Below are 56,179 nucleotides of genomic sequence, written 5' to 3'. Positions count from 1 at the left end.
CGACCTGGCCCGAGATCAACGTGCCGTAGGCCTGTTGGGTCGAACCGTTGGCGAAGAGGGTCACGTCGCGGCGCGGATCGAGCCCGTTGCGCACGAGTATGGTCCGCAGCACGGTGTCGAGGTTGGACCCCGCCTGCGCATTGCCCACCGTCTTGCCCTTGAGGCCGGCGATGGCCGGTATGCCGGGGCGCGCGATCAGGAAATACGGTCCCTTGCTGCGAAAGCCCGACGACACGATCTTGATCGGCGCGCCCAGCGCCGCCGCGCGCAGGTAGACGCTGGTCGGCCCGAACGCGAACGACAGCTCGCCAGTGGCGACGCCGGTCACGGCATCTTGCGCGTCGACGAACTCGACCTCCAGGCCTTCTTCCCTGAAGAACCCCTTCTCGACCCCGAAGACGATGGGTTGCTGGGTATAGCTGTTGGTGGCGGCGAGCTTGAGCTTCCTGGAAGCGCCGGCCCCCTGGGCGAACGGAATGCCGGGTACGGAGGCCGCCGCGGCCAGCGCGGCGATGCGCGACAGCGCGTCGCGTCGATTGGAGTTCATGAGAGGACCTGTGGACGGACGAAAAAATGGGCGCGGACGGTGCGTCAGACATGCTTCCACCTGAGCAGGACGCGTTTTTCCAGCTGCTCGACGACGAAGATGATGAGCAAGGCGAAGACGGTGATGGTGGCCACCAGCGCGAACACGGCGGCGGTATCGTAGACACCCGTCGCCCGGTTCAGCAGGTTGCCGATGCCGGCCTTGGACGCCACGATTTCGGCAAGCAGCGCGGCCACGACGCACATCACGGCCTCGACGCGCACCGCCGCCATGATGGCCGGAATGGCCGAGGGCAGCACGATCTTGAAGATGCGCTGCGCCGGCGTGGCGCCCAGCACCCTGGCCACCTTCAGGTGGTTCTCCTGCACCTGCCGGATCCCGGCGATGGTGTTGAACACGAAGATGAAGTAGCCGAACAGGACGACGATGAAGACCTTGTGGGCATAGCCTATGCCCAGGTAGAGCGTGAGCAGCGGAATGATGGCGACCTTGGGTATGGCCATCAGCGCCACCAGGAAGGGATTGAGGAAGCGATGCACCGCCGGCAGCAGTCCCATCACGACACCCGTCGCGATGCCGGCGACGAATGCGATGGCCAGGCCCAGGAGCGCCTCGGACAGCGTGGTCAGCAAATGGCGGACCAGGCCCTCTTCGACGACCAGCCGCGGAAAGGCCTCGAGCACCTGGGTGGGCGACGCCAGGTAGATGGGCTTGACCGTGCCGCTGTCGACCAGGAACTGCACGTAGAAGAGGATGGCGGCAAGCAGGGCGACCTGTCCCGACACGATCAGGACGGCCGCGGGAATGCGGCGTGCGCGCGCGGGACCGCCCGCCTCGATGGCAGGCACCGCGCGCACGGCATGCAGACGGGACGGAACGCTGGACATGGGATAGACGATGTGATGCACAGGAGGATCACTCTATGTCGCCCGCCCGCGGCCACGAAGGAATTTGTCCGCATATCGATCCTCGCACCGGGCGCATATGCAATGCCGCAAATCGCATTTCCCCCGGACACCGCCGGTTGGTAGATTGCGGCCTTTCGGCAAGCGCCGCATACGGAACGACTCATGCGCACCATCGATCTGGGATCCACCGGGCTGCGGGTATCGCGGCTGGCATTCGGCGCCTCCAGCTACGGATCCAGGGACTGGATGCCCTGGGCCTTGTCGGAAGACGACGCCCAGCCCCACTACCGGGCGGCCTTCGAGCACGGCTTCAATTTCTTCGACACGGCCGAGTCCTATTCCAGCGGCCTGTCGGAAGAGATACTGGGGCGCGCCGTCAAGCGCTACGGCCCGGGCCGCGACAAGGTCGTCATTGCCACCAAGGTGGGCCTGGCCAAGGGCGACGAGACCAGCCACGGCCTGTCGCGCAAGCGCATACGCCACGCCATCGAGGGCAGCCTCAGGCGGCTGGGTACCGACTACGTGGACCTCTACCAGATACACCGGCTCGACCCGCGCACGCCGCTGGAAGAAGTCATGCTTGCGCTGGATGACGCGGTGCGCGCCGGCAAGGTGCTCTACGTCGGCGCGAGCAGCATGCACGCATGGCAGTTCGCAACCCTGCAGCAGCTTGCCGAGCGCAATGGGCTGGCGCGGTTCTCGACCATGCAGAACAAGTACAACCTGCTGTATCGCGAGGAGGAACGCGAAACGCTGCCGCTATGCCTGCACCAGGGCGTGGCCGTGCTGCCCTATAGCCCGCTCGCGCGCGGGCTGCTGGCGGGCAGCCGGCGGCAGGACACCGAACGCTCGCGCGTCGTCCGCGACTTCGTCCGTCCGGAGGACGAGAGGGTCGTGGACCGGGTGATCCAGGTCGCCGACGAGCGGGGCGTCAAGCCGGCGCAGATCGCGCTGGCCTGGCTGCTGCACAACCCCGCGGTCACCGCGCCCATCGTGGGCGCCACACGCGTCGGCCACCTGGATGACGCCGTGGCCGCGCTGGACATCGTGCTGACGGCGGAAGAACTCGATCGCCTGGAAGCGCCCTATGTGCCGCAACAGGTGCAGCTCGACCGCAACGTCGCGCCCGCTCCCGGCCAGACCGCGTCTCCCGACCTGCTGCCGCTGTTCCGCCGGCGATCGGGAATCACGCCGGCACGCGCAGCCTGACGAGCAGTCCGCCGCCTTCGCGCAGGGCCGCTTCGACGCTTCCGCCGTGCCTATGCATGGCCGCGGCGGCAATCGCCAGCCCGAGGCCCGCCCCGCCGCTCTCCCGGTCGCGGGCGTCGCCCGAACGGAAGAAGGGCTCGAACAGGTGGGGCAGCGCGTCGGCCGGCACGCCCGGGCCGCGGTCGGCGACTTCCATGGCATAGGCGCCGCCGTCGTCGCGCAGGGTGACGCTGACCTCGCCGCCGCGCGGCGAGAAGCGCAAGGCGTTGCGCAGCACGTTGTCGAAGGCGCTGGCCAGGGCGCCGCGTTCGGCTTGCACCACGGCGCCTTCGATGCCCGCCACCTTGACGGCCACCTCCTTGGCCTGCGCCTCGAACCTCGCGTTGTCGACCACCTCCCGCACCAGGTCGTCCAGCCGGACGGGCTCCCGCGCCTGGATAGGCTTGCCGCGCAAGCGGGCTACCTGGAGGATCTGGCCGATCATGGCATCCAGGCGTTCGCATTCGCGCTCGATGCGATCCAGCTGCGTGGGCAGCCGCGGGCCGCCGCGCCGCGCCAGGTCGAGCGCCACGCGCAGCCGCGCAAGCGGCGAGCGCAGTTCGTGCGAAACGTCGCGCAGCAGCCGCTCCTTGGTGGCCACCAGTTCGTGGATGCGGCTGGCCATGGCGTCGAAGTCGCGGGCCAGCACGCCCAGTTCGTCGCGCCGGCGCCCCAGCGGCTTGCCGGCGCGCACCCCGAGATCCCCCGAGGCCAGGCGCCGCACGCCGTCGCGCAACTGGCCGACCGGGCCGCTGATGGTGCGCGCCAGCAGCCAGCAGATCGGCGCGCTGACGGCGAAACAGAACAGGAGAAGCAGCCACCACACGTGGGGCTGGTCGAGCACGTCGAGCTCCGAGAGGGCAAAGGGGTCGAACAGCAGATCGAACCTGCGGCCGTCCTCCAGCGTCAGCCGGCGGATGTTCCACCAGGACGGCTGATACTCGGGCGGCGTGGCCTCGGGCGGCGGCACCGGCGTGCCGCCGACGGGAGCCAGGCCCAGCGAGGCGCGCCAGTGGTTGCGCGCCCGGTAGGAACGCAGGCGATCGGCCGTCAGCACGGACAAGGTCTGGCCGGCGATGTCGCGGTCGTCCGCGTCGACGATATAGGCGCCCAGGGCCGGATGACGCGCATGCAGCGCGGCCAGCCACTCGCGCAGCGAGGGGATCCCGCCGGACAGCGCAGCCTGTCTGGCCTCCCGCGCGAGCTGGTCGGGATTGACCTCGTACAGCGACTTCACGCGGTACGACTGCACCGAACCCATGATCGCCATGCCCCCCGTCAGGATCAGGCCCATGGCGATCCAGAACGACAGGAAGATGCGCAGGAACAGCGATTTCACGCGCCGCCCGCCAGCAGCATGTATCCCAGATTGCGCAGCCCGCGTATTTCGGGCGCCGCGCCCGGCCCCGTACACTCGCGCAGCTTGCGCCGCAGGTTGCTGACGTGGGTGTCCAGGCTGCGATCGTAGGCCTCGAGCTGCCGGCCGAGGGCGGCTTCGGTCAGGTGCTCGCGAGTGACGGGGGTGCCGGCGTGGCGCACGAGGATCTCGAGCACCCGCAGTTCCGCCGAAGTCAGCGCCAGCGCCTCGTCGCCCATGTAGGCGCGCTGCGACCGGGGCAGGATCCGCAGCCGGCCGATGGCGATGCCCGGGTCGGCCTGCGGCGGCTGGGGCGGGGCCGGCGGCTGCGGCAGGGTGCGGCGCATGACGGCGCGCATGCGGGCAAGCAGCTCGGCCGGGCTGAAAGGCTTGCACACGTAGTCGTCGGCGCCGGATTCCAGGCCCTCGATGCGGTCCTCCTGCGTGGTGCGGGCAGTCATCATGATGACGGGAATGCTGGAAATCCGGCGCACCTGCCTGAGCACGTCGAACCCCGACAGCCGCGGCAGCATGACATCGAGCAGCAGGAGGTCGAAGCGGCGCCGGCTCACCATCTCGGCCGCGGCCGCGCCGTCCTGGGCGACGTGCAGTTCGAATGGCTCGCCGGCGAAGAACTCCGCCAGCATCTGCGTCAGCTCGGCGTCGTCGTCGGCCAGCAGCACCGTGGCCTGCCCGGCTGCCGCCGGCGCCACGGCCATGCCGGCCGCCTCATGTCGTGCATACCGCACACTCATGCCCTTCTTGTCCAAAGATAACTAAAGAAACGTCAAGAAATCCAAAGATCCAAACCTTGACGCGAGGAATCGGTCGAGCGGCCATTATAGTCAATAGAAATCATTCTCATTTGTTTGTCGACGTGTCCGATCCGGTCAGCCCGGACCCGGCCCTTCATTCCTCAGAGCCACCCATGTTCCAAGCCCCCTCCCGGCCGCCAGCGGCGGCACGCAGCACTCCCTTTGCGCGCTCCATCCTCCGCACCGCCCTGCTCGCGGGCTTTGCCGCTCAGGCCGCCGCCCAGGACGCCACCGCGCCGACCCAGTCGCTGGATACGGTGGTGGTCACCGCCTCGGGCTTCGAACAGGACATCAAGCAGGCGCCGGCCTCGATCAGCGTCGTGACCCGCGAGGAACTGGAACAAGGCGCCTTCCGCGACCTGACCGACGCCCTGCGGACCATCGAAGGGGTGAGCATCACCGGCGCGGCGGCTCAGGCGGGCGGCGGCGGCCAGGATATCAGCATCCGCGGCATGCCCGGCGCCTATACGCTGATCCTGGTCGACGGCAAGCGCCAGAACACGCGCGAGGCGCGCACCAACGGCAATGCCGGATACGAGCAGGGATGGATTCCGCCGCTGGAAGCGATCGAGCGCATCGAGGTCATCCGCGGTCCGATGTCGTCGCTGTACGGTTCCGATGCGATGGGCGGGGTGATCAACATCATCACCCGCAAGGTCGCCACCCGCTGGGGCGGCTCGGCCAAGATCGAGGGAACGCTGCAAGAGCGCTCCTCCGCCGGCAACTCCGTCGGCACCAACTTCTACCTCAGCGGCCCGATCAAGGAAGACATGCTGGGGCTGGCCATCTACGGCGGCTACTTCAACCGCTCCGAAGACGAGATCGTCAACGGCTTCAACAAGGCCAGGAACTACAACCTGAACGGCCGACTCTCGCTGACGCCCAACCGCAACCACGATTTCGTGCTGGACTTCGGCCGCAGCCGACAGGACAGCATCTACCACCGCGGGGTGTCGGTCACCGACGCCACCGCCTCGACCCGCAGCATGAACGAGCGCGAAAACATCTCGCTCACCCACACCGGCCGCTGGGGCGACTGGGGCACGTCGACCGTCAGCCTCTATCAGGAAAGAGCCTTCCGCCGCAACTTCAACCTCGAGACCAATGCCGTGCCGGCCGACCCGAACGTGCTGCGCAACACGGTGCTCGACGGCAAGTGGACGCTGCCCGTCAAGAACCATCTCGTCACGATGGGCGGGCAGTATCGCAAGGAGGCATTCACCGCCACCAACTACGTCGGGCGCGAGTGCATACGGACCAACCCGTCCGATCCCTATTACGGCTGCTTCGTGCCCGGCACGAACGATCCTTATCCCGGCATGCCGAACAACGGGTCCTCGTGGCGCACCGTGACCGATTCCAGCGCCAAGCTGTCGACCGTCATGAAGGCGGTCTTCATCGAGGACGAATGGAGCGTGACCGACAAGCTCGCCCTGACCGGCGGGCTGCGCCTGGACGACCACGAGGTCTTCGGCCGCGAGTGGACGCCGCGCGCCTACGCGGTCTACCACGTGAACGACAACTGGACGGTGAAGGGCGGCGTCTCCAAGGGCTACAAGGCCCCCTCGGCGCGCGACATCCTGCCAGGCTACGCGCTCTCGTCGGGCGGCGGCAACGGCGGCGGCTCCATCGTCATCCGCTCCAATCCCGACCTGCAGCCCGAGACCAGCATCAACCAGGAAATCGGCCTGCACTACGGCGACGGCGGCCGGCTGTCGGGCGGCGTGACCCTGTTCAACAACGACTTCAAGAACAAGATCACCGAAGTCACCCTGCCCGGAGTGGAGGATCCGAATTATCCCGGCGCCACCATCCGCTCGCGGGTGAACGTGGGCAAGGCCGTGATGCGGGGCGTGGAAGGCAACCTGAAATGGGCGCTGACCGATACGGTCACGGTACGCGGCACCTACACCTACATCCGTTCCAAGATCACCGATGATCCCGTCAATGGCCAGACCGGCCTGCAGCTGGCCGGCACGCCCAAGCAGATCTTCAGCGGCACGGTGGAATGGAAGCCGACCCAGGCCGCGACCGGCTGGGCGCGCGTCTGGGCCTACGACAAGCAGATGAAGCTCAACCGCACCAGCGCCGTGCCGACCATGTCGCCCGGCTACGTGCAGGTAGACCTGGGCGGTTCGTACCGGGTGAACAAGACGGTCACCCTGCATGCGGCCATCTACAACCTGGGCGACAAGCGCCTGGACTACGACGTGGCCAACCTGTACCTCGACGGCCGGCGCCTGTGGGTGGCGATGAATGTCCAGTTCTGACCGCAACCCGGCGACGGCACGCTACCGGGCGTCGATCGCACTGCGCGGTGCCGTGGCCATCGCGGGCGGGTACGCGCTCGCGGTCGCCGTCGGCAAGCTGGCGGCGCTTGCGCTGCCGCTGCCCCGGGTCGACGCGGTGCTGGCGGCAACCATGCTGGCCTTCGTCGTGTACGCGTGGGTCGCCCTCTGGGCGTTCCGCTGCGCAAGCCTCGCCAGGCTGTCCGGCGTGGTAGCCGGTTTCTACGGCGCCTGCCTGCTGCTGACCCACGGGCTGGACTGGGGCGCGCGATGAGGGCGGATGGCAGGCCGGAGGGCCTGCGCCAATCGATGGCGTGGGCGCACACCTGGTCGGGACTCGTGCTGGGCTGGCTGCTGTACGCGGTGTTTCTTACCGGCACCCTCAGCTTCTTCCTCGACGAGATCAACCAGTGGATGCGGCCGGAACTGCACCGGTCCGCTCCCCACGCGGACACGGCCCGTGTCGCGGTCGACGCCATCGAGCGCCTGGCGCCCGATGCCGCGACGTGGACCCTGGCACTGCCTGGAGCGCGCCATTCCGAGGTGCAGGCGTCTTGGCGCGAACCGGGCGCCGCCGCCGGCCGGGCGGGCACCCGGCGCGCCTATCTGGACGCCGGCAGCGGAGAAGTGATCGAGGCGCGCGAAACGCGCGGCGGCAACTTCCTGTACCGCTTCCATTTCGAGCTCTACGGCATGGACCGCATCTGGGCGCGATGGATCGTGGGGCTGGCGACCATGTTCATGTTCGCCGCCCTCATCAGCGGCGTCATCACCCACAAGAAGATCTTCGCCGATTTCTTCACCTTCCGCCGCGACAAGGGGCAGCGGACCTGGCTCGACGCGCACAACGCCACCGCCGTGTTCGCCCTGCCCTTTCACCTCGTCATCACGTTCAGCGGACTCCTGCTGCTCATGGGCACCCTGATGCCCGGGCCGCGCGAAGCCTTGTACGGAAGCGAAGGAGGCGGCCGGTTCGTATCGGAGCTGCGCGGCGGCGCGGCGGGCGGGCAAAGCACCGGGCGGCCGGCCGAGCGCGACGCCGGCGCACCGCAGCGGGTGGAGGCGGACGTGGCCACCCTGCTGGCCCGGGCTTCCGAGCAATGGGCAGGCGCCGAGGCGGGCGCCATCGTCATGACGCGCACGGCCGGCGGCCGGCCCGTCCTGGAGATCCGCGAAAAAGGCGGCGCGAGCCTGGCCGACCGCGGCACGCCGCGCCGCTTGCGCTTCGACGGCGTGGACGGCCGCGCGCTCGAAGCCCCCGCCACCGCGGCACCCTCGGCCGTGCGGGCCACCTACAACGTCATGGCGAGCCTGCACCTGGGCCGGTTCGCCGGTCCGGCCATGCGCTGGATCCTGTTCCTGTCCGGCGTGCTGGGCACGCTGATGGTCGCCACGGGCCTCATGCTGTGGGTGTCCAAGCGCCTGCCCGAGCGCGCGCGGCTCGGCCGCACGCCGGCCGGACATCGCCTGGTAGAGGTCCTGAACGTCGCCGCCATCGCCGGGCTGGCCGTGGCGACGGCGGCCTACTTCTTCTGCAACCGGCTGCTGCCCGCCGGCATGGCGGGCCGGGCCGACTGGGAGATACGCGGCTTCTTCATCGTCTGGGCGCTGGCGCTGGCCCATGCGCTGGTCCGGCCCCACGCGCGGGCCTGGCAGGAACAGCTGGGCGCGGCGGCGGCCTTGTTCGCGGCGATCCCGCTGCTGAACGCCTGGACCGGCGGCCACGGCCTGGCCACGAGCATCCCCGCCGGGCAGTGGGCCATCGCGGGCTTCGACCTGGCCGCCGTGCTGGCCGGGGTACTGCTGGCCTGGGCCGCCGCGCGCATCGGCCGTCCCGCGCCTGCCCGGAAAAACCGTCTTCCCGCGCGTGCGCCCTCCGCGCCGGGCGGGAACGAGGCCGCGTCATGAATCTCTTCTCGACGGCGGCCCTGGCCTATGCCGCCATGACTTGCCTGGCCATGGCCAGCGAAAGATACCGTCATGGCGCACACGGCCCGGCCGCGCCGGCACTGGCCTGGCTGCGCGGCGCGGGCTGGGCCCTGCTGGCCATCGCGGCGCTGCCGGCGGCGGCCGGATGGGGCGTCTCGGTCGGCCTCGCGCTATGGATCGCGGTGACAGGGTTCGCGGCCTTCTGTTGCACCCTGCTCATCAGCTTCCGCCCTTCCTGGGTTCCCCACGGCGGCCTGCTCAGCCTGGCGGCGGGCCTCGCCGGGCTGGCGCTGGGCTGAGGGCTCAGGCCTTGAACCAGCCCAGACACGCCGCCGGCAACAGCGAGCCGCCTACCCACATGGCACCGTGGCGATAGAGCGCCGAGGTGCGATAACCCGCCCCCGGCCTGATCGCCCAGAGCTGGCCCGACGCATCGCTCCACAGAAGATCCGCATCGACGCGGCTCAAGGTTGCCAGGGCCTCGGGCGCGGTGGTGCCCGGCGTGAACAGGACCACGACCGCGTTCGTGCCGGGCGGCGGACGCAGCGACCACGGCAAGGCGATGGCCACGGCGGCGAGCAGCGCCGCCAAGCCGGCCCGTCCGCCGCCCCGCTTGCCGCCTCCACGCCGCCGCAGCCCCCAGCCGGCAGCCGCGATGCCCAGGCCGAACACCACGAACCACGCCAAGTCCCACAACAGCGGATTCGCCGCGTCCATCCGTATGCGGTGTATGCCCAGCAGCCAATGGGACAGCACCGCGTCCAGCACGTGCCAAGCGCCGAACCCGATCAATACATACGCCCACAGCAGCCGGCCCGCGCCCGGCTGCCCATACTGAGCGCGCGTGCGCCACAACGCCCACAGTCCCGCCAGCGCCACCACGTACATCGCCAGGTGGAACAGGCCGTCCGCCATGACTTGCACCCGCAGGTCGCGCCATGGCCCGCCCTCGAGCCCGCTGAGCAAGTGATGCCATTGCAGGATCTGGTGCAGGAGGATGCCGTCGAAGAATCCGCCCAACGCAAAACCCAGCAGATAACCCGACCAGCGGAACAGCCTGGAGGGAACCCATACCACTTCGGCCAGGGACGCGCTTTTCATGATCGATCGCTCCATTCTCCTGAGATCCATGCCAGGGCCCGGGGCACGCGTCTTGCTGCGCAGCGGCCTTTCCGGAGGCCTATCCCATGAAACCCGACAAGCCAGACACCGCCCCCAAGCCCGCCACCGTCATACGGGAACGCCCCGCCGACCCGAACTGGCTCGGCGTGGGCTCCGAAGGCAAGCCGCGCGAGAAGGTCGAGCCCCCATCCGGGTCGGAGCCCGCGGACGTCGGCAGGAAAATGCCCGGCGAGATACCGCCGGCGGCGGATCCGCCGCGGCGCAAGGGGCGCGATCCCGACCTGGCCTGAAGCCAGTCGCCCCGGCTTGCGCGAAACGATGGCGGGCGGCCTGCCGCCGCGATCAGACGCCGGCCCAGGCACTGGCGCCCGGTATTTCAATCCTCCCCTTCTTTTTCAACACGCTCGAGCCATTCCCGCCGGCGCTCCACGCCCTCCGTGCCGCCGGCAGTCATGCCTTCACCCAGCGTGTTGCCGCTGCCAGCCGCGGGGGCGTGCCGTTCTTCCGAATCGCCTTCGCGCTTGGCGTTACCCTCGGCGCCGTCGCTGCGCACCTCCACGTCGGCGCCCTGCTGGCCGCGCTGCGCGGGCGTGAAATCATCGGAACCGGGCAGCGTCCCGGTTCGCGCTTCCTGGCTGGCTTGCGCCGTTCCCCGGTCGAACTCCGTCGTGGCTCCCGGCGCACCGGGAGGATGGTCCATGTCGGGACGCGGGGCGTCCTCGGAAGAAACGTGGCGCGGGCGCGGCGCGCCGGCATTCGGATCGGGCGGTTGCTTCATGATCGGCTCCTGCAATAGGGCCGGTACCGGCAGCAGCTTTCGTACCCGGACCCCGGCGATGCACGGTGCGCCCGGCCCGCGCTCGGTCCGGCGAGATCGCATCGCACGCGGTGACGGGCCGCTCCTGGCTCATCTGTAGCAAAATAAGCCCCCATACGGCCTTGCGCCGCCCCCTCTCGAATTACCGGATTTCCCCATGCCCGTCATCACCTGCATCGAAGACCTGCGCCAGCTCGCCAGGAAGCGCGTGCCCCGCGCCTTCTACGACTACGCCGACAGCGGCTCTTATACCGAGTGCACCTACCGCGCCAACACCGACGACCTGGCCGCCATCAAGCTGCGCCAGCGCGTCGCGGTCAACGTCGACAACCGCTCGACCAAGAGCACGCTGCTGGGGCAGGAAGTGAGCATGCCCGTGGCCATTGCGCCCACCGGCCTGGCGGGCATGCAATGGGCCGATGGCGAAGTCCTCGGGGCCCAGGCGGCGGAGCAGTTCGGCATTCCCTTTACCCTGTCCACGATGAGCATCTGCTCCATCGAGGACGTGGCGGCGGCCACTACCAAGCCGTTCTGGTTCCAGCTGTACGTGATGCGCGACCGCGAGTTCATCGCGTCGCTGATCCAGCGCGCCAAGGCCGCCAAGTGCTCGGCGCTGGTCCTGACCCTGGACCTGCAGATCCTCGGCCAGCGCCACAAGGACCTGAAGAACGGCATGACCGTGCCGCTGCGGCCGACCGTGGGCAACCTGCTGGACCTGGCGAGCAAGCCCGCCTGGGCGCTGCGCATGCTCGGCTCCAGGCGCAAGACCTTCGGCAACCTGGCGGGCTACGTCAAGGATGCCGACGGCATCAACAGCCTCGCCCGCTGGACCGCCCGGCAGTTCGACCCGACCCTGTCGTGGAAGGACGTCGAGTGGATCAAGCAGCAATGGGGCGGCAAGCTCATCATGAAAGGCATCCTTGATCCCGAGGACGCCCGCATCGCCGCGTCCTGCGGCGCGGACGCCATCGTGGTGAGCAACCACGGCGGACGCCAGCTCGACGGCGCGCTCTCGTCCATCGCCGCCCTGCCCGCCATCGTCGAGGCCGTGGGCGACAAGACCGAAGTGCTGTTCGACGGCGGCGTGCGCAGCGGCCAGGATGTGCTCAAGGCGCTGGCCCTGGGCGCGCGCGGCGCGATGATAGGACGCGCCTTCCTGTACGGGCTGGGCGCCATGGGACGCCCCGGCGTCGATGCCGCGCTGGGCATCATCCAGCGCGAACTCGACGTCAGCATGGCCCTCACCGGCACGCGGACCATCGAGGAGATCGGTCCGCACGTCCTGGTGCGCCACTGAGGCCGCGCCGGGAGGGCGCGCAAAAAAAGCGGCCGCCCGGCAACCGGCTACAGCACCGGCGCGAACATTCGCGCCACGTGCATCACGACGCGCGGCAGCAAGGGGATGCGCGCCCACTCGTCGGGCTTCACTTCCACCGCATGGGCGAAGTCGGCCAGCAGCATCGCCTCCACGTCGGCGGCAAAGGCCGGGCTGACCGTCAGCACGGTCAATTCGAAATTGAGCCGGAAGGAACGGTTGTCCAGGTTGGCGCTGCCCACGGCCGCCGTATCGTCGTCGACCAGCACCACCTTCTGATGCAGGAATCCGGGCTGGTAGCGATAGATTTTCACGCCGGCGCGCACCGCCTCGTAGGTGTGGAACAGGGAAGCCTGGTAGACCGTGAAATGATCGGGACGGCAGGGCACCAGCACCCGCACGTCCACGCCGCGCAGCACCGCCAGCCGCAATGCCGACTGCACGGCCGAATCGGGCACGAAGTACGGCGACGCCAGCCAGATGCGCCGCTGCGCCGCCTGGATGGCCTGCACCATGAACAGCGAGCCGGTTTCCTGGTGATCGGCGGGACCGCTGGGCACGGCCAGGCACATCATGTCGCCGGGTGTGGTCTCGGGCATGTGCAGGTCGGGCAGCTCCTGGGTGACCCAGTACCAGTCTTCGCTGAAGGTGCGCTGGACCTGCGCGACGACGGGTCCCGAAAGCCGGATGTGCGTGTCCCGCCATGGCGACAGCCTGGGGTTCTCGCCCAGGTACTCCACGCCGACATTGTGGCCGCCGACGAATGCCGTCTGCCCGTCGACCACGACGATCTTGCGGTGATTGCGGAAGTTGAGCTGGAACCGGTTGCTGAAGCGCCGTATCGCGAAGGCATGGATCTGGACGCCGCCGGCCCGCAGGGACTCGACGTAGCGCCGCGCGAGGGCGTGGCTGCCGATGCCGTCGTAGAGGAAATAGACCTTGACGCCGGCCGCCGCGCGTTCCAGCAGGCGGCGATGCAGTTCGCGGCCCAGCGGGTCGTCGCGGACCACGAAGAACTGCACCAGCACGTAGCGCTCGGCGCGGCCGATGGCGGCGAAGATCGCGTCGAACGTCGCTGCGCCGTTGCGCAGCAGGCTGACCTCGTTGCCCGCCAGGAACCGGCGGCCGACCAGGCGATCCAGCGCCACGAAACGGCGCAGCGCAGGCTCGGCCGCCGCGTCGCGGCGCGCGTTCACGGTAAGCTGGGACTGGTTGACCTCGGCTTCCGTGCGGGCCCGCGCCCGCGCACTGTTGAACCGGTGTTCGTCCACATAGCCCGCAAAGCGGCTGCGGCCCAGGAACAGATAGGGGATGAGCGTCAGGTACGGAATCGAAACGAGCGCCACCGCCCAGGCCACCGCGCCCTGCGAGGTGCGGGTGTTCATGACGGCATGGCATGCGGCGATGATGCCCAGCACGTGGATGGCTGCGACTTCCAGGCCGATCGACAGCAGACTTTCCGCCATGGGTGGCTGATCTCCGTTGTTCCCCCGGCCGTATCTTATAGCGTCGGCGGGCCGGGGCGGCGGGCGGTCAGTCGTCGCTGCGCGGGTCCAGGCCGGGGAACAGGACTTCGGTGAAGCCGAACTTGGAGAAATCCTCGATGCGCGAAGGATACAGGCGCCCGATGAGATGGTCGCATTCGTGCTGGACGACGCGCGCATGGAAGCCTTCGGCGACGCGGTCGATGGGCGCGCCCGAGGGGTCGACGCCGGTATAGCGGATCGAGACATGGCGCGGCACGGACCCGCGCAGTCCCGGCACCGACAGGCAGCCCTCCCATCCTTCTTCCCGCTCTTCGGACAACGGCGTGATGACCGGGTTGACGAGGATCGTGCGCGGCACGGCCGGCGCGTCGGGATAGCGCTCGCTGTGGTCGAAGCCGAAGATCACCACTTGCAGGTCCACGCCTATCTGGGGCGCGGCCAATCCCACGCCCCCGGCCGCTTCCATGGTGTCGAACATGTCGCGAATGAGCGACTCGAGCTCCGGCGTGCCTACCCGTTCGACAGGCTTGGCGATACGCAGCAGCCGTTCATCGCCCATCCTGAGGATTTCGCGGATCATGCCAGCTTCTGCTTCAACACGCCCTGCGCCGAGGGCCGGCCGCTGACGCGCTCGTACCACTGGGCCAGCGCCGGCGTCTCGGGGCGTTCGACCGGCATCAGGAACCAGCGGTCCACCGCGCAGCCGACGGCGATGTCTCCCATGGTGAAGCGATCGCCGGCCACGTACTGCCGGCCGTCCGCCATCACGCCCTCGAGCACGCCCAGCAGGCGATTGGTGCGGGCGATGGAGTCGGCGATGGCTTGCGGATTGCGCTGCGCTTCGGTCTGCCGGATCAGGCCCCAGAAGGCCGGCGTCAAGGCCGGCCCGAACTCGGTGGCCTGCCAGTCGAGCCAGCGGTCGCTCAGCCCGCGCTCGCGCGGATCGGTGGGCCACAGCGTCCCGGCGCCGTAGGTCGCGGCCAGGTAGCGGACGATGGAGTTCGATTCCCAGAGGATGTAGCCGTCGTCGTCCAGCGTGGGGATCTTGCTGTTGGGATTCATCGCCACGTATTCCGGCTTATCCAGGCCGCCGTATGGGCCGCCCACGTCGATGCGCTCGAATTTCAACCCCAGTTCCTGGGCGGTCCACACCGCCTTGGCTACGTTGATGGAAGTCAGGCGGCCCCAGATCGTCATCATGGTGAATGCTCCGTGTAGGTGTGCAATGAATCGTGTGTACCGGCCGGCGCGAAGCCTCAGGGAGATCGGCCCGCGCCGGACTGCAACGCTGCTTGCGCCACGGCATCCAGGACGCCCGGCAGCTCGGACAGGACCGGCAACGCCGTGAGCCGGACCCCGGGATGCGCCGCCTCGGCCTGCGCCAGCAGCCGCGGCAGGTCGCGCGTCACGTGGCCGCCCGCCGCCCAGAATACCGGCAGGACGGCAATGTCGGTCGCACCCCGGGCCACGAGCCGGGCCACCGCCGTCTCCAGCGTGGGGGGCATGAGTTCGAGAAAGGCGGTCTCGACCGCCGCGCCGGGATCGCGCGCGCCCACCGCCTGCGCCAGGCGCTCCAGCGGCCGCGCCCATTGCGGATCCCGCGAGCCATGGGCGAACAGCACGATGCCGCGCGAGCTCACTGGACTACCCTCCTGTCGCTGCGCGACATCCTCCCCAAGGGAGGGAGCGCGCCCTTCGGGCGGCCGGGCGGGCGCGCTCACTGGACTACCCTCCTGTCGCTGCGCGACATCCTCCCCAGGGGAGGGAGCGCGCCCTTCGGGCGGCCGGGCGGGCGCGCTCACTGGACTACCCTCCTGTCGCTGCGCGACATCCTCCCCAGGGGAGGGAGCGCGCCCTTCGGGCGGCCGGGCGGGCGCGCTCATGCCGCCCTCCCCATGCGCGCGACGGTGTCCAGGATGGCGTCGCGCTGGGCCGCGATCGGCGCCGGCAAGGATTCCCGCCCCTGCTGGATCGCGCGCACCCAGTCGGCGGTGGCGGCGGCATCGCGCGGCGGCAGGCCGGGCAGTTGCGCCTCGGCGCGTTCGGCGCCTTCCACCGCCGTGTCTTGCGCGCCGTCCAGCCATCGCGCGATGCGCTGGGGGCGACGGGTGTTGGCCACCGCTTCGCCTTCGGTGCCGCGCATCAGCAGCGCCGGCTCGCGCCGCAGCGCGAACAGTTCCGCCAGCATGGCGCCGAATTCGGGATGGGTATAGGCCGACAGCAACAGGCTCGGGCCCCGCACCGGCCGCAGCAGCTTGGCGAGGGTATGCGCCACGTTGCGTACGCCCAGGATGCGGCGCAGGCTCACCAGGCGCGCCAGCCCCGGGCTCGCCGCCGCCAGGGGCAGGTAGGCCAGGCCCCGGTCGCCCAGCGCCTGCGCGGCCGACCCGGTATCGGGAGAAGCGGGAATGCCGAGCGCCTCCAGGATCTCGAGCGTCGGCACCCGCGAGATATTTGAACCGGCGCCGGGCTGGCTCGGGTCCGAAGCCTGCCCGTGCATCAGGACCGGCACGCCGGCCTGCGCCACCGACCAGGCCAGCAGCGGCACCAGATTGGGCGCGTGGCGGGCGCCGTTGTAGGTAGGCAGGACCACCGCGGGGCCGCCTCCTGGCAGGGTCACGCGCGCCATGCGCGCTTCGGCGGCATCCAGGAAGCCGGCCACCTCGGACACCGATTCGCCCTTCATCCGCAGCGCCAGCAGCACGCCCCCCAGCTCCAGGTCGCTCACCCGGCCGTCGAGCATCGCCCCCATCAATTCGCGCGCCGGCTCGCGCGCCAGCGCGCGGGAGCCGTCCTTGCCCCGGCCGATCTCGCGTATCAGCGGCGCACACGGGTATGGCTCGTTCATCGGCGCTCCCGGAAGCAAGGCGTAGGCAGAGTCTTCCAAGGTTACACGCGCTTCATCAAATCGTTAATGCGCTCGGCGGCCCGGCACAGCAGGGGCAGCAGGTCGTCCTGCATCTGCCGCGCGGTGATGCGGTGCGCCTGCCCGCTCAGGTTCAGCGCCGCGACGGTGCGCCCGCTGCGATCGCGGATGGGCGCGGCGATGGCGACCAGGCCCGTCTCCAGTTCGCGGTCCACCAGCGACCAGCCTTGCTGGCGCACCTTGAGGATGGCCTCCTTGAGCCGGACGGGATCGGTCACGGTCAGCGGCGTGTGGGCGCGCAGCTCGGAGCGGGCCAGCACCGCCTCGATTTCCTCGTCGGCCAGCCCGGCCAGCAGCACTCGCCCCATGGCCGAGCAATAGGCCGGCAGGCGGCTGCCTATGCCGAGGTTGATGGACATGATGCGGCCGGTGGGAATGCGCAGCACGTAGACGATGTCCGTGCCGTCGAGCACCGTTGCGGAACAGGACTGGTGCGCCTCGTTGGCCAGTTCCTCCATGATGGGCTCGGCCAGGTCCCAGAACGGCATGGAGGTAAGGTAGGCGAAGCCGAGCTCCAGGATGCGGGGCGTCAGCCGGAACAGGCGCCCCTCGGCGACCACGTAGCCCAGTTGCACCAAGGTCAGCAGGATACGGCGCGCGCCCGCCCGCGTCAGTCCCGCGGCATCGGCGACCTCGGTCAGCGTCATGGCGGGGCGCTCGGCATTGAACGCGCGGATGACCGCGAGCCCCCGCGCGAACGACTGCACGTAGGCGTCGCTGGGCTTGACCGCGTCGCCCGCCTGGCTGGCGCCGGCGACGGGCCGGTCCGCCGGGCCGGCGCTCGCGCCCCGTCCGGCCGGCTTGCCGCCGGCCGCTGCGTGTTGCGTCATGCAGCCCTGGCGCTCAGAGCAGCTCGAAGGCCATGGCGGTGGCCTCGCCGCCGCCGATGCACAGCGACGCCACGCCGCGCTTGACCTTGCGCTGGCGCATGGCGCCGAGCAGGGTCGCGATCAGCCGCGCGCCGCTCGCACCGATGGGGTGGCCCAGCGCGGTCGCCCCGCCGTGCACGTTGACTTTCTCGTGCGGCAGCTTGTGTTCGGTCATGGCGGCCATGGTCACGACGGCGAAAGCTTCGTTGATCTCGTAGAGGTCGACGTCTTCCGCCTTCCAGCCGGTCTTGGCGAACAGCGCGGCCAGCGCCCCCACCGGCGCGGTGGTGAACCACTGCGGCTCCTGCGAATGCTCGGCGTGCGCGACCACCCGGGCCAGCGGCTTGACGCCGAGCTTCTCGGCGGTGGAGGCGCGCATCATCACCAAGGCGGCGGCGCCGTCGGAAATGGACGAAGCGTTGGCGGCGGTAACGGTGCCGTCTTTCTTGAACGCGGGCTTGAGGGTCGGGATCTTCTCGGGCATGGCCTTGAAGGGCGCCTCGTCGCGGGCGATGACCTTCTCGCCCTTGCGATCGGCCACGGTGACGGGCGCGATCTCCCATTCGAAGCTGCCGTCCTCGTTGGCGGCCTTGGCGCGGCGCAGCGACTCGAGCGCATAGGCGTCCTGCTGCTCGCGGGTGAACTGGTACTTGGCGGCGCATTCCTCGGCGAACACGCCCATGGCGCGGCCACGGTCGTAGGCGTCTTCCAGGCCGTCCAGCGCCATGTGGTCGTACATGGTGGCGTGGCCGTAGCGGTAGCCCTGGCGCCCCTTGGGAACCAGGTAGGGGGCGTTGGTCATGCTCTCCATGCCGCCGGCCACGGCGACCTGGACGCTGCCGGCCACGAGCAGGTCGTGCGCCAGCATCGCGGCCTTCATGCCGGAGCCGCACATCTTGTTGATGGTGGAGCAGCCCACCGGCAGCGGCAGCCCGGCGCCAAGGGCGGCCTGGCGGGCGGGCGCCTGGCCCTGGCCGGCCTGCAGCACGTTGCCCATGATCACTTCCTGGATCTGCTCGGGCTTGAGGCCCGCGCGCTCGACCGCAGCCTTGATGGCGACCGCCCCCAGCTGGTTGGCGGACAATCCGGAGAGTTCGCCCAGCATGGCACCCATGGGGGTGCGGGCGACCGATACGATGACTACGGGATCCGACATCTTCGACTCCTGGTTCTGGAAAACGGCAGGCGCCACATGGGGCGCGCGGATGGTGTGCAGCGGCGCGGCTCGAGCCGGCCGGGAGGGCGCCTGCCGGGCAATGGGTACACTAGCTGTAATTTACCAACAAGTTGCCTGCCCATTTTAGTCCCCCGCACGCGGGGCCGCCCAAAACCGGCCAGGCACCCCGGACCCGTCATGAATCCTCTCGAACACGAACTGAAATACCCGCTGGGCGACACGCTGCCCGAAGCCGGCGCGGCGATCGAGGTCGCGCCCGGCATACGCTGGATCCGCATGCCGCTGCCCTTCGCCCTGGACCACATCAACCTGTGGCTGCTGCGGGACCGTTTCGAGGGACGCGACGGCTGGACCATCGTCGACTGCGGCATCGCGCGCGACGAAGTGAAGGCGCTGTGGGAGCAAGTGTTCGCCACCCAGCTCGACGGGCTGCCGGTGGTGCGGGTCATCGTCACCCACATGCATCCCGACCACATCGGCCTGGCCCACTGGCTGACCGAGAAATGGGGCGTGCCGCTGCAGATGAGCGCCACCGACTTCCTCACGGCCCACTTGTTCGTGGAAGGCAAGGCCATTTCCGGCGGCGAGCGGATGGCGGCCCATTTCGAGCGCAACGGCATGACCGACCCCGAGGCGCTGGCCGGCGTACGCGCCCGCACCCGCTACTATCCCCAGCTCGTGCCCCAGGTGCCGGCGCACTTCAACCGCATCATGGACCGCGACGTGCTGCGCATCGGCGGCCACGAATGGCAGGCCATCGCCGGCTACGGCCATGCCCCGGAGCACATCTCGCTGTACTGCAAGGAGCTGAACATCGTCATCTCCGGCGACATGGTGCTGCCGCGCATCTCCACCAACGTCAGCGTCACCGACATCGATCCGGAAAGCAACCCGCTGCAGCTCTACCTGGATTCCCTCGGCGGCTACGCCCACGTGCCGGCCGACGCGCTGGTGCTGCCCTCGCATGGCCGGCCCTTCGTCGGCATCCATACGCGCATCGCCCAGCAGCATGCCCACCATGCCGACCACCTCTCGCGGGTCAAGGAAGCCTGTACCGGCCAGGCCAAGTCGGCCTACGACATCGTGCCGGTACTGTTCAAGCGCAAGCTCGACCTGCACCAGATGACCTTCGCGCTGGGCGAGGCCATCGCCCATCTCCACATGCTCTACTACCAGGGCGTGGTGAGCCGCGAAACCGGCGCCGACGGCGTCCTCCGGTTCCGCGTCCCGGCCTGATCTCCCGCGCGGCCGGCGGCCGCGCCCGTTCTGCTGCTATGCTTGGCGCCGCGGCCGCCGCCGCGCGCGGCGGCTTTTCCCTGGCCGCAGGAGTCTGCGATGAAGCCCATGTACAAGTATTTTTTCCGTGGCCTGATCACCATCCTGCCCCTGGCGCTGACCATCTATCTGCTCTATGTGTGCATATCATGGATGGAAGCCCTGGCGCTGGCGGTGCTGCATCCTTTCGTCGGCGATTTCTACTTTCCCGGCATGGGGCTGATACTGGGCGTGCTCTGCATCATCGCGGTCGGCATGATGGTGTCCAAGCACCGGGTGCGCCGCCTGCTGTCCTACGTGGAATGGCCCTTCACCAGCATTCCCGTCATCAAGAGCATCTATTCCTCGCTCAAGAGCTTCGCCGACTACTTCTCGCCCAGCACGGCGCAGGGCGGCCAGCAGGTCGTCATCCTGCGCCTGCCGGGACAGGAGCTCGAGCTGGTGGGCCTGGTCACGCGCCGCAGCACCGTTGGGCTGCCCGAAGGCTTCCTGCCCGGCGAACGGGTCGCGGTGTACTTGCCCATGGGCTACATGATCGGCGGCTACACGGTGTTCGTGCCGACGTCCTGGCTCACGCCCATCGACATGTCGGTGGAAGAGGCCATGCGCTCCTCGCTGATCGCCTGGATGGCGCGCGCGCCGGCGGCGCCGGCCGCCCCGAGAACGACCGACTCCGGCAACGGATACAGTCCATGAAGAACTGAATTCCCGATCCCTGGACCCAGCCTGATCGCCGCGCGCGCCTACTGCCCGCCCTTACCGGCTCCAGGGCAGGGGCGCGGCGTTCGTGCCCCAGTAATAGCTCTTCTGGTTCGTGTATTCCAGGATGCCGAGGCGGCCCTTCTCGCGGCCGGTCCCGCTCATCTTCACGCCGCCGAACGGCGTGCTGACCGAGAACAGCTTGTAGGTATTGACCCATACCGTGCCGGTCTGCAGGGCCGCGCCGATGCGCCAGGCGGTCTTGTAGTCGCGCGTCCAGATGCCCGAGGCCAGACCATACATGCTGTCGTTGCACTGGGCGATCAGGTCGGACTCGTCGCTCCAGGGCAGCAGCGCGAGGACCGGGCCGAAGATTTCCTCCTGGCACATGCGGGCCTGGTTGGGCAGTCCCTCGATGACGGTGGGCAGGTAATAGCTGCCGCGGCCGTATTCGTCGCCGATAGGCCGTTTGCCGCCGGCCAGCACCTTGCCACCCTCGTCCACCCCGAGTTGCACGTAGCGCTCGACCGACTCGCGGTGCGCGTGGCTGACCAGCGGCCCCATCTGGGTCCGTTCGCTCGCCGGGTCGCCCACGCGCAGGGCCTTCACGCCCGCGAGCAGGCGTTCCTTGAAGGCCTCGTACACGCTGGCATGCACGAACGCGCGCGAGCCGGCGATGCACGACTCCCCGGACGAACTGAAGATGCCGAACAGCACGCCCGCCACCGCGTGGTCCAGGTCGGCGTCCGCGCAGACGATGGTGGGCGATTTGCCGCCCAGCTCCAGCGAGGTCGGCATCAGGCGCTCGGCCGCCAGCCGGGCGATGCCCAGGCCCACGGCCGTCCCGCCGGTGAAGGCGATGCGGCGGATGAGCGGATGGCGCACCAGCGCATCGCCCACGACGGAGCCCTTGCCGGGCAGCACGCTGATGATGCCGTCCGGCACACCGGCTTGCTGCGCGATGCGGGCGAGCTCGATGGCCATGCGAGGCGTGATCTCCGCCGGCTTGAACACCACCGCGCAGCCGGCCGCCAGCGCCGGGGCAAGTTTCTGCGCTTCGCTGGCGATAGGCGAATTCCACGGTGTGATGGCGCCCACCACGCCCAGCGGCTCATGCACGCTCATGCTGACGTAATCGCCGCGCGACGGCGTAATGGTGTCCTCCATCGTCTCGCAGGCGGCGGCAAAGAACTGGAAAGTGCCGGCCGCGCTGGCCACCAGCGCCCGGGTTTCATTGATGGGCTTGCCGTTGTCCAGGCGCTGCAATTGCGCGAGCGCTTCCGCCCGGTCGCGGATCCCCGCGGCGATGCGATAGAGCATGCCCGCCCGTTCATGGGGCTTGAGGTCCGCCCACGCGGGCTGCAGCCGGGCCCGTTCGGCCGCCTGCACGGCCTCGTCCACGTCCGCGGCGGTGGCGGCATGCAGCGTGGCCACGGTGCTGCCGTCGGCCGGGTACTCGGTCGCGTACTGCGGACCGGAGGCATCCCGCCAGGCGCCCGCGATCAGGGTCTTGATGTGTTCGGTCATGGTCTGGCTCCGTCCGGGCACTAGAAAACTCGGGTGTAGATGGCGAGCGCGTCCGCCTGGGTCAGCTCGCGCGGGTTGTTCGTCAGCAGCCGGTCCACGGTCATCGCGGCTTCCGCCAGGACGGGCAGGTCGCGTTCCCGCACGCCCACTTCGCGCAGGCGCTGCGGGATCGGCGACCGGGCCACGTGCGCCTGCATCGTCTCGATGAAGGCTTCGGCGGCGGCCGCATCGCCGGCGTCCCGCAGGCCGTCGTCGAGCGCGCGCCCCAATTCGGCGTAGAGCGGCGCGGCCACGGGCAGGTTGAAGCGCAGGATGGGCACCATGACCAGGGCATTGGCCAGCCCGTGCGGAACATGGAAATGGCTGCCGAGCGGATGGGCGAGCGCGTGGATCGCCGCCACCGGCGCATTGGCGAAGGCCATGCCGGCCAGCAGCGACCCCAGCAGCATGGCTTCGCGGCTCTCGATGTCGCCGCCCGTCCCGGTCGCGCGATCCAGGTGCGCATGCAACAGCTGCAAGGCGCGCACGGCAAGCATGTCCGACATGGGATTTTTCTTGTGGCGCGTGGAGTAGGCCTCGATCGCATGCACCATGGCGTCGATGCCCGTCATGGCCGTGGGCCCGGGCGGCAGGGCCGCCGTCAGGGTCGCGTCCAGCACGGCCACGTCCGGAAAGAGCAGCGGGCTGATCACGCCGCGCTTCTGGTGATCGGGCGTGGAAACCACGGCGGTCGGCGTCGCTTCGGAGCCGGTGCCGGCCGTGGTGGGCACTTGGACCAGCGGCAGACGCGGCCCGGCGGCGCGCTGCACGCCATAGATGTCCGCCAGCGCCTGCGGACGAGCCGCGAGGAGCGCCACCAGCTTGGCGGTATCGAGCGAACTGCCGCCGCCCAGGCCGATCACGCATTCGGCGCGGTCCTGGCGCGCGGCGGCCGCCGCCTCCTGCACGACGTGCTCGGGCGGGTCGGCCTGGACGCGGTCGTAGACCGTCACGTTCACGCCCGCCGCGCGCAAGGCCTCTGCCGGCGCATCGACCAGTCCGGCCCGGACCAGCCCGGGATCGGTCACGATGAACGCGCGCCGGTGGCCGCCAGCCTGCAGGAGCCGGGCCAGCCTGAGCGCGGCGCCCTGCTCGCACACGATGCGAGGCGTGGTATCGAATTGGAAACTAGGCATGGACATCAGCTCCGTCCGGGCCGCGGGCGGGGGGAAAGGACGAACACGCCCCTCACCCTCCGCACGGGCGATGCAAGAATGAATGGAAAGAGAAAGACGCCGCCGGCCGGTCAGGCGCCGGGCGGCGGCAGGCGGCAGCCGGGAATCAGTACGCCGAGATCTTGGTCTTGGCGATCAGTTCGCCGAAGTTCTTGTATTCGGTACGCAGGGCGTTGCCCAGTTCTTCGGGCGTGGTAGTCACGCTTTCGAAGCCCATGGCCTGGATGCGCTCGACAGACTCGGGCTTCTTCAGGCTCTTGTTGATTTCGGCATTCAGCCGCTTGATGATCTCCGGCGGCGTACCGGCGGGAGCAAACACGCCATGCCAGCCGCTGACCTTCTCCAGCTCGGGCAATCCCGCCTCGCGGAAGGTGGGGACATCAGGCAGCGCGGACGCGCGCTTGGGGCCGATCACCGCCAGGGCCTTGAGCTTGCCGGACTTGACGTGGACGGCGCTGCCCGAATCGAAGGTGAAATCCACCTGCCCCGCCAGCAGGTCCTGGATGGACGGCGCCAGGCCCTTGTACGGCACGTGGGTGGCGAGCGTGTTGGTTTCCAGGTTCAGCAGCGCGCCGGCCACGTGAGGGAAGGAACCGTTGCCGGTCGACGAGTAATTGAGCTTGTTGGGGTTGGCCTTCATCTTCTCGACGAGGCCCTTGACGTCCGACACGCCCACCTTGGGATGGACCAGCAGCGCCATGTTGAGCCCGGCGGTCATCGCCACCGGCGCGAAATCCTTGATCGGGTCGAACGGCACGTTCTGCATCACGTACGGGCCCAGCGCCAGGGTGCTGGAGGCCAGCATCAGCAGCGTGTAGCCGTCGGCGGGCGCGCGGCGCACATAGTCCGCCGCGATGTTGCCGTTGGCGCCGGGGCGGTTCTCGACCACGAACTGCTTGCCGAGCGTCTCGCCCAGGTCCTTGGCGACCATGCGGGCGATCGCGTCGATAGTGCCTCCGGCCGGCACCGACACCACGATGGTGACCGGCTTGGCGGGGAAGGAATCGGCCACGGCGGCCACGGGAATCAGGGCCGACAGGGCCAGCACGGGAAACAGCTTGCGCATCATCACATCGATCTCGAAATGGTTGGACAGCGACGCAGCCCGGTCCCGCGTCTGCCGCGGGCCGGCTCGTCCTTGGAAAAAATTGTAGGCAGCGGCGATGTGTGACAATGGCATTTCTTGTTAACTCGAGGTTAACGATTTCCGCCGGATCGTTGCCGCTCCCCTGACGTGTCCCGACTCCTCAACAGCCGCCACTTCCAGATCTTCGCCACGGTCATGCGCAGCCGAGGCATGGGCGAGGCCGCGCTCAGGCTGGGCATATCCAAGGCCGCGGTCAGCAAGACCCTGCGCCTGATGGAGCGCGAAACCGGCGTGGCGCTGTTCACTCTGGAGCGCGGCCGGCTCGAGCCCACCGCCGCGGCGCGCCGCCTGCTGCCCCGCGCCGAACAGGCCGCCAAGCACCTGGAATGGGCGCTGGACGAAGCCTACGCGCTGGACCAGGGCTCGGTGCGCACCGTCATCGTGGCCGCCCACGCGCCGCCGCTGATCGCCATCCTGCCCAGCGCCATCCAGCGCTTCCAGGAAAGCCATCCCGACGTCAACGTGCAGTTGCGGGTGGAAGGGCCGCCCAAGGTCCTGGAGTCGGTCGCCCACCACGAGGTCGACCTCGGGGTGACCAATCCGCCCGCCCCCAACACGGCAAGCAGCGTCGACCTGTGCGAGCGCTACACCATCTCGGAAGACCTGCTGGTGGCGGCGCTGCACCGCCGGCATCCGCTGGTGGCCAAGCCGGTGGTGCGGCCGGCGGACCTGGTGAATGCGACGGTGATCGCGCTGCCCGAAGAGTCGCCCACCTCCATCCTGGTCCGGGCGACGCTGCAGGAAGCCGGGATCGCCATCCCCAAGCGCATCGTCGCCAGCACCTCCATGGGCGTCTGCGCGCTGGTCCAGCAGAACGTCGGCATCGGGCTGATCAATCCCATGCTGCTGTCCACGGGCATTTTTCCCGACGTCGTGACCCGCCCGTTCCGGCCCCGTATCGAGCTGTGGACCGAGATCTACTATTCCTCGATCCGGCCGCTCAGCCCGGAAGCCCGGGCCCTGGCCACCTATATCGAAGAGGCGGCCTCGGCGCTGCGCGGCCACGCGCCGCTGGCCAAACCCGCGCCAGGAAGGCGGCCGGCAGGCTGACCCCGCGGCGCCCACCGGGGCGCCACGCAACGGCCTCGCCCTGCCTCAGCCGCAACGTATCGCGGTGACGACCTCGCTGCGGTTGACTTCCACGTTCACCCGCGCGGGATTGAACTCCATCGTGACGGCCTGGCCCGGACGCAATACGCGCGCGCTCTTGGCGCCCGAGGCCTTGCGCGCCTCCTCGACCAGTACCGAGCTCAGCTTCTGCCCGACCAGTTGCTGGGCCGGTTCGGCGTTGCATTGCTCGCGCCCCTGCTCCACCGAAGGTTGGGGCGCGGCGGCCGGCACGGGCGCGCTGCAGCCGGCGGCAACGGCCAGCGTGGCAACGGCGAAGGCTCTCCAGATCATGGGTTCTCCTTGGAACGGTCAGCGATAGAACGCGGTAGGCGGCATGCCGAAATGCCGCCGGAACATCGCGGCAAAGGCGCTCTGGCTCTGGTAGCCGTGGTCCAGCGCGACGTCGACCACTTTATCACCCCGCGCCAGGCGTTCCAGCGCCGCCAGCAGGCGAACTTGCTGCCGCCAGTAACCGAAGCGCATGCCGGTCTGCTGGCGGAACAGGCGGTGCAGCGTGCGCGACGACATGCCGGCCTCGGCGGCCCAGGCATCGACCGTCCGGCAATCGTCCGGCGCCTCGATCAGGCGGCGGCACACCGCGCGCAGTCGCGTATCCACGGGCAGCGGCAGGTGAAGGGGGAGCACGGGCAAGGCATGCAGTTCATGCAGCAAGAGCCGCATCAGGCAGGCATCGCGGGAATCGGGCCCATAACCGGACGGGATGTCGATCGCGGCCACGATCAGCTCGCGCAGCAGCGGGGGTATGCCCAGCACGCAACTGCGCCGGGGCAACTGGGCGCCGGCGTTCGCGGCCACGAACACCGTGCGCATTTTCACGTCGCCGCTCATGCGCACCTGGTGCCGGACCCCGCCCTCCAGCCAGACGCCGCGCGTGGGCGGCACGACCCATCGGCCCCCTTCGGCCTCGATGCACATGACGCCTTCGATCGCATAGAGCAACTGGCCATAGGCATGGCTGTGCGAGGCGATCACATGGCCGTGGGGGTAGTCCGCCGCGATGGCGGTGATCGCGGTGCCGGCCCGGGCGGCTGCGCGCAGGTGCTGATCGACGTCCACGGATTGTCACTTTTTCGATAAGTCTGGACATATTAGCGTGAGACAGCCGAAACCCGGCGGCGGAACATCGAACGTCCCATTTCCGGAGCCGTTCGATGTCCCCCGCCGCATACCTGTTCCCCTTCCTGGCCATCGTCTTCTGGGCCGGCAACGTCATCGTGTCGAAGATGGCCGCCTCGGCCATCTCGCCCACGGCCATCACGTTCTACCGGCTGATCCTCGCCGTCGGCCTGATGAGTCCCTTCCTCCTGCGCCCCATCTGGCGCAACCGCGAGGCCATCCGGCGCCACTGGTGGCAACTGGCGATAGGCGGCCTGCTTTCCATGGCCTTGTTCCAGGCCCTGTCCTATCGCGCCGCGGAAAGCACCACCGCCACCAACATGGCCATCGTCACCGCGCTGATCCCGCTCCTGACGGCGATCCTGAGCGCCGCCCTGCTGGGCGAAGCCGTCACGCTCGGCATGGCCGCGGGCGGCGTGCTGTCGTTCGGCGGCATCCTGTACCTGGTGGGCCGAGGCGACATCGGCGCCGTGCTGGCCCAAGGCGCGCACCTGGGCGACATCCTGATGCTGTTCGCGGCGCTGACCTATTCGCTCTACGGCGTGCTGCTCAAGCGCTGGCGCATGGCCATCCCGGCCTGGCAATCGACCTACATGCAGGCCGCCTTCGCGCTGGTATTCATGTTCCCGCTGTTCCTCGCCCTGCCGGCCGGCACGGCGACACTGGATGCCAGGACCGTGCCGCTCATCGCCTATGCCGGCATCTTCTCGTCCATCATCCTCACGTTCTTCTGGATACAGGGCGTGAAATTCCTCGGCCCCAACCGCTGCGCCATCTTCATCAATCTCTTGCCGGTGCTCACGGCGGGATTGGCGATCGCCCTGCTGGACGAACCCATGCGCCTCTACCACGTGGTGGGAGGCGGCATCAGCCTGGCGGGCGTCCTGATCGCGCAAACGGTCCAGCGGCCGCTCTTCGCCGTGCAGCAATCGCTGGCCCGCTGACCCGGCGCGCTTTCGTGCCGGGACTCAGGCGCCTGGCGGCTCCGCGGCCCGCACCAGGCGCAGCAGCGTGATCTCCGACGGGACGCCGAAGCGCATCGGCGGCCCCCAGTAGCCGGTGCCGCGGTTGATGTACACCCACATTCCCTGCTGGCGATGCAGGCCGGCCACGAACGGCTGTTGCAGCGGCACGAAGAAGTTCCATGGCAGGAATTGCCCGCCATGCGTGTGGCCCGAGAGCTGGAGATCGAAACCGGCCGCGGCGGCCTGCGGGGCGCTGCGCGGCTGGTGGGCCAGCACCAGCCGCGCAGCGGCATCCGCCGGCGCCCCCGCCATCGCCCGCTGCGGATCGCTGCGGTGATCGGGGTCGAATTGGTGGGCGCTGAAGTCGGTGATCCCCGCCACCACCAGTTTCCGGCCGGCATGGTCCAACACCGCATGCTCGTTCAGCAGCACCCGCATGCCCATCTCGCGCAGCGCCTCCACCCAGGCATGCGCACCCGAGTAGTACTCGTGGTTGCCCGTCACGAAGAACGTGCCGTGGCGCGAGGCCAGCCCGGCCAGCGGCCGCACGTGCGCCTGCAGGTCTTCCACGCTGCCGTCGACCAGGTCGCCGGTGATCGCCACCATGTCGGCACCCAGGCCGTTCACCGCCTCGACGATGCGGCGCACGTAGGGTGCGCGGATGGTGGGGCCGACGTGGATGTCGCTGATCTGCGCGATGGCAAAGCCTTCCAGCTCGGCGGGCAGCCCGGCCAGGGGAATGTCCACGCGCGTCACGCGGGCGATGCGGCGGGCGCCGGCGAAGCCCGCAGCGGAAATGAACAGCGAAGCCGCTACCACGAACAGGGCGGAAGGGCCGGCCAGCGCGTCGGGCCGCCATCCGTCCAGGACCAGCGCCAATGCGGAAGCGCCCGCGAGCAGGACGTCGCGCAACAGCGTCAGCACGAACAGCGACGAGAACAGCCCCATGCACAACAACCCGGCCCAGATGGCGGCCAGCAGCCCGGAGCCCGCCGAGCGCCGGCGCGCAAGCATGCTGGTGGGAATCAGGATGGCGGACAGCACCAGGAAGGCGGCCAGCGCGAAGCCCAGGCCCGGGACGGCCGCGAGGTCCGGTGCGAGGCGCAGCCCGACATAGGCGTGCACCAGGCCGATCAGCCCGAAGAAGTAGAACCGGTGCAGGGCGCGCCGCTGGCTCACTCCGCGGGCACCTTTGCGCAGGCCCGGCCGGGATTCACGCGGCCCTCGCCCCGTGCGCCATCGGCGAGGCGAAACGGTAGACGGCGAGCGTGCTGCGCCATCCCGGCAGCCACGAGATCTCCCTGTCGTCGGCGAAGGTGGCGCGGGCGAGGATGCGCAGGTCCAGCTTGGCCGCCAGCGCCTCGAAATCCTTCAGCGTGCACAGGTGGATGTTGGGCGTGTTGTACCACTGGTAGGGCATCTGGCCCGTGACCGGCATGTGTCCGCGCAGGATGGACAGGCCGTGCGTCCAATGGCCGAAATTCGGGAAAGAGACGATGCCCTCGCGCCCGACCCGCGCCATCTCGAGCAGGATGCGCTCGGTGTTGTGCACCGCCTGCAGCGTCTGCGACAGCACGACGGTGTCGAACTGGCCGTCCTCGAACAAGGCGAGGCCATCCTCCAGGTTCTGCTGGATGACGTTGACGCCCTTGCGGGCGCACTCGATCACGTGCTGGTCGCTGATCTCCACGCCTATGGTGCGCGCCTGCTGCGCATCGCGCAGGTGGGCAAGCAAGGTGCCGTCGCCGCAGCCCAGGTCGAGCACGCGCGACCCGTCGGCGATCCAGCCGGCGATGCGCGCCAGGTCCGGGCGCAAGGCGGCGCGGCTCATTGCGCACCTCCATTCCCGACCAGTCCCAGCTGGCGCGCGACGCGATCGTAGTAGCCGCGGACCACGGCATGGTAGCGGGGGTCGTCGAGCAGGAAGGCGTCATGGCCGTGCGGCGCCTCGATCTCGGCATACGTGACCGGGCGGCCGTTGCGCAGCAGCGCCTGCACGATCTCGCGCGAGCACGAAGGCGGAAAGCGCCAGTCGGTGGTGAACGAGGTCAGCAGGAACTCGGCCTTGGCCGGCGCCAGCGCCTTGGCGAGGTCGCCGCCGGTCTGCTTGGCGGGATCGAAGTAGTCCAGCGCGCGCGTGATCAGCAGATAGGTGTTGGCATCGAAGTACTTGGAGAACTTCTCGCCCTGGTAGCGCAGGTAGGACTCCACCTCGAACTCCACGTCGTAGCCGTAGCGGAATGCGCCGCCGGCCCCGGGCGAACGTTGCGCGCGGCCGAACTTCTCGGCCATGTCGTCGCCCGACAGGTAGGTGATGTGTCCGATCATCCGGGCCACCGACAGGCCGTTGCGCGGCACCGTGCCGTGGGCATAGAAATCGCCGCCGTGGAACTCGGGATCGGTGATGATGGCGCGCCGCGCCACTTCGTTGAAGGCGATGTTCTGGGCCGACAGGCGCGGCGTGCTGGCGATGACGATGCAATGCGCCACGCGCTCGGGATAGGTGATGGCCCAGCTCAGCGCCTGCATGCCGCCCAGCGATCCGCCCATGACCGCGGCAAAGCGCCGGATGCCCAGGCGGTCCGCCACCCTCGCCTGCGCATGGACCCAGTCCTCGACCGTCACGACGGGGAACGACGCGCCGTACGGGCGGCCGGTCCTGGGATCGAGGCTGGCCGGCCCGGTGGAACCGAAACAGGAGCCGAGGTTGTTGATGCCGATGACGAAAAACCGGTTGGTGTCGAGCGGCTTGCCCGGCCCCACCATGTTGTCCCACCATCCCAGGTCGGACGGATCGTCGGCCGAAACGCCCGCCACGTGATGCGAGGCATTCAGCGCGTGGCAGACCAGCACGGCATTGGTCCGGTCGGCGTTGAGCCGGCCATAGGTCTCGATGGTGAGCGAATAGGGGCCGAAGGCCGTGCCGTTCGCAAGCTGCAGCGGTTCGTCGAAGACCATGGTCTCCGGCTGGACGATGCCGACGGAATCAGGGCCGATGGGAGGTGCGGCGGGAGTGTCGAGGAAGGCGGTCAACGCCTCTTCGAGATGCGAATCGGAAGACACGATGGACGGAGCTCTTTAGCAGGATTTATGAGGCGCCCGCAAGCGGACCAGGCAAATCGGCGCCAGTAAAGTTGCGAGGATTGTATCACCCGGCCCCGGGAAGCCCGCCGGCCGCCGCCTACAGCAGCCCCTGGAAGATGGCCTGCGCGACCGCGGCCTGCTTGTTGTTGACCTTGAGCTTGCCGAAGACATTGCCGAAGTGGAAATTCACCGTGCGTTCGCTCACGCCGAGGATGAGGGCGGTTTCCCAACTGGTCTTGCCCACCGCGGCCCAGCGCAGGCACTCCAGCTCGCGCGCCGAGAGCCGCGCCGGCTCCGGCACGGGGCTGGGCAGCCGCAGGTAGGCGTCGAGCACGAGCGAGGCGGCGTGGTGGCACAGGCCCGTCAAGTGGCCATGCGCGGCCGGCAGGGCCATCCGGCTGCCGGAAGTGAACAGCAACGAAAGGCAGGCCACCATGTCGCCGGGGTGCAGCGCCTCGGCCGCCAGGAACACGGCGCTGTAGGCCCCGAGGCGGCGCAGCTCGACATGGGCGGGCAACGGCGCGACGTCATCCAGCGCGCGACGCACCGTGCGAATCTGGCCGGCGCGCCATCCGCCTCTTGCGACCAGCGGCGGGAACTCGAGTCGGAACCCGCTCCACCATTTTGGCGCGTCCTCGCACAGCCAGCGCAGCACCGGACCGCCGGGCGCGCGTTCGACTATGCCGAGCGCGTGGCGCAAGGCACCGAGCTCGCTTGCAAAGTCCCGCACCACTTTTCTGAGATCCGCCAGCGACGATGACTCGAACAAAGGGCGCAGGGTTCGCAGCGCACGCGTCGTCGTTTCATGGCTTTCCATGCTTCGGGCCGCGGCACGGCGCGGCGGCTTCGATGAAGCGGACGCGGGTCTCTTCATTCCACCTGGCTATGTCGGTTTTTGTAACATTCTATGACATACTCACCACCATGGGAATAGGACCTTGGCGCGGCAAAACGCCGCAGAAGGCGCGCGCCTATTGGTTCAGCAGGGAAAGATCCATTTCCGACGCCCGGTTCAGGACCGCCGCCACTTTGGTCCGCAGCGCATTGGAATGCGCATGCAGGATCTCGCGCTTGACGTCCAGCAGCTGCTGCGGGTGCATGGAGAACTGCGTCAGGCCCAGCCCCAGCAGCAGCCGGGTCAGTTCGGTGTCGCCGGCCATCTCGCCGCAGACCGACACGGGCTTGCCGGCGCGCGCGCCGGCGTTGATGGTGTTGGCCACCAGGCGCAGCACGGCCGGATGCAGCGGGTCGTACAAATCGGCCACGTCGGGGTCGGCCCGGTCGATCGCAAGCGTGTACTGGATCAGGTCATTGGTGCCTATCGACAGGAAATCGAAGGCGTCGACGAACGGTTCGATGGCGATCGCGACCGCGGGGACCTCCACCATCGCGCCCACCAGGATGTTCTGGCCGTACGCCTGTCCCCGGGCATCGAGCTCCTGCCGGGCCGCGGCGATGGCCGCATAGGCGGCGCGGGCTTCGCGCAGGTGGGCGACCATGGGGATCAGCACCCGCACCGGGCCGTGCGCCGAGGCGCGCAGGATGGCGCGGAGCTGGGTGGCGAACAGTTCAGGGTGCGCCAGGCAATAGCGGATGGCGCGCTTGCCCAGCGCCGGGTTGGTGGCCACGGTGGCCTCGCCGTCCAGGGTCTTGTCGGCGCCGATGTCCAGCGTCCGTATGGTCACGGGCCGGCCGCCCAGCGTGCGCACGACCGAGGCATAGGCTTCGTACTGCTCGTCTTCGCCGGGCAGGTCGTCGCGGCCCATGAACAGGAACTCGCTGCGAAACAGTCCGATGCCCTCGGCGCCCGCGTCGACGGCGGCCTGCGCCTCTTCCGGCAATTCGATGTTGGCCAGCATGGACACCACCACGCCGTCCAGCGTGATGGCCGGCACGTCGCGCAGCGTCGCCAGGGTGGCGCGTTCGCGGGCGTAGTCCGCCTGCCGGGTCCGGTACTCGGCCACGACCCGCGGCGGCGGATTGACCAGCAGCACGCCGGCCTCGCCGTCGACGATCACCATGTCGCCGTCGCGCAGCAGCGTGCGCGCCACGCCCAGCGCCACCACGGCCGGCACGCCCATGCTTCGGGCCACGATGGCGGTATGCGAAGTCGCCCCGCCCAGGTCGGTGGTGAACGCGGCAAAGCGCGCGCCGCGAAGCTTGAGCATGTCGGCAGGCGCGATGTCGTGAGCGACGACGATGAGCGGATCGCCATGCTCGGCGATCGCCGAGCTCTTCAAGTTGCGCGGGCGCCCGTCCGCCTCGGCCAGCGCGTGGAGGACGCGCTCGATCACCTGCCGGACGTCGCCGCCGCGCTCGCGCATGTACTCGTCGTCCATCTGCTCGAACTGCTCGGCCAGCGCCTGGCCCTGGGCGGTCAGCGCCCATTCGGCGTTGTAGTGGCGGGTGCGGATGATCTGCAGCGGCTCGTGCGAAATCATCGCGTCGGCCAGGATCATGCTGTGCACCTGGAGGATGGCGCCGAGTTCGCGCGGCACGTCGGCGGGCAGATGGGCGGCCAGCTGGGCCAGTTCGTCCGAGGCGGCGCGGATGGCGGCTTCGAGGCGGGCGCATTCGGCCTCGACGTCCTCCTCGGCAATGCGGTAGTGGGAAACCTCGAGGGCGGCCGCGCCGATGACCACGGCGCGGCCAATGGCATAGCCACGCGACACTCCCAGTCCGTGCAAGGCCAGCATCGAGGTTTCCATGGGCTACTCGGCCTCGCCGAACTTTTGCGCGAACAGCGCCTGGATCTGGTCCAGGGCCTCCTGGGCATCCTCGCCCTCGGCGTCGACCGTGACCTTGCTGCCCATGCCCGCCGCCAGCATCATGACCCCCATGATGCTCTTGGCGTTGACGCGGCGCGAACCGCGGGCGATGTGGATCTCGCTGCGGAACTTGCTCGCGAGCTGGGTGAGCTTGGCGGATGCCCGCGCGTGCAGGCCCAGCTTGTTGATAACGGCGATGTCGATGCTCGGCATGGTCAATGGTCTTCAGGTTCGCCGTCGACGCGCAAGACGCCTTGCGTGCCGCCGGCCAGCGCGCGCTGCGCCAGATCATCAAGGGAAAGGTGGCGATAAGGCAAGGTGCGCAGCAGCATCGGTATGTTGACGCCGGCCAGCACGGTCGTGGGCGTGCCGTGCCGCGTAGCCTCGCGCGCGGCCCTGTCGGTCTGGTTGGAAGGAGTGGCGCCCACCACGTCGGTCAGCACCAGGACCCCCTCGCCGGCCGCCACGGACTCGATGCGCTCGAGCACCGCTCGGAACATCTGGTCGGGATCCTCGTCGTTGCCGGCATCGTAGGCCAGCACGCCCGACAGTTCGCCGAAGATGTGCGACGCACAGGAAAGCAGCGACGAAGCCAGGGGCTCGTGCGCAACGATGACGACGCCAGTCATGCCGATCTCGCTCCCGGCAGGGCGGAGACGGCGTCCTCCAGGGCCTGCGCGAACATCGCGCCGACGTCGAATCCGGTCTGCTCGGTGATTTCACAGAAGGTCGTGGGACTCGTCACATTGATCTCGGTGACGTAGTCGCCGATCACGTCCAGCCCCACCAGCAGCAATCCGCGCGCGGCCAGCTTGGGGCCGAGCTCGCGGGCGATGGCCAGGTCGCGTTCGGACAGCGGCTGCGCCACGCCACGCCCGCCCGCCGCCAGGTTGCCCCGGGTCTCGCCCGCCTGTGGAATGCGCGCCAGGCAGTACGGCACGGGCTCGCCGCCTATCAGCAGTACCCGCTTGTCGCCCTGCAGGATCTCGGGAATGTAGCGCTGCGCCATGATGCTGCGCTGGCCGTTGTCGGTCAGCGTCTCCAGGATGGCGTTCAGGTTGGCCTCTTTCGGCGCCAGGCGGAAGATACCGGTGCCGCCCATGCCGTCCAGCGGCTTGACGATGACGTCGTGGTGCTCGCGGTGGAAGGCCTTCAGGCGGGCCATGTCGCGGGTCACCAGCGTGGGCACGGTCAGATGCGGGAATTCGGCGATCGCCAGCTTCTCGGGGTGGTTGCGGATGGCCGCGCCGGAATTGAACACCTTGGCGCCCTGCGCCTCGGCGCGTTCCAGCAAATGGGTGGAATACACGTATTCCATGTCGAACGGCGGGTCCTTGCGCATCAGCACCGCGTCGAACGCCGTCAGCGGCTGGTCGCCCTCAGGACCCTCCTGCCACCAGTCGTGCCCGTGCGGATCCGCACCGGGCACGAGTTCGATCGGCCGCGAGGCGGTGCGCACCGCGCCGTCGATGACGTAGAGATCGCCCTGCATGGCCACGCTCAGCCTATGGCCGCGCGCCACGAGCGCCCGCATCATCGCCACGGAAGTGTCCTTGTAGGCCTTGAGCGCGGGAAGCGGGTCAACAATGAAAAGTACGTGCATGGATGGCCTTGAATGCCCGCGGAAGGCGAGCGCGGAAAGGGAGGTCGATTCTAGCAAGCCGCCATGGCGCCCAGCCGGCAAGCGCCTATCACCGCCGCGGGCTTTTGGATATGTCGCGACATCAAAAAGCTCCGACCCAATTTTGTAACAAAATGTGACATCATGTCATCTTGAGGCACATGTTGCCGATAGACCGCCTATCGAGCGGCCATTCTGCGTACGGCCCATCTGCGCGCCCACAAAGAAGTATAGAAGCGCTCTCCCATACCGTTCTTTGCCATCCATCTCGCGGAGACAGCAACATGTTCGGATTCAAGGCTCTCCGGCTCAAGCAGCAGCTGGCCGACCATGCCCGGCGCACCGACGAATACGAAGCCTTCGTCGCCGCGCTGAACGCGTCCATGGCCATCATCGAGTTCGAGCCCACGGGCCTCGTTCTGCGCGCCAACGCCAACTTCCTCCAATATATGGGGTACACCCAGGAACAAATCCAGGGGCGGCACCACCGCATCTTCTGCGACCCGGCCTATGCCGCCAGCCCCGGATACCAGGCGTTCTGGGCCAAGCTGAACGCCGGCGAGCATGTTTCCGGCACCTTCAAGCGGCTCACCGCGACCGGGCAGCAGATCTGGCTCGAAGCCACCTACAACCCGGTCTTCGACCGCGACCGCAAGCTGGCCAAGATCGTGAAAGTCGCCTCCGACATCACCCGGCGCGTCCACCGCGAGAACGAACTGGCCAGCAAGCAGACCGCCATCGACCGCTCGGTCGCGGTGGTGGAGTTCGCGCCCGACGGCCACATTCTCTCCGTCAACGGCAACTTCTCGCGCCTAATGGGCTATTCCTCGGAGGAAATCGTCGGCCGGCACCACCGCATCCTGTGCGACGAAGCTTTCGCGGCCAGCCCCGAGTACCAGGAATTCTGGCAGCGGCTCAACCGCGGCGAGGCGCTCGGCGGGCAATACGAAAGGCGGGCCAAAGACGGCCGCCGGATCTGGATGGAGGCCTCGTACAACCCCGTGTTCGACATGGACGGCAAGCTGTACAAGGTCATGAAGATCGCCGCCGACATCACCGACAAGGTGGTCGCGCGCCAGGCGGAGCGGGAAGGCGCCAAGCGCGCCTACCAGGTCTCGTTCGAAACCGCCGAGGTATCCGAACGCGGCGCCGAGGTCATCGAGGCCACCGTACTCGAAGTGCGCAAGATCTCCGACTCGGTCCAGCATACGTCCGGGCGCATCGAGAAACTTGGCCACCAGTCCGAACAGATCGGATCCATCCTCAAGACCATCCGCGACATCGCCTCCCAGACCAATCTGCTCGCCCTCAACGCCGCCATCGAGGCCGCGCGGGCCGGAGATGCCGGCCGCGGCTTTGCCGTCGTGGCCGACGAAGTGCGCAAGCTGTCGGAACGCACCAACGGCTCCACGGCGGAAATCTCCGCCATGATCGAGACCATTCAGGCCGACGCCCGGCTGGCAGTCGAAGGCATGAACGAGAGCCTGGCGCAGGCGCGCAAGGGACTGGACCTCGCCAATGCGGGCGGCGAGGCCATCGCCAGGATCCGGGATAGCGCCAAGCAGGCCGTGCAGGCATTCAACGTGGAAGAATGAGCGGCCCGCCGCTTCAGGCCGGCGCCGCGCCGTCTGCATGGCGAAACGGCTGGGGCTGGCGCGCGCGGTCGTACACGGGCCGCCCCGCCACGTAAGTGGCGCGCACCGCCCGGTCGTCGCCCAGCGTCATCAGCACGAACAGCCGCTCCATCAGGTCGGCGCAATAGCGCATGCGGAAATCCATCAACGGCGTGGACTTCAGGTCCAGCACCACCAGGTCCGCCTCGTAGCCGGCCTCGATCGCGCCCAGGCGATCGTCGAGGTACAAGGCATGCGCGCCGCCGCGCGTGGCCAGGTAGAAGGCATGCGCCGCGGTCAGCCGTGTCTGGTTCAGCGCCGCCACCTTGTAGGCCTCGTTCAGGGTCTGCAGTTGCGAGAACGCCGTGCCGCCGCCGATGTCCGTGCCCAGTCCCACCCGCACCGGCCGGTCGGCCCGCTTGGCGTCGAACAGGCGGAACAGCCCGCTGCCCAGGAACAGGTTGGAAGTCGGGCAATGCGCCAGCGCCGCGCCGGACCGGTGACAGGCGCACAGTTCTCCTTCCGACACATGCACCGCGTGCGCGAAGATCGCCCGCGGCCCGGCGAGTCCGGCGCGCTGGTAGACGTTGAAGTAGTCGTCGTGATGGGGAAAGAGCTCGGCGATCCAGTCCACCTCGCCCAGGTTCTCGCTCAGGTGGGTCTGGACGTAAGTCCCGGGATGTTCGCGCCAGAGACGGGCCGCTGCCGCGAGTTGCGCCTCGGACGACGTCCCCGCGAAGCGGGGCGTAATGCAATAGAGCTGCCGCCCCTTGCCGTGCCATTTTTCTATCAGCGCCTTGGACTGCGCGTACCCGGACTCCGCGGTATCGAGCAGGGCAGGCGGTGCATTCCGGTCCATCAGCACCTTGCCGGCGATCATGCACGTCCCGAAGCGCTCCGAAACTTCGAAAAACGCATCCACCGACTCGGGGTGCACCGTGCAATACACGGCCGCGGTCGTCGTGCCCGCGCGCAGCAACTCCCGCAAGAACAGCTCGCTCACCACTTCGGCGTGGGCGCGATGGGCGAACTGTTGCTCGGTCACGAAGGTGTACTTGTGCAGCCACTCCAGCAATTGCTCGCCGCAGGCGCCGATCATCTGCGTCTGTGGGTAGTGGATATGGGTGTCGATAAAGCCCGGCAGGATAAGCGCGTCGGGATAGTGCGCGACGGGCATGGACCCTTCCACCCGCGCCCGCAGCCCGTCATAAGGCCCGGCCTCGAGGATCTTGCCGTCTTCGATCACCACCAGCGCATCGGGCAAATGGACGAACGATTCGGCCGGCTCGGCCAGGAACGGGTCGGCGTGGAAGCTGAGCATCCCGCCGCGCAGGGCGTGCCGCCCGGCCGCGAAACGCGGGCTGGCGGGGTCGGAAGCCGTTGGGGGACATGGCGTCATGGGCGTCCTCGGGCATCGGGAATACGGATGCGGCCGCAAGACTATCGCGTACTGCCGCAACCCGCATCATAATGGCAGCTTTCCCGATGAGGGAAAGGGGCGACGAAAGACGCTGCGGCGCCCCTGCCCCCGTTCCCTGCCCGCGCGCTGCATGCGCTCATCGTTGCGAGGATAGACCGTGAGCACCATTTCCTCTCCCGCGCTGCCCGAGATTCCCGCGTGGCTCCGCCAGTCCATGGCGGAGGTCGGCCCCCGCTGGGGCACCAGCGTCCAGGCGCACGTCAAGCAAATGGTCGACGGCTTCACCCAAGTGCTGCGCGACGCGCCCAAGCTCGGCACCGTCCGGCGCAATCTTCCCTATGGGACGGACCCTCGCCAGTGCGTGGACGTCTACTTCCCGCAGCAGCCAAGCGACCAACCCCGCCCCGTACTGATGTTCGTGCACGGCGGCGCCTTCGTCGAAGGCGAGAAAGACCGCACGGAGGAAATCTACGGCAATGTGCTTTGGTATTTCGCCCGCCATGGCGTGATCGGCGTCAACGTCGAATTCCGGCTCGCACCCGAGCACCGTTATCCCAGCGGAACCCAAGACATCGCCGCGGCCGTCGCCTGGGTACGCCGCAACGCGGCCGAACTCGGCGCCGACCCGAACCGGATCTTCCTCATGGGGCATTCCGCCGGCGGCGCCCATGCAGCGCATTACGCCTACGATGCCCGCTTCCAACCCGCCGACGGGCACGGCTTGGCGGGGTTGATCGTGGTGTCCGGGCGCGTACGGGCGGAAAACACGCCGGAGAACCCGAACGCCAGCCGCGTCGAGGCCTACTACGGCAAGGATCCGCAGGTCATGGAAGACGGCTCGGCCGTGAACCACGTCACGCCAGCCGTCCCGCCGACGATGATCGCGGTGGCGGAATACGAGAATCCGCTCATCGACGTGCACTGCGCGGAACTCTTCCACGCCCTGGCCCGCCTGAGGCGGCGCGCGCCGCGGTTCGTCTGGCTGGCCGGCCACAACCACACGTCGATCGTCGCGCATTTCAATACGGCCGAAGAGTACCTCGGGCGCCAGGTCCTCGAATTCATGGCAGCGCCTGCATGACTCCCCAGGGCGACCGCCCGCGCTAGAGGTCTGCAGCGGCTTCCGGTAAAGGCGTCGCCGGCTCGGCCTTCACGCCGGGCCGCTCACCGATCTGCTGCCTCCACATGGCGTAATAGAGGCCCTTGCGCTCGAGCAGCTCGGCATGGCTGCCGCGCTCTACGATGCGGCCCTTCTCCAGCACGAAAATGACGTCGGCCTGCATCACGGTGGACAAGCGATGCGCGATCAAGACCGTGATCTGCGTGCGGCGGGCGCAGATGCGGCGCACCGTTTCGTTGATCTGCTCTTCCGTGAGGGAATCCAGCGCCGAGGTCGCCTCATCGAATATCAGCAGCCGCGGCTGGCGGATCAGGGCGCGCGCGATGGACAGGCGCTGCTTTTCCCCGCCCGACAGCTTCATTCCCATCTCGCCTATGGCCGTATCCAGCCCGTCGGGCGACTTCTCCAGCAAATAAGCGCAAGATGCCTGTTCCATCGCGGCGATCATTTCCTGGTCGGTGGCGTCGGGCTTGACCAGGCGCAGGTTCTCCCGGATCGTGCCGGCAAACATGTGAGCCTCCTGCGTCACGAACCCAATCTGCCGCCGCACGCGGTTAAAGCGCAGCGAAGTCGTCGGTTGGCCGTTGTACGAAACCGTGCCTTCGGCGGGCGGATACAAGCCCACCAGCAATTTGACCAACGTCGATTTCCCGGAACCCGACGGGCCGACGAAGGCGATCGTATCCCCGAGCCGGGCCTCGAACGACACGTCTTCGAGCGCGTAATCCGCTGCCCCCTTGTGGCGAAAACTGACGTGGTCGAACCGAACGTCGCTCACCGGCCCGACGTCCACCGCGCCGGGAGGCCTGCGCTCGACCGGCTTTTTCATCAACGCCGCAAAGTTCGCCAACGAGGCGTCCACTTCGCGGTAGGCAAGAATGATGTTGCCGAGCTCCTGGAGCGGCGCAAATATCGCCACGGAAATGAACTGCATCGCGATCAGCTCACCCGGGCTCAACACGTCGCGAAAAATGAGCCACAACAGCGCAAACAATATGGAAAGGCGCAGCAGGCTGAGCGTCATCCCCTGGAGGAACGACAGCACCCTTATCCGCTTGACCTTCTCCATCTCCATGGCAAAGATCGCCTCCGTCTGCGCCTGCAGCCTACGTATCTCCGGATAAGTCAGGCCAAGACTCTTGATCAGCTCTACATTGCGCAGCGATTCGGTGATGAAGCCCGAATTGCGGTTGGTCTCGCGCACAATGGAGCGCTGCTGGGCCTTGATCTCCCGGCTGAGCCACCCCGTCAGGCCGCCCAGCAGCACGACGCCCACCAAGAACACCGGCACCAGCAGCCAGTTTTTCGTCACGGCGTACCAGGTCAGGAAACCGGCGCCCACCGCGGCCGCGAAAACCGTGTTGATGAAGGTATTGATGAACCGTTCGCTGTCCGCCCGGACCTTCTGGAGCAAAGAGAGGACCTCGCCGCTGCGCAAATCTTCAAACTCCTGGAATCGCAGGCGCAACACCTGGCGCAAGCCGTCATTGAACAGCTGCGTACCCAGCTTCTGCACCACCAAGCGGGTGAGGTACTCCTGGATCGCCCGGGCCAGGCGCGAAAGAACGGCGACCAGCACCGCCAGCCCAAGCAGGGCCATGACGCCGGTCACGAGTTCCCGCTCGGTCTTCCCGGCCCGGTTGAGGGCATATTCGTCGATGATCCGGCCGAAGATGATCGGGTCGACGAGCGCCAGGATTTGAGAAGCACCGGCCAGCAACAGCGCAACGCAAGCCAGGGTGCGGTGGGGAGTGAGGTAAGTCCAGAGCACACGCATGGATCGCTTTTAAGGCATTCGGACGTTCCGGGCAATGGGTTGTCCCTCGCTCCTTTTCTGACAGTAGCCTGCGACGACTAAGCCTTGCGAGGCCGTGCCTTTGCAACGGTTCTGCAGTCAAGACAAGGCAACAAAATGAAACGGGGATGACCGCTTCACCGGCGCGTTCAGCACCCCGGGCACCCGCGGCTAGCATCTCGTCCCATGCGCACACAAGCCCTTACGTTTCTTATCTTTGCTTCGTTGCTCGCGACCCCTGGGCAACTCGTAAGCTCCCCCTTGGAGTAGACATCAGCCAGTAGAATTTCGGAGCCTCCCTGACTCGGAGACTCCCTTGAAGAAAAGCAGGTTCACAGAAAGCCAGATTGTCGCGGTGTTGAAGGAAGGCGAAGCCGGGATGCCGGTGGCCGAGGTATGCCGCAAGCATGGCATCAGCAGCGCGGCCTATTACCAGTGGAAGAGCAAGTACTCGGGCGTGCAGGTGTCTGAACTGCAGCGGCTGCGTGAGTTGGAAGCTGAGAACGCCAAGCTCAAGCGCATGTACGCGGACTTAGCGCTGGAGAACGCAGCGATCAAGGACGTTCTGAACCGAAAGTCCTGACGCCGTCGGCCAGGCGTGAGGTGGTGGCGCAGTTGCTCCAGGCCAAGTTGCCCATCACCCGTGCCTGCCAGATTGCAGGCCTATCGCGGGCGGCGTATTACAAGAGGCCGATGCCGGCATCCGAGCGCGATGCCGAAGTGATTGATGCGCTCAATGCCTTGGTGAGCAAGCACGGGCGCTGGGGATTCTGGAAATGCTTCACCCGGCTGCGGCTCGATGGCCGCTGCTGGAACAAGAAGCGCGTGCACCGAGTGTATTGTGAAATGGGATTGAATCTGCCACGGCGCAGCAAGAAGCGACTGCCGGACCGGCCCCGCCAGCCCTTAGACCTGGCAGTCGAACCGAACCGCTGCTGGGCGCTGGACTTCATGCACGACGCCTTGTACTGCGGCCGCCGCTTCCGGACGCTGAACGTCATCGACGAGGCGAACCGCGAGTGCCTGGCCATTGAGGTGGGCACGTCGATCCCTTCGGCACGCCTGATCCGGGTTCTGAGTCGCCTGATCGACTGCTATGGCACCCCGGATGCCATCCGCCTGGATAACGGCCCGGAGATGATCTCCCAGGCGTTTACCGAATGGGCAGCAGCCAAAGGCATTGCTGTTCGCTATATCCAGCCGGGCAAGCCCAACCAGAACGCCTTCATCGAGCGCTTCAATCGAACCTATCGAACCGAGGTACTCGATGCCCATCTGTTCGCCACGTTGCAACAAGTCCAGGCCATCACCGACCGATGGCTCGTCGACTACAACGAATACCGCCCACATGAAGCGCTGGGCGGCATCCCGCCGGTGCAGTATATGCCTCGGTTAACCCACGCTCCGAATCTCTATCGGCCGTTGTCTACTTGACAGGGGAGCTTACGCTAATTATTTTGGCGGCTAAGCAGAGTCCGAACGCTATGGCGAACGAATAGCCAAGGACCACATCCCCAAAACATGTCGAGGAGACGACCATGCCCAAACCCCAACAGCGTCCGCGTGCTTATGCCCTGCTTCGTTCGCGAAAGAGAGTTTCTCTTGCTGCCAGCGCATTGGCGATGGGGCTCCTCGCAGCGTGCGGCAGTGACAATGACGGCCCCCCGGCGCAAGAAGAGGAAATCGCCGGTTGCGACGGTACCGTTACGTTCGCTGAAACGGAAGGCACCTTCGCCAGCGGAACACCGTGGAACATGCGGCGCCCCACCAAGTGGAACGGCGTACTCATCAACGACCTGGACTACGTGGGCGCCAAAGACAGTGCCCGAAGCTGCTATTGGCTCATGAATGGTTATGGGCTCTCGGGGACGGCGCGCAACCCCCAGAGGACATACAACTACGACCCCGCGAGGGAGCAAGATGAACTGATGCAACTCATCGACATGTTCGCGGAACGGTACGGCAAACCGAAGACCGTCGTGCAGTACGGGCACTCCGGCGGCGGGTTTGACGCCCTCAATATCGCCGAACGCTTTGGGGATCGCGTCGACGGCGTGGTGGCCGGCTGTGCGCATGAGCAAGTCCCGTTAATGAACATGATGATGGATGGGTGGTTCGTCCTAAAAACCCTGATTGCACCTGAATTGAAAATCGTAGGCTTTGATGATCTCGATACCGTGAGCGAACAATCCGCGAAATGGAAAGAAGCGCTCAGTGCCGCACAAGAGACGCCTGAAGGCCGGGCTCGAATTGCATTGGCAGCAGCCATAGGCCAATGGCCGGCGTGGGGAACCACCTCCGTTCCGAAGCCAGACCCCGAAGATAAGGCGGCACTACAAGAGGCGATTTTCGAGACCGTCCTTTTCAACGCCGGTCAACCAGGCGGACAATCCCGATTTATGTCCGAACATGCGGGCGGCTCCCCGGTGCCAAGACAACTTTCTTGGAACAAGGGAATCCATTACGAAGACTTCCTTGGTAACGCGGAACCCATGCTGGGCGCGCTCGTGCAGGCCTTGTACGCAGATGCCGGCCTCGATATGAAAGAAGATCTCGACAAGCTGGCAACCGCCGAACGCATCGAAGCAGATCCTGAGGCAATCGCATTCTGGGCTGCACCGGGAAGGACCGTGCATGGAACACCGACGATTCCTGTGTTGCGGTTCCACACTACCGGAGACAGTCTTGTGCCGCCCACCATCATGGATGCTTATGTACAAAAAATGGAGGCTAATGGCGGGAACACCGCCCTCTACCGAACCACGGTAGTGGACCGGCCGGGACATTGCTCATTCGATCCCTCCGAGTCCGCTGCCGCCGTCGACGCCCTACTGTCGCGAATCAACACCGGCATCTGGCCCGACCTGAGTCCTGATGCCATGAATGCCCGGGCCAAGGAGCTGATCCCTGCTTCGGAGCCTCTCTTCGTTCCGTTTGAATCGCCGCGCGCCAACCGGCCCGACAACGCTCCCCCTGAAGCCATGTAGCCTGGAAATGAAGATGAATCGCGGCGTGCCAAGCGCCGCGATTTTTTTGGCTTTTCCAGATACTCCCATCCCGGCATTGCTTCCTCCCACGCAACACGCTGTTCACTCTCGGGTATCTACCGCCAAGCGTGCCCTGAGCCTAGGATGGTCCCATCGTCAGCCGCCATGCGGCTCCCGATCTTCCGGAGGTTCCGGACAGACCTTTTCCGAATGAGGCAATCGCATGACCCAACGCATCAATGCCTTCGAGCAATCGCCCGAATTGTTCAAGAAACTCGTCGATCTCAGCGCTTTCTTGAAAACCTGTTCCATCGAGCGCTCCACGCTTTGCTTGGTAGACATCCGCGCGTCGCAGATGAACGGCTGCGGCTTCTGCCTGGACATGCACGTCAAGGAAGCCAAGATCCATGGCGAGCGCGAGTTGCGGCTGCACCACGTCGCGGTCTGGCGCGAGTCCACGCTGTTCTCCCCGCGTGAACGCGCAGCGCTGGCCTGGACCGAAGTCCTGACGCGCCTGCCCGCGGAGGGCGTACCCGACGAAATCTACGAGCACGTGCGGGAGCACTTCTCGGAAAAAGAAATCACCGACCTGAGCTTCGCGATCATGGTCATCAATGCCTGGAACCGGCTAAACGTGGGCTTTCGTACCCTGCACGGCACGGCGGACAAGGCTTACGGCCTCGACAAGGCCGGGCTCGCGTGACCGCGCTGTCAGGCAGCCCTGGCGCCCCAGGTAGCCCCGGCGCGCGGCCAGGCATCTGCCGACTGTCCGCAAGACGGTAAATGCAAGCGCGGGCCATCCCGTCGCGGCCGCCCACGCGCGCCCATGTGCTCGATCATGTAGTCGACGAACGCACGTATGCGTCCCGGCAAATGCTGGCGGCTCGGATAGCAAAGGTAATGCCCGCGGTCCGCGGGTGCATGCTGCGACAAGCATGCCACCAACGCACCCGTGCGCAAGTGCTCGTCCACCTGGTAACCCGCCAGCTGCGCGATGCCTTCCCCGGCAAGCACCGCCTGCAAGACGAGGTCTTCGTCGTTGAAGGACAGCATGGCGCGCGGTGCCAACCTGCGGACCCCGCCGTCGACCTTGAATTCCCATTCGCATGCGTGTCCGGATGGCAATCTCAAGCCCACGCAACGATGGTTCGAGAGGTCCTCGAGGTTCCGCGGCAGTCCATGCGCAGCCACGTAGGCGGGCGCGGCGCACAGGAACATCGCCATGGGCATCAGTTGCCGGGCGATGATCGAGCTGTCTTCCATGCGTCCATTGCGAAACGCCACGTCGATGCGGCCTGCAGTGAAGTCGGCAGGCCTATCGTCGAGCAGCAGCTCGACCGAAACCGCCGGATGGGCGGCGCGGAACCCATGCAGCAGGGGCGCGACGACCTTACGCCCGAACCCGGTGGGGCAGACCACGCGCAAATGCCCCGACGGCGGACCCGCGCGCAGCTCCCGCATTTCCTCGACCGCCTGCGCAATCCGTTCCACGCCGTCGCGGCACTTTTCGTAGAATCGTTCGCCTTCGGAAGTCAATGTGGTCCGGCGCGTCGTGCGCACGAAAAGCCGCACGCCCAATTGGGTTTCCAGCTTGCTGACGGAGCGGCTGACGGCCGAGCGGCCTATGCCCAGGCGCTCGCCCGCCTTGGCGAAACTGCCTTCCATCGCGACCGCGATGAACGCCAGCACGCCGGCATGGCTCGCAGCGAAATTGGAAGCCAGGGCGTCGGGTGGGCCGACACGCATGGGCAGGGCCCTGGCAGCCCCGCCGGAAAAAATGTTCGCGTCCATGCCCATAAGACGAACGAAGTAGCCGTTTTGTGACACGGCCCCGGCGCGCCGCCTTATCGCTTGCCCCAGGCGGTAGCGACGACCGCCAGTTTGTCCGGATTGCGCTGCACGAACACGCGGACGATGCGCTCGCCATCGGTCTCGAAGGCCTGGACCGACTCCAGCACGCCGTCGATGAAACGCAGGAGCGCCCACTCCCCATTGACCTGCGCGACCTCCACCCGCAAGCCCTCGCCATGGCGCCGCTTGACCGCGTAGAACAGTTGTGCGAGACGCTTGCCGCCCGCCAGGCGAGCGAAAGCCGGCACCCTGCCGCCGCCGTCACCGATCAGCTCGGCATCTTCGCTGAGCAAGGCGCGCAGCTCGTGGAAATCTCCTCGCCGCATGGCATCTGCGAATGCGCCCAGGAGCCGCCGATGGATCTCCTGCGGCACGGCCCGCCGCGGCCGCGCTTCCCGCAGCTGTTGCTTCGCGCGGCGCACGAGCTGACGGCAGGCCGCTTCGGTCTTCCCGAGGATGCGGGCGACTTCCCCATAATCCGCGTCGAATACCTCGCGCATCAAGAAGGCCGCGCGGGCATCGGGAGAAAGGCGTTCCAGCAGCATGAGGAACGCCAGGGAGACGTCGTCGCGCCGCTCGCGGATCTCCTCCGGCGTCTCGGGCGATTCGGTCAGGATGGGCTCGGGCAACCACACGCCGACGTAACTCTCGCGCTGGGCCTTGAGCTTGCGCAGGCGATCGATGGACAGGCGGGTCGCCACCGTTACCAACCAGGCCTCGGGACTGTCCAGCGCGGGCCGATCGACCTCATTCCACCTCAACCACGCCTCCTGGACCACATCTTCCGCGTCTGCCACGGTGCCTAGCATCCGATAGGCGATCGCGTGCAGGCGCGGCCGCAGACGGGCGAATAACGTCGTGGCGTCGGTCATGGCGTCAGTGCTTGGCCACCCCCAACAGGCGGTCGAGCGTCGGACCGTCGGCCAGCAGGTCCCGGGCAGGGCTGCGGTGCACGACGCTTCCCCGCTCCAGCACGATGGCGTCGTGGGTGATGCCGAGCGCCTTGCGCGCATTCTGCTCGACGAGGATGGCCGACATGCCTTCGTCGCGGATGATGCGCTGCAAGACGTTCATCAACTCCTGGACGATGATGGGCGCCAGGCCTTCCAGCGGCTCGTCCAGCAGCAGCACCCGCGGATTCAACATCAGCGCCCGGCCGATGGCCAGCATTTGCTGCTCTCCGCCGGAGAGCTGATTCCCCATGTTGGCCCTGCGCTCCCGCAACCGGGGAAACATGTCGTAGACGCGCTGCAGATTCCAGGGACCGGGCAGGGCCACCGCCGTCAGATTCTCCTCCACCGTGAGCGACTTGAAAATGTTTCGCTCCTGCGGGACCCAGCCGATGCCCGCCGCGGCGCGCTGGTCGGGACGCAGCGTGGTCAGGTCCCTGCCGCCGAGCGTGATGCGGCCCGCAAAGCGGCGGGTATGCCCGACGATGGTGTTGATGAGGGTCGTCTTGCCAGTGCCATTGCGCCCCAACAGCGCGAGGGCGCGCCCTTCGTCCAAGGCGAGGTCGATGCCCGCCAGCACCTTGGCTTCGCCATATCCGGCGACGATGCCCTCGAGTTTCAACAGCTCAGGCATGCGCCCCTCCCACCGCTTCTTCGCCGAGGTACACAGCCTTCACGCGTGGGTCGCGCGCAATTTCGGCATTGGGCCCCTCCACGAAGAGCCCGCCATTGACCAGCACCGAAATGCGGTCGGCAAAGCTGAAAACCAGGTCCATGTCGTGCTCGATCAACAGAATGGTGACGTCATCGGGCAAGGCGCCGACGGTCTGGAGAATCTCGCGCCGCTCCCCATCGGGCACGCCGGCCACGGGCTCGTCCAGCAGGAGAACGCGCGGCTTGGCTGCAAGCGCCAGGGCGATTTCCAGCAGGCGCTGCTTGCCGTAAGGCAAGACTGCCGTCTTGCGGTCCATCACATCGAGCAGGTTGCATTGTTCGAGCACTGCCGCGCATTCGTCCATGATTTCGCCGCGACGCCCGAGCGGCCGCAAGAAGCGCCAGCCCTGCCCTTCCCGCTCGGCAATCGCCACCGCCATGGCTTCGGCCGGCGTCATTTCGGCGAACAGCTGATTGATCTGGAACGTCCGGACCAGGCCTTTCGACGCCCGCGCATGGACAGGCAGGCCCGTGATGTCCTCACCCTCGAGCTCGATGCGGCCCGAAGTGGGCGCAAGCACGCCCGTCAGCAGGTTGATGAGCGTGGTCTTGCCCGCGCCATTGGGGCCGATCAGGGCCTGGCGCGCGCCGCGCTCGACCTTGAGCGAAACGTCGTTGGTGGCGACCAGGCCGCCGAAACGCTTGGTCAGGTTGAAGGTCTGCAATACCGTCGTCATTGTTTGCCTCCGTGCCCGCGGCGGAACCAGGTCCAGGGGCGCACCAGCTTCTCGTGGCCCACGACCACGATGACGACCAGCAGGAGGCCGATCCAGAATTGCCAGTACTGCGGGGTGATGCCGGACAGCCAGTCCTGCATGAACTTGAAGATGACGGCGCCGATGATGCCGCCGTACAGGTAGCCCGCGCCGCCGATGACGAGCATCAGCATCACGTCGGCCGAACGGTGGAAGTCCAGCACGTCGAGCGAAGCGAAGCCGGTGGTCTGCGCCAGCAGCGCCCCTGCCACGCCGGCGTAGGCGGCGGCCAGCGTGTAGACCGCAGCCCGGCGGCGGTTCACGGCCACGCCCATGGCGGCCGCCCGCAGCGGGTTCTGGCGCACCACCTGCAGCGACATGCCGAAGGGCGAACGCACGATCGCACGGGCGATGAAGAACAGGATCGCCAGCACCACGATCGAGTACAGGTACGCGGTGCGCCCGAACAGGTCGAACTCGAACTTGCCGAACAGCGGCACCATGGTGACGCCGGTCAGGCCGTCCGCGCCGCCCGTCAGCCAGTCGAGCTTGTTGGCGAGCTCGTACAGGATCAGCGCCACGCCCAGCGTGACCATCAACCGGGTCAGGTCCGAGCCGCGCATGACCAGCACGCTGGTCACGAGACCCAGCAAGGCGCTTATCGCCGCCGATATCAGGAGCCCCAGCACGGGGTCCATGCCGAAATGCTTGGCCAGCAGCGCGGCGCAGTAGGCGCCCAGTCCGAAGAACGCGGCATGGCCCAGGGACACGATGCCGGCGTAGCCGAGAATGAGGTCCAGCGACACCGCGAACAGCGCGAGGATGGCCAGCTCGTTCAGCAGCAGGAAGCCGCGCGGCAGCACGAAAGCGGCGCCGATCGCCACCACCCAGAAGGCGATCTCGAACGGACGGATGCGCGACCAGCGCGCGCCCAGCGCACGCAACGCGGAAGGCGCGGCCGCGCCTTCCTGCACGGGGGCTTGGGTTGCGACAGCCATTTTCACTTACCCCCCGCCCTGGCGAACAAGCCCTGCGGCCGCAGCATCAGGGTGACGATCATGACGCAATAGATGATGAAAGCTCCCATGGTCGGGATGTAGTACTTGCCCGCGACGTCGGCGATGCCCAGCAGCAGCGACGCCAGCAGCGGCCCGGTGATCGAACTGGTGCCGCCCACCGCCACCACGACCAGGAAATAGATCATGAACTTGAGCGGAAAGGTGGGATCGAGGCCCAGCAGGTCGGCGCCCAGCGCGCCGCCCAGGCCCGCCAGCCCGGACCCGAACGCGAAGGTCGACAGGAACACCAGGTTGATGTTGATACCCAGGCCGCTGGCCGCGCGCGGATCGTCCACCGCCGCGCGCAGCCGGCTGCCGAAGCGCGTCTTGCTCAGGATGAGCTGCAGCGCGACCACCAGCACCACGCAGATAGCGATGACGAACAGCCGGTAGTGGCCGATGCCGACACCGGCGATCTCGGAACGCCCGCTCAGCCACTCGGGCAGCTGCAGGAACTGTTGCTGCGAACCCATGAAGTAATCGACCGCGGCCGTGGCCATGAAGGTCAACCCGATCGAGAACAGCACCTGGTTCAGGTGCGACTGCCCATACACGCGCTTGTACAGCGTGCGCTCCAGGATCGCGCCGAGCAGCGCGGACACCAGGAAGGCCAGCGGCAGGCACAGAAGAAAAGGAACATTCAGGCGCGACATCGCCAGCACGGTCACATACCCGCCCGCCATGGCGAACGCGCCGTGCGCGAGATTGATGAAATTCATCAATCCCAGCGTAACGGCCAGGCCGCAAGCCAGCACGAACAGCAGCATGCCGTAGGCAATGCCGTCAAACAATATGGTCAGCATGAGACTTCACTAGAGTAGAGCAGGCCCCCCCTACGCGCTGACGCGCGCCCCCCCCAGGGGGCGATGCGGGTGGACCGGAAGGGAGGCCCACCCCCTACGCCCTCCGGGCGCCCCCTCAAGGGGGCGATGCGGGTGGACCGGCGGAGCCGGATCCACCGCATCCTGGGTCTAGTACCGCTTTCTTGGAATGTAGCGCCGGTGCTTCGCTGGATGCCAGCGGTAGCAGCGGTGCACAAACCAAGAAAGCCGTACCAGATCCAGGGCGCCGCGGATCCGGCTTTGCCGGCCCGCCAGCGCCGCCCCCTTGAGGGGGAGCGGCCGAAGGCCGCAAGGGGGTGGGCTTCCCCCTGGGGTTATTTGATCTTCGCTGGGTCCTTGACCGCCTCGATCTTGTCGAACGGCACGTTATACAGGCCACCGTTCACGCGCTCGACCTTGCTGATGTAGATGTTCTGCACCATCTCGCGCGTTTCGGGATCCAGCATGACCGGGCCGCGCGGGCTTTCCCACTTCTGGCCCTTCATCGCGGCCAGCAGCTTGTCGCCGTTGGTGTCGCCCTTGGTGGCTTCCAGCGCCTTGTAGATCAGGTGCATGCCGTCGTAGCCGCCCACGCTGTGGAAGTTGGGACGCATGCCGTTGTTGGCCTTGGCGATGCCGGCCACGTAGGCCTTGTTGGCGCGGTTGTCCAGGGCGGCCGTGTAGTGCATGGAGGTGACCACGCCCAGGGCCACGTTGCCCATGTCGTTGAGCAGGTCGTCGTCGGTCACGTCGCCGGTGCCGATCAGCTTGATGCCGGCCTTGTCGAGGCCGCGCTCGGCGAACTGCTTCATGAACACCGAGCCCACGCCCGAGGGCACGAACACGAAGACCGCGTCAGGCTTGGCATCGCGCACGCGCTGCAGGAACGGCGCGAAATCGGGGTTGCGCACCGGCACGCGCAGCTCTTGCACGACCTCGCCGCCGCTGGCGGTGAAGACCTTCTTGAACGAGTTCTGCGCATCGATGCCGGGGCCGTAGTCGGACACCAGGGTCACGACCTTCTTGATGCCGTTCTCGGGCGCCCACTTGGCGATGCCCAGCGTGGCCTGCGGCAGCGTGAAGCCGGAGCGCACGATGTAGGGCGACTGCTCGGTGATCATCGCGGTCGCGGCGGCCATCACCACCATCGGCACCTTGGCCTGCGTGGCGATGGGGGCAGTGGACAGCGCCAGCGGCGTGAGGCCGAAGCCGGCCAGCACGGCGACCTTGTCGTTGACCACCAGCTCCTGGGCCAGGCGCTTGGTCGTGTCGGCAACGTTGGTGTCGTCCTTGACGATGAGCTCGATCTTCTTGCCCGCCACGGTGGTGCCGTGTTCGGCCATGTACAGCCGGGCGGCGGCTTCGATCTGCCGGCCGGTGGAGGCGAACGGACCCGTCATCGGCAGGATGAGGCCGACCTTGACCACGTCCTGCGCATGGGCCGGCAGCGCCGTGGTGCCCGCCAGCATCAGCGCGGCCGCGATCTTGAGCAGACTGCGTTTGTTGTTCATGGTGTCTCCTTGCTAACTCACCAGAAGTGACATCGTTGGAAATCCAATGCCGCTGAATGCGCGGCATAGCGTATCAGTTTGTAAACGGCCAAGGTTGCAACTCGAGGGTAATCGGCAAGCCCGAAAAGTTATCGCGGTATGCGCCGACGTATCAGTCGCGCGCCCGGTATCTGTTCGAACATGTGCTGATTGCGCAGCACCGACTGCATGTTGCGGAAAGCTATGCGCGCATGTTCTCGCATGATCGCTTCGGCGCGCGCGCCTTCGCGATTCTCGATGGCCGCGAGCACCATCCAATGTTGATCCTGCGCCACGATCAGGCTCAGCCAGGCCTCTTCATCGTCGGCCTGCGCCTGCAGGAAACCGTTGGGAGAAGCGAAAGGCAGGTTGGTCGCACGCGCGATCTGGCGCTCCAGCACCGCGCTGCCCGGCAGGTAATGCAGCATCTGGTGGAAACGGCGATTCAGTTCGATGTAGCGCGACAGGTCGGCCACGCCTTTGTCCCGGCCCTTCAGCGCCTTGTCGATGTCGCTCAGGCAATCGCGCATCGCGTCGAGATCCGTGGTGGACACGCCCCGCTCGGCCGCCATGCGCGCGGCCAGGCCTTCCATGGTGCCCCGCACCTCGATGGAATCGCGGATCTCCGCCTCGGTAAACGCCTTGACCGCATAGCCGCCGGAAGGAATCAGCTCCAGCAGCCCTTCGTCTTCCAGCCGCGCCATCGCCGCGCGTATGGGCGTGCGCGAAATGCCGAGCCGCTCGGCCACGCTGGGTTCGGAAAGACGCGCGCCCGGCGTCAGCTCGCCGGAAAGAATCAGCTCGCGCAACCCCAGCTCCGCCGCGGTCGTCTGCGCCCCGCCCGACTTGGCCTTGCCTTCGGCTCGTACGAGGGTCGGCGTACGCTCAGTCACGGCGTGCCCCCCGCATAGAAAAAGACGGCCGCGGACAGGACGTCCGGACAGACAAGACGCCGGCGGCGCCAGGGAAGCGACAGGGGTGGATCATGTCTCCGCTACGGCATGGACTGCTTTACTGGATACAAACTGTATACAGAACTGCCCAAAGTTAACAAGCGCTTTGTAGCCGGCCTAGGGAAAACGCCAAGGTGGGTATACAACCGGAGGCTCAACGACCATCGCGACACCGCTCCCGCCACGCCTCACAAAAAAAGCCGCCACACCCTAAAGTGTGGCGGCTTTCCCAAAGGCAACTCCCCTCGAAGCCTAGCGATTCAATACGAGTCTCTCAGACTCCAATCGCGGTCAGCGAAGCACCGGCGCCAACCCCAAGATAATCGCACTAGACCCAGGGCGCCGCGGATCCGGCTTTGCCGGTCCGCCAGCGCCGCCCCCCGGGGGGCGCGCGCAAGCGCGTAGGGGGGAGTCAAGAGTGATATGCGCTTTCCCCGTGGGTAGTAATGTCCAGGCCTTCGCGCTCGTCCTCTTCGGACACGCGCAGCCCCAGCAGCGCATCGGCGATCTTGTAGGCGATCAGCGCGACGATCGTGGTCCAGACGATGGTGATGATCACCGCCTCGACCTGCACCCACAGCTGGCTCATGATGGTCATGCCGTCGACGCCCGGGCCGCCCAGCACCTTCGCGTTGAAAATGCCGGTCAGCAGCGCGCCGACGATGCCGCCCACGCCATGGACGCCGAAGACGTCCAGCGAGTCGTCCACCTTGAGCATGCGCTTCAGGCCGTTCACGCCCCAGACGCAGATCACGCCCGCGGCCAGGCCGATGACCAGCGCGCCGACCGGGCCGACCACGCCGGCAGCCGGGGTCACGCCCACCAGGCCGGCCACCGCGCCGGAAGCGCCGCCCAGCATGGAGGGACGACCCTTGATCGCCCACTCGGTGAACACCCAGCCCAGCACCGCGGCGGCGGTGGCGACCAGCGTGTTCATGAAGGCCAGCGCGGCGACGTTGTTGGCGGCCAGCGCCGAGCCGGCGTTGAAGCCGAACCAGCCCACCCACAGCAGCGAGGCGCCGATCATGGTCATGGGCAGGTTGTGGGGCGACAGCGCTTCCCGGCCGAAGCCCAGGCGCTTGCCGATCACATAGGCGCCCACCAGCCCGGCCACGCCGGCGTTGATGTGCACCACCGTGCCGCCCGCGAAGTCCAGCGCACCGCGCTCGAACAGGAAGCCCTTCACGTCGCCGCCGAACCACACCATGTGCGCGATGGGGATGTAGGCGAAGGTGAACCACAGGACCATGAACAGCAGCACCGCCGAGAAGCGCGCGCGCTCGGCGAAGGCGCCCACGATCAGCGCGCACGTGATGCCGGCGAACGTGGCCTGGAAGGCGGCGAAGCTCAGTTCGGGCACGGTGCCGGACAGCGGGAAGGCACCGGTCTCGGCATCGAACAGGCCTTTCAGGAACAGGCGATCCAGCCCGCCGAGGAAGGCGTTGCCGCTGGTGAAGGCCAGCGAATAACCGTAGATGAACCACAGGACCACGATCAGCGAAAACGTGACCAGGACCTGCATCAGGACCGACAGCATGTTCTTGCTACGCACCAGGCCGCCATAGAACAGCGCCAGGCCCGGCACCACCATCAACAAGACGAGGATGGTCGACGTGCTCAACCAAGCCATGTCCGCGCCCACCAGCGCGGGCGCTTCCTCCGCCAGCGCGGGGCCGGCAAACAGTGCCAGCACCAGCGCCAGTCCCGCCCCGAATGCCTTGATCAAGAAAGAATGCGTTGTTTTCATTTTTGAATCGTCCTATCAGAGGGCGTCCTTGCCGGTTTCCCCGGTACGAATACGAATGACTTGCTCCAGCGGGAAGACGAAGATCTTCCCGTCGCCGATCTTGCCGGTGCGGGCGGAGTTCTCGATGGCCTCGATGGCGCGGTCGACCAGGTCGTCTTCCAGCGCGATCTCGACCTTGACCTTGGGCAGAAAATCGACCACGTACTCCGCGCCCCGGTAAAGCTCGGTATGGCCCTTCTGGCGGCCGAAGCCCTTGATTTCGGTGACGGTGATGCCCTGGACCCCGATGCCGGAGAGGGCTTCGCGCACCTCGTCAAGCTTGAACGGCTTGATGATTGCAGTGATGAGTTTCATGACGAACCCCACATGTTGATGAATCGAAATGGCTGTCCGGCGGGCGGCCCGGGGCCGCCACCGGGGTTAGAACGCCTTGCTGACGCTGAACACCGCGCCGAAGCGGCCGGCGTTCTTGCCCTTGTTGGTGATCACCCAGTCCTTCTTGCTGGTGGTCACCAGCGAGAGCCCCAGGATCCAGCCGTTCAGGTCCTTGGTCACGCCGGCCTTGTAGTCGACGTAGTGATCCAGGCCCGCCGGGTCGTTCTTGAGCTTCTGGTAGCCGACGTGCGCATTGGCGCCCCAGCCGTCGCCCAGGTCGAAGGCCGCGCCCAGGTCCAGGTAGTAGTTGTTCTTGCTGTCCGGCGTGCCGAAGAAATCGGTCATGCCATGCGAATACTTCAGCGTGAAGGGACCCCAGCCCACGGCGCCATACAGCTCGAAGTTGTCGATCGTGTCGCCGTTGAGCTTGGAACCGGGGTAGTAGTAATAGAGGCCGCCCACGTCGAAGGCGAAATCGCCATACTTGAACTTGTAGCCGCCGTAGAAATCCATCTCCAGGTTGCCGCCGCTGTACAGCTCGCTGGCGACGTTGGAGTTCCAGTTGCCCAGGTAGAAACCCGATTTGTGGGCAAAGTCGAAACCGCCCTGGAAGGCCGGCTTCAGGTTGGTCTGGCTGAATCCGCGGAACCGGTAGTCGCTGAACAGGCCGGCGTTGCCGGTGAAGGTGTAGTCGGGTTCCGGCTCCGCGGCGAAAGCGGTCGAGGTCGCGCACAAGGCCAAAGCGGTCGCAAGCAAAGTCTTTTTCATGGTTCGTTCCGAAGCGGGTTTATCAGCCAAGCGGTCCAGTGCGTGGGTGGCGCGACTGGCGTGAACGCGGTGCCAGGAGCCATGGACGGCGGCTCCGACTGTTACCGAGCATTTCCCGTGCCAGGTTGTGTTCCCCTCGGAGCGCACCATTCCCGCCCTGCGCACGAACCAACTTGGTGCATCGATGGTCAGGCAAGCGCAATCGACGCACCATCGGGCGGCGCGCGCGCTTTTTCCTCCACCGGACTACACTGGAGGCCGGCAGCCCGCTTTTGAGGAAAACCATCATGATCAACCGCACCGACTGGTTCGAAGACCTGCAGAAAAACATCTCCGACCTGATCGCCCGCAGCCCGGCGGCCGACATCGAACGCAACGTCAAGGGGTTCCTCGGGCAGACGTTCACCCGCCTCGATCTGATCACCCGCGAA

Annotated in this window: 56 protein-coding genes and 1 riboswitch (2 of these 57 cut by a window edge); of the genes, 17 read left to right on the top strand and 39 right to left on the bottom strand. The window is 67.3% G+C overall.

Annotated elements, in window-relative coordinates; genetic code table 11:
* On the bottom strand, positions 1-547 hold the 5' portion of the coding sequence (locus CDO44_RS24355) for an ABC transporter substrate-binding protein (RefSeq protein ID WP_087782817.1). The gene continues 470 nt to the left of window position 1, outside the view; only the first 547 of its 1,017 coding nucleotides appear in the window; it begins with the start codon at positions 545-547; its stop codon lies off the left edge, out of view.
* 44 nt (positions 548-591) lie between these two features.
* Complete coding sequence (locus CDO44_RS24350) at positions 592-1,455, bottom strand: ABC transporter permease (RefSeq protein ID WP_198951437.1); 864 nt, start codon at positions 1,453-1,455, stop codon at positions 592-594.
* A gap of 162 nt (positions 1,456-1,617) precedes the next feature.
* On the opposite strand from CDO44_RS24350, the gene CDO44_RS24345 reads away from it, so the two are divergent.
* Positions 1,618-2,664: an aldo/keto reductase gene (locus CDO44_RS24345; RefSeq protein WP_087782816.1), complete on the top strand. Its 1,047-nt coding sequence runs from the start codon at positions 1,618-1,620 to the stop codon at positions 2,662-2,664.
* Here CDO44_RS24345 and CDO44_RS24340 read toward each other — a convergent pair.
* Entirely contained in the window at positions 2,642-4,042 is a 1,401-nt protein-coding gene (locus CDO44_RS24340) for an ATP-binding protein (RefSeq protein WP_087782815.1), read from the bottom strand. The two genes, CDO44_RS24345 and CDO44_RS24340, sit on opposite strands and share 23 nt — an antisense overlap.
* On the bottom strand, positions 4,039-4,815 hold the full coding sequence (locus CDO44_RS24335; RefSeq protein WP_198951436.1) for a response regulator transcription factor: 777 nt from the start codon (positions 4,813-4,815) through the stop codon (positions 4,039-4,041). The genes CDO44_RS24340 and CDO44_RS24335 overlap by 4 nt, the downstream gene beginning before the upstream one ends.
* A gap of 173 nt (positions 4,816-4,988) precedes the next feature.
* Here CDO44_RS24335 and CDO44_RS24330 point away from each other — a divergent pair, with 173 nt between their 5' ends.
* The 4 genes from CDO44_RS24330 to CDO44_RS24315 are packed head-to-tail and all read left to right on the top strand — an operon-like array spanning position 4,989 to position 9,391.
* Positions 4,989-7,145 carry a TonB-dependent receptor domain-containing protein gene (locus CDO44_RS24330; protein ID WP_158213423.1) on the top strand — a complete coding sequence of 719 codons (2,157 nt, stop codon included), beginning with the start codon at positions 4,989-4,991 and terminating at the stop codon, positions 7,143-7,145.
* Positions 7,132-7,437 carry an iron transporter gene (locus CDO44_RS24325; protein WP_087782813.1) on the top strand — a complete coding sequence of 102 codons (306 nt, stop codon included), beginning with the start codon at positions 7,132-7,134 and terminating at the stop codon, positions 7,435-7,437. The genes CDO44_RS24330 and CDO44_RS24325 overlap by 14 nt, the downstream gene beginning before the upstream one ends.
* Before the next feature lie 35 nt (positions 7,438-7,472).
* On the top strand, positions 7,473-9,071 hold the full coding sequence (locus CDO44_RS24320) for a PepSY domain-containing protein (protein WP_233146329.1): 1,599 nt from the start codon (positions 7,473-7,475) through the stop codon (positions 9,069-9,071).
* Positions 9,068-9,391 carry a DUF3325 family protein gene (locus CDO44_RS24315; protein WP_087782811.1) on the top strand — a complete coding sequence of 108 codons (324 nt, stop codon included), beginning with the start codon at positions 9,068-9,070 and terminating at the stop codon, positions 9,389-9,391. The genes CDO44_RS24320 and CDO44_RS24315 overlap by 4 nt, the downstream gene beginning before the upstream one ends.
* A 4-nt stretch (positions 9,392-9,395) precedes the next feature.
* On the opposite strand, the gene CDO44_RS24310 is transcribed toward CDO44_RS24315, so the two are convergent.
* Positions 9,396-10,193 (bottom strand): DUF2243 domain-containing protein, encoded by a 798-nt coding sequence (locus tag CDO44_RS24310; protein WP_087783106.1) that lies wholly within the window; start codon positions 10,191-10,193, stop codon positions 9,396-9,398.
* An 86-nt stretch (positions 10,194-10,279) separates the two neighbouring features.
* On the opposite strand from CDO44_RS24310, the gene CDO44_RS24305 reads away from it, so the two are divergent.
* Positions 10,280-10,504, top strand: a complete 225-nt coding sequence (locus tag CDO44_RS24305) for a hypothetical protein (RefSeq protein ID WP_087782810.1) — start codon at positions 10,280-10,282, stop codon at positions 10,502-10,504.
* An 86-nt stretch (positions 10,505-10,590) separates the two neighbouring features.
* On the opposite strand, the gene CDO44_RS24300 is transcribed toward CDO44_RS24305, so the two are convergent.
* Positions 10,591-10,992, bottom strand: coding sequence for a hypothetical protein (locus CDO44_RS24300; protein ID WP_087782809.1), 402 nt, complete (start codon positions 10,990-10,992; stop codon positions 10,591-10,593).
* Between the two features lie 196 nt (positions 10,993-11,188).
* On the opposite strand from CDO44_RS24300, the gene CDO44_RS24295 reads away from it, so the two are divergent.
* Positions 11,189-12,328, top strand: coding sequence for an alpha-hydroxy acid oxidase (locus tag CDO44_RS24295; protein ID WP_087782808.1), 1,140 nt, complete (start codon positions 11,189-11,191; stop codon positions 12,326-12,328).
* Positions 12,329-12,375: 47 nt separating this feature from the next.
* On the opposite strand, the gene cls is transcribed toward CDO44_RS24295, so the two are convergent.
* From cls to CDO44_RS24260, 7 genes are all read right to left on the bottom strand, one after another.
* Positions 12,376-13,812 carry a cardiolipin synthase gene (gene cls / locus CDO44_RS24290; protein WP_087782807.1) on the bottom strand — a complete coding sequence of 479 codons (1,437 nt, stop codon included), beginning with the start codon at positions 13,810-13,812 and terminating at the stop codon, positions 12,376-12,378.
* 67 nt (positions 13,813-13,879) lie between these two features.
* Positions 13,880-14,413 (bottom strand): peptide deformylase, encoded by a 534-nt coding sequence (gene def, locus CDO44_RS24285; protein ID WP_087782806.1) that lies wholly within the window; start codon positions 14,411-14,413, stop codon positions 13,880-13,882.
* Positions 14,410-15,033, bottom strand: a complete 624-nt coding sequence (locus tag CDO44_RS24280) for a glutathione S-transferase family protein (RefSeq protein ID WP_087782805.1) — start codon at positions 15,031-15,033, stop codon at positions 14,410-14,412. Before CDO44_RS24280 ends, def begins: the two co-directional genes overlap by 4 nt.
* 56 nt (positions 15,034-15,089) lie before the next feature.
* Positions 15,090-15,473, bottom strand: coding sequence for a sirohydrochlorin chelatase (locus tag CDO44_RS24275; RefSeq protein WP_087782804.1), 384 nt, complete (start codon positions 15,471-15,473; stop codon positions 15,090-15,092).
* A 239-nt stretch (positions 15,474-15,712) separates the two neighbouring features.
* Positions 15,713-16,681: a DNA-binding protein YbiB gene (gene ybiB, locus CDO44_RS24270; RefSeq protein WP_087782803.1), complete on the bottom strand. Its 969-nt coding sequence runs from the start codon at positions 16,679-16,681 to the stop codon at positions 15,713-15,715.
* A 41-nt stretch (positions 16,682-16,722) separates the two neighbouring features.
* Positions 16,723-17,589, bottom strand: a complete 867-nt coding sequence (locus tag CDO44_RS24265; protein ID WP_087782802.1) for an IclR family transcriptional regulator — start codon at positions 17,587-17,589, stop codon at positions 16,723-16,725.
* A 13-nt stretch (positions 17,590-17,602) separates the two neighbouring features.
* Positions 17,603-18,784: an acetyl-CoA C-acetyltransferase gene (locus CDO44_RS24260; RefSeq protein WP_087782801.1), complete on the bottom strand. Its 1,182-nt coding sequence runs from the start codon at positions 18,782-18,784 to the stop codon at positions 17,603-17,605.
* Between the two features lie 198 nt (positions 18,785-18,982).
* Here CDO44_RS24260 and CDO44_RS24255 point away from each other — a divergent pair, with 198 nt between their 5' ends.
* Positions 18,983-20,041: an MBL fold metallo-hydrolase gene (locus CDO44_RS24255; RefSeq protein ID WP_087782800.1), complete on the top strand. Its 1,059-nt coding sequence runs from the start codon at positions 18,983-18,985 to the stop codon at positions 20,039-20,041.
* 99 nt (positions 20,042-20,140) lie between these two features.
* The gene (locus tag CDO44_RS24250; protein WP_087782799.1) at positions 20,141-20,776 is read left to right on the top strand and encodes a DUF502 domain-containing protein; all 636 of its coding nucleotides are present in this window, start codon (positions 20,141-20,143) and stop codon (positions 20,774-20,776) included.
* Between the two features lie 60 nt (positions 20,777-20,836).
* Here the strand turns inward: CDO44_RS24250 and CDO44_RS24245 are convergent, their stop codons facing one another.
* The 3 genes from CDO44_RS24245 to CDO44_RS24235 form a co-directional block, all read right to left on the bottom strand.
* Entirely contained in the window at positions 20,837-22,306 is a 1,470-nt protein-coding gene (locus CDO44_RS24245) for an aldehyde dehydrogenase (RefSeq protein ID WP_087782798.1), read from the bottom strand.
* A 20-nt stretch (positions 22,307-22,326) separates the two neighbouring features.
* Positions 22,327-23,481, bottom strand: coding sequence for an iron-containing alcohol dehydrogenase (locus CDO44_RS24240; RefSeq protein WP_087783105.1), 1,155 nt, complete (start codon positions 23,479-23,481; stop codon positions 22,327-22,329).
* A gap of 145 nt (positions 23,482-23,626) precedes the next feature.
* Positions 23,627-24,700, bottom strand: coding sequence for a tripartite tricarboxylate transporter substrate binding protein (locus tag CDO44_RS24235; RefSeq protein ID WP_087782797.1), 1,074 nt, complete (start codon positions 24,698-24,700; stop codon positions 23,627-23,629).
* A gap of 54 nt (positions 24,701-24,754) precedes the next feature.
* On the opposite strand from CDO44_RS24235, the gene CDO44_RS24230 reads away from it, so the two are divergent.
* Positions 24,755-25,717, top strand: a complete 963-nt coding sequence (locus CDO44_RS24230; protein ID WP_087782796.1) for a LysR family transcriptional regulator — start codon at positions 24,755-24,757, stop codon at positions 25,715-25,717.
* Positions 25,718-25,762: 45 nt separating this feature from the next.
* On the opposite strand, the gene CDO44_RS24225 is transcribed toward CDO44_RS24230, so the two are convergent.
* Together CDO44_RS24225 and CDO44_RS24220 are read right to left on the bottom strand one after the other, a co-directional pair.
* Positions 25,763-26,068, bottom strand: coding sequence for an I78 family peptidase inhibitor (locus CDO44_RS24225; RefSeq protein ID WP_087782795.1), 306 nt, complete (start codon positions 26,066-26,068; stop codon positions 25,763-25,765).
* Positions 26,069-26,086: 18 nt separating this feature from the next.
* Positions 26,087-26,854, bottom strand: coding sequence for a helix-turn-helix transcriptional regulator (locus CDO44_RS24220; RefSeq protein ID WP_087782794.1), 768 nt, complete (start codon positions 26,852-26,854; stop codon positions 26,087-26,089).
* Between the two features lie 95 nt (positions 26,855-26,949).
* Between CDO44_RS24220 and CDO44_RS24215 the strand changes: the two genes are divergently transcribed.
* Complete coding sequence (locus CDO44_RS24215; RefSeq protein WP_087782793.1) at positions 26,950-27,858, top strand: DMT family transporter; 909 nt, start codon at positions 26,950-26,952, stop codon at positions 27,856-27,858.
* A gap of 24 nt (positions 27,859-27,882) precedes the next feature.
* Here CDO44_RS24215 and CDO44_RS24210 read toward each other — a convergent pair whose 3' ends face one another.
* The 8 genes from CDO44_RS24210 to gshB form a co-directional block, all read right to left on the bottom strand.
* Positions 27,883-29,058 carry a metallophosphoesterase gene (locus tag CDO44_RS24210; RefSeq protein WP_233146328.1) on the bottom strand — a complete coding sequence of 392 codons (1,176 nt, stop codon included), beginning with the start codon at positions 29,056-29,058 and terminating at the stop codon, positions 27,883-27,885.
* 34 nt (positions 29,059-29,092) lie between these two features.
* Entirely contained in the window at positions 29,093-29,710 is a 618-nt protein-coding gene (metW, locus tag CDO44_RS24205; RefSeq protein WP_087782792.1) for a methionine biosynthesis protein MetW, read from the bottom strand.
* Positions 29,707-30,912 carry a homoserine O-acetyltransferase gene (locus tag CDO44_RS24200; RefSeq protein WP_233146364.1) on the bottom strand — a complete coding sequence of 402 codons (1,206 nt, stop codon included), beginning with the start codon at positions 30,910-30,912 and terminating at the stop codon, positions 29,707-29,709. The genes metW and CDO44_RS24200 overlap by 4 nt, the downstream gene beginning before the upstream one ends.
* Positions 30,913-30,936: 24 nt before the next feature.
* A riboswitch (SAM riboswitch) is annotated at positions 30,937-31,015 on the bottom strand.
* Positions 31,016-31,060: 45 nt separating this feature from the next.
* On the bottom strand, positions 31,061-31,780 hold the full coding sequence (locus CDO44_RS28300) for a helix-turn-helix transcriptional regulator (RefSeq protein ID WP_304528382.1): 720 nt from the start codon (positions 31,778-31,780) through the stop codon (positions 31,061-31,063).
* A gap of 154 nt (positions 31,781-31,934) precedes the next feature.
* Positions 31,935-33,671, bottom strand: coding sequence for a phosphoenolpyruvate--protein phosphotransferase (ptsP, locus tag CDO44_RS24190; protein ID WP_255407819.1), 1,737 nt, complete (start codon positions 33,669-33,671; stop codon positions 31,935-31,937).
* 3 nt (positions 33,672-33,674) lie between these two features.
* Positions 33,675-33,944 carry an HPr family phosphocarrier protein gene (locus CDO44_RS24185; protein WP_087782791.1) on the bottom strand — a complete coding sequence of 90 codons (270 nt, stop codon included), beginning with the start codon at positions 33,942-33,944 and terminating at the stop codon, positions 33,675-33,677.
* A 2-nt stretch (positions 33,945-33,946) separates the two neighbouring features.
* Positions 33,947-34,360, bottom strand: coding sequence for a PTS sugar transporter subunit IIA (locus CDO44_RS24180; RefSeq protein WP_087782790.1), 414 nt, complete (start codon positions 34,358-34,360; stop codon positions 33,947-33,949).
* Complete coding sequence (gene gshB / locus CDO44_RS24175; protein WP_087782789.1) at positions 34,357-35,334, bottom strand: glutathione synthase; 978 nt, start codon at positions 35,332-35,334, stop codon at positions 34,357-34,359. Before gshB ends, CDO44_RS24180 begins: the two co-directional genes overlap by 4 nt.
* A 302-nt stretch (positions 35,335-35,636) precedes the next feature.
* On the opposite strand from gshB, the gene CDO44_RS24170 reads away from it, so the two are divergent.
* Positions 35,637-36,947: a PAS domain-containing methyl-accepting chemotaxis protein gene (locus CDO44_RS24170; protein WP_087782788.1), complete on the top strand. Its 1,311-nt coding sequence runs from the start codon at positions 35,637-35,639 to the stop codon at positions 36,945-36,947.
* Positions 36,948-36,960: 13 nt separating this feature from the next.
* On the opposite strand, the gene guaD is transcribed toward CDO44_RS24170, so the two are convergent.
* Positions 36,961-38,364, bottom strand: a complete 1,404-nt coding sequence (gene guaD, locus CDO44_RS24165; protein ID WP_087782787.1) for a guanine deaminase — start codon at positions 38,362-38,364, stop codon at positions 36,961-36,963.
* Between the two features lie 178 nt (positions 38,365-38,542).
* On the opposite strand from guaD, the gene CDO44_RS24160 reads away from it, so the two are divergent.
* Positions 38,543-39,466: an alpha/beta hydrolase gene (locus CDO44_RS24160; RefSeq protein ID WP_087782786.1), complete on the top strand. Its 924-nt coding sequence runs from the start codon at positions 38,543-38,545 to the stop codon at positions 39,464-39,466.
* A gap of 22 nt (positions 39,467-39,488) precedes the next feature.
* Here CDO44_RS24160 and CDO44_RS24155 read toward each other — a convergent pair whose 3' ends face one another.
* On the bottom strand, positions 39,489-41,282 hold the full coding sequence (locus CDO44_RS24155; RefSeq protein ID WP_087782785.1) for an ABC transporter ATP-binding protein: 1,794 nt from the start codon (positions 41,280-41,282) through the stop codon (positions 39,489-39,491).
* A 334-nt stretch (positions 41,283-41,616) separates the two neighbouring features.
* On the opposite strand from CDO44_RS24155, the gene CDO44_RS24150 reads away from it, so the two are divergent.
* From CDO44_RS24150 to CDO44_RS24140, 3 genes are all read left to right on the top strand, one after another.
* Positions 41,617-42,734, top strand: a protein-coding gene (locus CDO44_RS24150; protein WP_087782784.1) for an IS3 family transposase whose coding sequence is annotated in 2 segments (ribosomal slippage) — positions 41,617-41,866 and positions 41,866-42,734 — 1,119 coding nt in all. Because the reading frame shifts where the segments join, the coding sequence is not laid out codon by codon here.
* 104 nt (positions 42,735-42,838) lie between these two features.
* Positions 42,839-44,287 carry an alpha/beta hydrolase gene (locus CDO44_RS24145; RefSeq protein WP_144389587.1) on the top strand — a complete coding sequence of 483 codons (1,449 nt, stop codon included), beginning with the start codon at positions 42,839-42,841 and terminating at the stop codon, positions 44,285-44,287.
* Between the two features lie 223 nt (positions 44,288-44,510).
* On the top strand, positions 44,511-44,990 hold the full coding sequence (locus tag CDO44_RS24140) for a carboxymuconolactone decarboxylase family protein (protein ID WP_087782782.1): 480 nt from the start codon (positions 44,511-44,513) through the stop codon (positions 44,988-44,990).
* Positions 44,991-44,998: 8 nt separating this feature from the next.
* On the opposite strand, the gene CDO44_RS24135 is transcribed toward CDO44_RS24140, so the two are convergent.
* The 11 genes from CDO44_RS24135 to CDO44_RS24085 form a co-directional block, all read right to left on the bottom strand.
* Positions 44,999-46,033, bottom strand: coding sequence for a LysR family transcriptional regulator (locus tag CDO44_RS24135; protein WP_087783100.1), 1,035 nt, complete (start codon positions 46,031-46,033; stop codon positions 44,999-45,001).
* Between the two features lie 98 nt (positions 46,034-46,131).
* Complete coding sequence (locus tag CDO44_RS24130; RefSeq protein WP_087782781.1) at positions 46,132-47,010, bottom strand: RNA polymerase sigma-70 factor; 879 nt, start codon at positions 47,008-47,010, stop codon at positions 46,132-46,134.
* A gap of 4 nt (positions 47,011-47,014) precedes the next feature.
* Entirely contained in the window at positions 47,015-47,722 is a 708-nt protein-coding gene (locus CDO44_RS24125) for an ABC transporter ATP-binding protein (protein WP_087782780.1), read from the bottom strand.
* Positions 47,715-48,479 carry an ABC transporter ATP-binding protein gene (locus CDO44_RS24120; RefSeq protein ID WP_087782779.1) on the bottom strand — a complete coding sequence of 255 codons (765 nt, stop codon included), beginning with the start codon at positions 48,477-48,479 and terminating at the stop codon, positions 47,715-47,717. Before CDO44_RS24120 ends, CDO44_RS24125 begins: the two co-directional genes overlap by 8 nt.
* Complete coding sequence (locus CDO44_RS24115; protein WP_087782778.1) at positions 48,476-49,495, bottom strand: branched-chain amino acid ABC transporter permease; 1,020 nt, start codon at positions 49,493-49,495, stop codon at positions 48,476-48,478. The genes CDO44_RS24120 and CDO44_RS24115 overlap by 4 nt, the downstream gene beginning before the upstream one ends.
* 2 nt (positions 49,496-49,497) lie before the next feature.
* Entirely contained in the window at positions 49,498-50,358 is an 861-nt protein-coding gene (locus CDO44_RS24110; RefSeq protein ID WP_087782777.1) for a branched-chain amino acid ABC transporter permease, read from the bottom strand.
* A 353-nt stretch (positions 50,359-50,711) separates the two neighbouring features.
* Positions 50,712-51,887, bottom strand: coding sequence for an ABC transporter substrate-binding protein (locus tag CDO44_RS24105; protein WP_087782776.1), 1,176 nt, complete (start codon positions 51,885-51,887; stop codon positions 50,712-50,714).
* Between the two features lie 128 nt (positions 51,888-52,015).
* Positions 52,016-52,798 carry a GntR family transcriptional regulator gene (locus tag CDO44_RS24100; protein ID WP_087782775.1) on the bottom strand — a complete coding sequence of 261 codons (783 nt, stop codon included), beginning with the start codon at positions 52,796-52,798 and terminating at the stop codon, positions 52,016-52,018.
* A gap of 472 nt (positions 52,799-53,270) precedes the next feature.
* On the bottom strand, positions 53,271-54,488 hold the full coding sequence (locus CDO44_RS24095) for an ammonium transporter (protein WP_369824713.1): 1,218 nt from the start codon (positions 54,486-54,488) through the stop codon (positions 53,271-53,273).
* 132 nt (positions 54,489-54,620) lie between these two features.
* Positions 54,621-54,959 carry a P-II family nitrogen regulator gene (gene glnK / locus CDO44_RS24090; protein ID WP_087782774.1) on the bottom strand — a complete coding sequence of 113 codons (339 nt, stop codon included), beginning with the start codon at positions 54,957-54,959 and terminating at the stop codon, positions 54,621-54,623.
* A gap of 66 nt (positions 54,960-55,025) precedes the next feature.
* The gene (locus CDO44_RS24085; protein ID WP_087782773.1) at positions 55,026-55,748 is read right to left on the bottom strand and encodes a TorF family putative porin; all 723 of its coding nucleotides are present in this window, start codon (positions 55,746-55,748) and stop codon (positions 55,026-55,028) included.
* 287 nt (positions 55,749-56,035) lie between these two features.
* On the opposite strand from CDO44_RS24085, the gene CDO44_RS24080 reads away from it, so the two are divergent.
* A protein-coding gene (locus CDO44_RS24080; protein WP_087782772.1) for an accessory factor UbiK family protein crosses the window boundary here: on the top strand, positions 56,036-56,179 show its 5' portion. 123 nt of this gene lie beyond the right edge of the window; 144 of the gene's 267 nt are visible here — the first part of the coding sequence; its start codon is at positions 56,036-56,038; its stop codon lies off the right edge, out of view.

Source organism: Pigmentiphaga sp. NML080357, assembly GCF_002188465.1.
Classification (GTDB): domain Bacteria; phylum Pseudomonadota; class Gammaproteobacteria; order Burkholderiales; family Burkholderiaceae_B; genus Pigmentiphaga.
The sequence above is the reverse complement of the archived record's forward strand: the minus strand, read 5'-3'. Positions and strand labels throughout refer to the sequence as shown.

Coding starts and splice junctions, on each gene's coding strand:
- CDO44_RS24295 (WP_087782808.1), top strand. CDS start 11,189: ATGCCCGTCATCACCTGCATCGAAGACCTGCGCCAGCTCGCCAGGAAG.
- CDO44_RS24330 (WP_158213423.1), top strand. CDS start 4,989: ATGTTCCAAGCCCCCTCCCGGCCGCCAGCGGCGGCACGCAGCACTCCC.
- CDO44_RS24115 (WP_087782778.1), bottom strand. CDS start 49,495: ATGGCTGTCGCAACCCAAGCCCCCGTGCAGGAAGGCGCGGCCGCGCCT.
- CDO44_RS24235 (WP_087782797.1), bottom strand. CDS start 24,700: ATGCCATTGTCACACATCGCCGCTGCCTACAATTTTTTCCAAGGACGA.
- CDO44_RS24325 (WP_087782813.1), top strand. CDS start 7,132: ATGTCCAGTTCTGACCGCAACCCGGCGACGGCACGCTACCGGGCGTCG.
- def (WP_087782806.1), bottom strand. CDS start 14,413: ATGATCCGCGAAATCCTCAGGATGGGCGATGAACGGCTGCTGCGTATC.
- CDO44_RS24135 (WP_087783100.1), bottom strand. CDS start 46,033: ATGCGTGTCGGCCCACCCGACGCCCTGGCTTCCAATTTCGCTGCGAGC.
- CDO44_RS24185 (WP_087782791.1), bottom strand. CDS start 33,944: ATGCCGAGCATCGACATCGCCGTTATCAACAAGCTGGGCCTGCACGCG.
- CDO44_RS24180 (WP_087782790.1), bottom strand. CDS start 34,360: ATGACTGGCGTCGTCATCGTTGCGCACGAGCCCCTGGCTTCGTCGCTG.
- CDO44_RS24225 (WP_087782795.1), bottom strand. CDS start 26,068: ATGATCTGGAGAGCCTTCGCCGTTGCCACGCTGGCCGTTGCCGCCGGC.
- CDO44_RS24130 (WP_087782781.1), bottom strand. CDS start 47,010: ATGACCGACGCCACGACGTTATTCGCCCGTCTGCGGCCGCGCCTGCAC.
- gshB (WP_087782789.1), bottom strand. CDS start 35,334: ATGCACGTACTTTTCATTGTTGACCCGCTTCCCGCGCTCAAGGCCTAC.
- CDO44_RS24120 (WP_087782779.1), bottom strand. CDS start 48,479: ATGACGACGGTATTGCAGACCTTCAACCTGACCAAGCGTTTCGGCGGC.
- metW (WP_087782792.1), bottom strand. CDS start 29,710: ATGAGCCGCGCCGCCTTGCGCCCGGACCTGGCGCGCATCGCCGGCTGG.
- CDO44_RS24310 (WP_087783106.1), bottom strand. CDS start 10,193: ATGAAAAGCGCGTCCCTGGCCGAAGTGGTATGGGTTCCCTCCAGGCTG.
- CDO44_RS24300 (WP_087782809.1), bottom strand. CDS start 10,992: ATGAAGCAACCGCCCGATCCGAATGCCGGCGCGCCGCGCCCGCGCCAC.
- CDO44_RS24105 (WP_087782776.1), bottom strand. CDS start 51,887: ATGAACAACAAACGCAGTCTGCTCAAGATCGCGGCCGCGCTGATGCTG.
- CDO44_RS24215 (WP_087782793.1), top strand. CDS start 26,950: ATGTCCCCCGCCGCATACCTGTTCCCCTTCCTGGCCATCGTCTTCTGG.
- cls (WP_087782807.1), bottom strand. CDS start 13,812: ATGGCGGAAAGTCTGCTGTCGATCGGCCTGGAAGTCGCAGCCATCCAC.
- CDO44_RS24170 (WP_087782788.1), top strand. CDS start 35,637: ATGTTCGGATTCAAGGCTCTCCGGCTCAAGCAGCAGCTGGCCGACCAT.
- CDO44_RS24240 (WP_087783105.1), bottom strand. CDS start 23,481: ATGCCTAGTTTCCAATTCGATACCACGCCTCGCATCGTGTGCGAGCAG.
- ybiB (WP_087782803.1), bottom strand. CDS start 16,681: ATGAACGAGCCATACCCGTGTGCGCCGCTGATACGCGAGATCGGCCGG.
- CDO44_RS24305 (WP_087782810.1), top strand. CDS start 10,280: ATGAAACCCGACAAGCCAGACACCGCCCCCAAGCCCGCCACCGTCATA.
- CDO44_RS24110 (WP_087782777.1), bottom strand. CDS start 50,358: ATGCTGACCATATTGTTTGACGGCATTGCCTACGGCATGCTGCTGTTC.
- CDO44_RS24125 (WP_087782780.1), bottom strand. CDS start 47,722: ATGCCTGAGCTGTTGAAACTCGAGGGCATCGTCGCCGGATATGGCGAA.
- CDO44_RS24145 (WP_144389587.1), top strand. CDS start 42,839: ATGCCCAAACCCCAACAGCGTCCGCGTGCTTATGCCCTGCTTCGTTCG.
- CDO44_RS24345 (WP_087782816.1), top strand. CDS start 1,618: ATGCGCACCATCGATCTGGGATCCACCGGGCTGCGGGTATCGCGGCTG.
- CDO44_RS24280 (WP_087782805.1), bottom strand. CDS start 15,033: ATGATGACGATCTGGGGCCGCCTGACTTCCATCAACGTAGCCAAGGCG.
- CDO44_RS24265 (WP_087782802.1), bottom strand. CDS start 17,589: ATGACGCAACACGCAGCGGCCGGCGGCAAGCCGGCCGGACGGGGCGCG.
- CDO44_RS24095 (WP_369824713.1), bottom strand. CDS start 54,488: ATGGCTTGGTTGAGCACGTCGACCATCCTCGTCTTGTTGATGGTGGTG.
- CDO44_RS24250 (WP_087782799.1), top strand. CDS start 20,141: ATGAAGCCCATGTACAAGTATTTTTTCCGTGGCCTGATCACCATCCTG.
- ptsP (WP_255407819.1), bottom strand. CDS start 33,671: ATGGAAACCTCGATGCTGGCCTTGCACGGACTGGGAGTGTCGCGTGGC.
- CDO44_RS28300 (WP_304528382.1), bottom strand. CDS start 31,780: ATGGAAAGCCATGAAACGACGACGCGTGCGCTGCGAACCCTGCGCCCT.
- CDO44_RS24335 (WP_198951436.1), bottom strand. CDS start 4,815: ATGAGTGTGCGGTATGCACGACATGAGGCGGCCGGCATGGCCGTGGCG.
- glnK (WP_087782774.1), bottom strand. CDS start 54,959: ATGAAACTCATCACTGCAATCATCAAGCCGTTCAAGCTTGACGAGGTG.
- guaD (WP_087782787.1), bottom strand. CDS start 38,364: ATGACGCCATGTCCCCCAACGGCTTCCGACCCCGCCAGCCCGCGTTTC.
- CDO44_RS24085 (WP_087782773.1), bottom strand. CDS start 55,748: ATGAAAAAGACTTTGCTTGCGACCGCTTTGGCCTTGTGCGCGACCTCG.
- CDO44_RS24140 (WP_087782782.1), top strand. CDS start 44,511: ATGACCCAACGCATCAATGCCTTCGAGCAATCGCCCGAATTGTTCAAG.
- CDO44_RS24155 (WP_087782785.1), bottom strand. CDS start 41,282: ATGCGTGTGCTCTGGACTTACCTCACTCCCCACCGCACCCTGGCTTGC.
- CDO44_RS24260 (WP_087782801.1), bottom strand. CDS start 18,784: ATGTCGGATCCCGTAGTCATCGTATCGGTCGCCCGCACCCCCATGGGT.
- CDO44_RS24315 (WP_087782811.1), top strand. CDS start 9,068: ATGAATCTCTTCTCGACGGCGGCCCTGGCCTATGCCGCCATGACTTGC.
- CDO44_RS24320 (WP_233146329.1), top strand. CDS start 7,473: ATGGCGTGGGCGCACACCTGGTCGGGACTCGTGCTGGGCTGGCTGCTG.
- CDO44_RS24245 (WP_087782798.1), bottom strand. CDS start 22,306: ATGACCGAACACATCAAGACCCTGATCGCGGGCGCCTGGCGGGATGCC.
- CDO44_RS24255 (WP_087782800.1), top strand. CDS start 18,983: ATGAATCCTCTCGAACACGAACTGAAATACCCGCTGGGCGACACGCTG.